Raw genomic sequence first — 57671 nt, 5'->3', positions numbered from 1 at the left:
GACCCCCGCCGACGTCGAGAAGCTCGACGCCGACCCCGTGCGCTGCCTCGACGCCGACGCGTCGAAGGCGATGGTCGCGGAGATCGACCAGGCCCACAAGGACGGCGACACCCTGGGCGGTGTGGTCGAGGTGCTCGCGTACGACGTGCCGGTGGGCCTCGGCTCGCACGTGCACTGGGACCGGCGCCTCGACGCGCGGCTCGCCGGCGCGCTCATGGGCATCCAGGCCATCAAGGGCGTCGAGGTCGGCGACGGCTTCGACCTCGCGCGGGTGCCGGGATCCCAGGCGCACGACGAGATCGTCGCCACCGCCGACGGCGTCAAGCGCGCCACCGGCCGCTCCGGCGGCACCGAGGGCGGCCTCACCACCGGTGAGCTGCTGCGGGTGCGCGCCGCGATGAAGCCCATCGCGACGGTGCCGCGCGCCCTCGCCACGATCGACGTGGCCACCGGCGAGGCGGCCAAGGCGCACCACCAGCGCTCCGACGTCTGCGCCGTCCCCGCGGCCGGCATCGTGGCCGAGGCCATGGTGGCGCTGGTGCTCGCGGACGCGGTCGCGGAGAAGTTCGGCGGCGACAGCGTCACGGAGACCCGCCGCAACGTCCGTTCGTACCTCGACAACCTCCAGATCCGGTGACGGCCGACGCGACCGGACCGGTGAGCGGGCCGCGCGTCGTGCTCGTGGGCCCGATGGGCTCGGGCAAGTCCACGGTCGGCGCGCTCCTTGCCGACCGGCTCGGCGTGGCCTACCGGGACACCGACGCCGACATCGTGGCCGCCGAGGGCCGCGAGATCGCCGACCTCTTCCTCGACGAGGGCGAGCCGTACTTCCGGATGCGTGAGCGCGCCGCGGTGCGGGCCGCCGTCGCCGACCACGACGGCGTCCTCGCCCTCGGCGGCGGCGCGATCCTCGACGAGGGCACGCGTGCGCTGCTGCGCGGCCTGCCCGTGGTCTACCTCGCGATGGACGTCGAGGAGGCGGTCCGCCGGGTCGGGCTCAACGCCGCCCGGCCGCTGCTCCTGGTCAACCCGCGCAAGCAGTGGCGCGAGCTGATGGACGCGCGCCGTCATCTGTACGAAGAAGTCGCCCGCGCCGTCGTCGCCACGGACGACCGCACCCCCGAAGAGGTCGCGGAAGCGGTCCTCGACGCACTGGAGTTGAAGGAAGCATGAGCGAGGCAGTGACGCGCATCCACGTCGGCGGCACGGCGGGCACCGAGCCGTACGAGGTGCTCGTCGGGCGGCAGCTGCTCGGTGAACTCGGCGCCCTGATCGGCGACGCCGCCAAGCGGGTCGCCGTCATCCACCCCGAGGCGCTGGCCGAGACCGGCGACGCACTGCGCCAGGACCTGGCCGACCAGGGCTACGAGGCCGTGGCCGTGCAGGTGCCCAACGCCGAGGAGGCCAAGACCGCCGAGGTCGCCGCGTACTGCTGGAAGGCGCTCGGCCAGTCCGGCTTCACGCGCACCGACGTGATCGTGGGCGTCGGCGGCGGTGCCACCACCGACCTGGCCGGATTCGTGGCCGCCACCTGGCTGCGCGGGGTGCGGTGGATCGCCGTGCCGACGACCGTGCTCGGCATGGTGGACGCGGCGGTCGGCGGCAAGACCGGCATCAACACCGCCGAGGGCAAGAACCTGGTGGGATCCTTCCACCCGCCCGCGGGCGTGCTGTGCGACCTGGCGGCGCTGGACTCGCTGCCGGTGCACGACTACGTCTCCGGGCTCGCGGAGATCATCAAGGCGGGCTTCATCGCGGACCCGGCGATCCTCGACCTCATCGAGGCCGACCCGGAGGCCGCGCGCACGCCCGCGGGGCCGCACACGTCCGAGCTGATCGAGCGCTCCATCAAGGTCAAGGCGGAGGTCGTCTCCGGCGACCTCAAGGAGTCCGGCCTGCGCGAGATCCTCAACTACGGGCACACGCTGGCGCACGCCATCGAGAAGAACGAGCGCTACAAGTGGCGGCACGGCGCCGCCGTCGCCGTCGGCATGCACTTCGCGGCCGAACTCGGCCGCCTGGCGGGCCGCCTCGACGACGCGACCGCCGACCGTCACCGGACCGTCCTGGAGTCCGTCGGGCTGCCGCTGAGCTACCGCTACGACCAGTGGCCCAAGCTCCTGGAGACCATGAAGGTCGACAAGAAGTCCCGCGGTGACCTGCTGCGCTTCATCGTCCTCGACGGTCTCGCCAAGCCCACCGTCCTGGAGGGCCCGGACCCGGCGGTGCTGCTCGCCGCGTACGGGGAAGTCGCCGACTGACCGTCCGTTCCGCCCTGTTCGGGGCGGAACGAATCAGCCATGGGCACTTCTCGGCCGCCCCGGCCGTTCACACAACATCGGCCGGGGACGGTACCGTTCGGTAAGGGTGGCCCCGGCTGCCGCCCGCATCAGCAGTCGTACGAGACGGAGTGGCACCGGATGCAGCACGCAGTGGGGTCTCCGCTGCCGCCGCCCCCTCAGCCGGGGCACGGATCGGCCACCGGCTGGTCCCCGGCCGCACACCACCCGAGCGGTCCGCCGCCGGGTGCGGCTCCGGGCTCCCCTCCGCCGCCCGTGCCCGGGGCACCGGGCGCCTCGCACGCACCGGCCCCGCATGTCCCGGGCGGGCCGCACGCCCCTGGCCCGGTCCCGCAGGCACCGCACGCTCCGGGGGCGCCACAGGCACCGCACGCCCCTGGCCCGACGTCGCACGCACCCGGACCGGCTCCGCACGCTCCCGGCCCCGCTCCGCACGCTCCCGGTCACGCCCCGCACCCCGCGGCCACCGGGCACGCCCAGACCGGCCCCGCCGCGCACCACGCCCCCGCGCCGCCCGCCCGCGACACCACCGGCCACATCCAGCTCCCGCCCGGCGGCCCCGTCGCCATGCCGAGCCCGCCGCCCGGCACGGCCCGGGCCGACACGGGCTCCACCACGCTCGCCGTGCTCCTCATCGGCCCCGCGGGCGCGGGCAAGACCAGCGTCGCCAAGTTCTGGGCCGAGCACCGGCGCGTGCCGACGTCCCACATCAGCCTCGACGACGTACGCGAATGGGTGCGCTCGGGCTTCGCCGACCCCCAGTCGGGCTGGAACGACCACTCCGAGGCGCAGTACCGCCTGGCCCGCCGCACCTGCGGCTTCGCCGCACGGAACTTCCTGGCCAACGGCATCTCCTGCATCCTCGACGACGCGGTCTTCCCCGACCGGCCCGTGGTCGGGCTCGGCGGCTGGAAGCGGCACGTCGGCCCCGGCCTGCTGCCCGTCGTCCTGCTGCCCGGCCTTGAGGTCGTCCTGGAGCGCAACGCCCAGCGCAGCGGCAACCGCCGGCTCACGGACGAAGAGGTGGCCCGCATCCACGGCCGCATGGCCGGGTGGTACGGCTCGGGGCTGCCGATCATCGACAACTCCCAGCTCGACGTCCCCGCCACGGCCCGTCTCCTGGACGACGTCCTGGCCCGGGCGATCGCGAGCCCGCCGCAGTGGTAGGGCCCGAGTCTCCCGGCTCATGAGTCACGAGTAGGTCACCCCGTCCCCGAAGCTCCTTCACACCCGCCGGTACGGCGCTACGGTCGGGGCCCAGCGGTATCAGTCCTCGGGGGACGAGATGACCACTCCGCATGTCACACCACCAGCCGCGCCCCGCACCGCGCCCAAGTGGGCCCGCAAGCGCTTCGTGCTCCCCGCCCTGGCCCTCGCGTTCTTCATAGGCATCGGTGCGGGTGCCGGTGGCGACGCTTCCGAGGGCGACAAGAAGTCCGCGCAGGCCGCGGCGCGGTCCACGGTCACCGCGACCACCACGGTGACCGCGACGCCCAAGGCCAAGGCCGAGAAGGCCGAGCCCGAACCGGCGGACACCGTCACCGTGCGCACGACGAAGACCGTGAAGGCCACCGTCACAGTGCGGCCACCGGACACCGGCTCGGGCGACGACGAGCCGGGCGGGTCCGGCGACGACGGTTCCGGCGGCGGTGCCGTCTCCTACGCCAACTGCGCCGCCGCCCGCGCGGCGGGTGCGGCGCCGGTGCACCGCGGTGAGCCGGGCTACGGCCGCCACCTCGACCGCGACGGGGACGGGGTCGGCTGCGACACGTAGGGGCTGGCCGCTTTCTGGGACGACCTGGGTCTGGCCCCGTCAGGGGCGCGGGGAACTGCGCGCTCAGCGCGCGAAACGCCGCAGACGCGTCTGCCGCGTGACCTGGCAGATGCGTCTGCGGCATCGCTGTGGCTGGTCGCGCAGTTCCCCGCGCCCCTGACGGGGCCCGCCTCGGCGCCCCCGCACCTCGTCCGGACGCGCTGAAACGGCCGCTCCGCTTCCACCCTCATAGGCTCGCCCCATGTCAGAGGTGTACGCCGCACGCAGGGAGCGGCTCAGGGAGCGCTGCGCCGGTGGAGGGAACGCCGCCGCGCTCGTGTCGCGGCCCGCCAACGTGCGCTATCTCGCGGGCACGGCGCCGACCGGGGCCGTACTGCTTCTCGGGCGGACCGAGGACGTCCTTGTGTGCGGCCGGCCGCCGGGCGAGGAGCCGGGGACGGAGCTGGCCGACGCGGGGCTGCGGGCGCACGTCCTCGCGACCCCCGGGGGCGACCCGGCCGTCGTGGGGGCGGGGCAGGCCGCCGCGCAGGGGGCCGAGACGCTGGCCGTGGAGGAGCACCACCTCACCGTGGCCCGGCACCACGCGCTGGCCTCCGTCGCGCCGGGGGTACGCCTGACGGACCTCGGACAGGGCGTGGAGCAGCTGCGCCTGGTGAAGGACGAGGAGGAGATCTCCTGTCTGCGGATCGCCGCCGAGATCGCCGACCAGGCGCTGGGGGAGCTCCTGGAGTCGATCCTGGTGGGCCGCACCGAGCGGCACCTCGCGCTGGAGCTGGAGCGTCGCCTCGTGGACCACGGGGCCGACGGACCGGCGTTCGCGACGTCCGTCGGCACCGGGCCGAACTCGGGCCGCGGCGGGCACCGGCCCACCGACCGGCGCGTCGAGGAGGGCGACTTCCTCTCCGTCTGCCTCGGCTCCTGCTACCGCGGCTACCGCAGCGAGATCGGCCGCACCTTCGTCATCGGCACCTCGCCTGCGGACTGGCAGATCGAGCTGTACGACCTCGTCTTCGCCGCTCAGCGGGCCGGTCGCGAGGCCCTGACCCCCGGCGCCGCCTGCCGTGACGTGGACCGCGCGGCACGTCACGTACTGGACGCGGCGGGCTACGCGGACGGGCTCCCTCCGCGCACCGGACACGGCGTCGGACTCGAAATCGACGAGGACCCGCAGTTGGCGCCCGCGGCCATGGGTAAACTGGACGCTTGCGTGCCGGTCACCGTCGAACCGGGGGTCCACCTCCCGGGCCGGGGCGGGGTCCGGATCGATGACACGCTCGTCGTCCGCTGCGAAGCGGACGGCGGACCCGAGCTACTCACCATCACGACCAAGGAGCTGCTCGCGCTCTAGCGCGTGCGCGTGCCCCGGGGTCGTCCACGTCAGTCCAGGAGATTCCGCAACCGTGGCTTCCACGAACGACCTCAAGAACGGCATGGTGCTCAAGCTCGACGGGGGCCAGCTCTGGTCCGTCGTCGAGTTCCAGCACGTCAAGCCCGGCAAGGGCCCGGCCTTCGTGCGCACCAAGCTCAAGAACGTGCTCTCCGGCAAGGTGGTCGACAAGACCTTCAACGCCGGTGTCAAGGTCGAGACGGCCACCGTCGACAAGCGCGACATGCAGTTCTCGTACATGGACGGCGACTACTTCGTCTTCATGGACATGGAGACCTACGACCAGCTGCACATCGACAAGAAGGTCGTCGGCGACGCCGCGAACTTCCTGATCGAGGGCTTCGAGGCCACCGTCGCGCAGCACGAGGGCGAGGTGCTCTTCGTCGAGCTGCCGGCCGCCGTCGAGCTCGTCATCCAGGAGACCGAGCCGGGCGTCCAGGGCGACCGCTCCACCGGTGGCACCAAGCCCGCCACCCTGGAGACCGGCCACCAGATCAACGTGCCGCTCTTCATCACCACCGGTGAGAAGATCAAGGTCGACACGCGTGACAGCAGCTACCTCGGCCGGGTGAACAGCTAACCGTGGCCGCCCGTAACACGGCCCGCAAGCGCGCCTTCCAGATCCTCTTCGAGGCCGACCAGCGCGGTGCAGACGTCCTGACGGTCCTCGCGGACTGGGTGCGCCACGCGCGCTCCGACACCCGGCAGCCGCCGGTCAGCGAGTACACGATGGAACTCGTCGAGGGATACGAGAAGCACGCTTCCCGCATCGACGAGCTGATCTCGCAGTACGCCGTCGGATGGACGCTCGACCGGATGCCCGTCGTCGACCGGAACATCCTGCGTCTCGGCGCGTACGAACTCGTCTGGGTCGACGGAACGCCCGACGCGGTGGTCCTGGACGAGGCCGTCCAGCTCGCCAAGGAATTCTCCACGGACGAGTCGCCGGCCTTCATCAATGGGCTGCTCGGCCGCTTCAAGGAGCTGAAGCCGAGTCTTCGCCGGGCGGAGTAGGCTGCCGCCTCTTTTCTCGGACGCCGTAGGGCCCGCAGCTGTTTGGCTGCGGGCCCTACGGCGTTTTTCATTCCGCACCGGCGCGCACGGCCGGGCGTTTTCCGTCCGCCGACCGATTCCGGCGGACATGTCGCCTGTGGGCGGCCCACAAAAACGCCGCCGGGGTGGCCGGAACCCAATCGGTTCCGGCCACCCCGGCGGCACGTTTCTGCTCAACTCTCCCTTGGGAGAATCAGACCTCTTCGTGGGCCACGGCGCGGCGCGCGTCGGCGTCGAGAACGCCCCAGCTGATCAGCTGCTCGGTGAGCACCGAGGGCGACTGGTCGTAGATGACGGCGAGGGTGCGCAGGTCGTCCTGGCGGATGGAGAGGACCTTGCCGTTGTAGTCGCCGCGCTGGGACTGGATCGTGGCGGCGTAACGCTGCAGGGGGCCCGCCTTCTCGGCCGGGACGTGGGCGAGCCGCTCCAGGTCGAGGACCAGCTTGGGCGGGGGCTCTGCGGCACCGCCGGGCGGGGTGCCCGGGAGGAGTTCCTGCACCGGAACGCCGTAGAAGTCCGCCAGCTCGGCAAGGCGCTGCACGGTCACGGCACGGTCGCCGCGCTCGTACGACCCGACCACTACCGCCTTCCAGCGACCCTGGGACTTCTCTTCCACTCCGTGGAGGGAAAGGCCCTGCTGGGTGCGGATGGCGCGGAGCTTGGCCCCGAGCTGTTTGGCGTATTCGCTGGACATATAGCTCCCCGGACGCTGTGACAACGTGCGGCTCCGCCGCGCTCCTAGTGACTCACTGTGAGGTTACGCAGCGTTACTTGGCTGCGTCAAGCCGAATGAGTCCGGGGGCCCCTTCCGTGGGGGTGGTGACGGCCCGCGTTGCCGTTGCTGGTACCGTGAGAAACGCTGCTGACGCAGTTGGCGCAATTTAGACGTCCTTTAAGGTCCGTCCCGTGAGGCGGAGAAGGAGGTCCGTTTTACATGGACACGCATGACTCCGATGTCGCGCGGCCCGTTCTCGAAGGCCCGGACATCGCACGGGTGTTGACCCGTATCGCGCACGAAATCGTCGAGCGCGCCAAGGGCGCCGATGACGTGGTCCTGCTCGGCATTCCCACTCGGGGTGTCTTCCTCGCCCAGCGGCTCGCCGCGAAGCTCGAGGAGATCACCGGCCGCAAGATCCCGGTCGGCTCCCTCGACATCACGATGTACCGCGACGACCTGCGGATGCACCCGCCGCGCGCCCTCGCCCGCACCGAGATCCCCGGTGACGGCATCGACGGCCGCCTCGTCGTCCTCGTCGACGACGTGCTCTTCTCCGGCCGCACCATCCGCGCCGCCCTCGACGCCCTGAACGACATCGGCCGCCCGCGCGCGGTGCAGCTCGCCGTTCTCGTCGACCGCGGCCACCGAGAACTGCCCATCCGCGCCGACTACGTAGGCAAGAACCTCCCGACGTCGCTGCGGGAGACGGTCAAGGTCCAGCTCGCCGAGGAGGACGGCCGCGACGCCGTGCTGCTCGGTGCCAAGCCGACCGCTCCGGCCGGCGAGCGCTAGCTCCTTCCCGCACGACCGGCCCCCGTGGCCCTGGTCCGTGCGCGAGCTGACGCGCGCCCGCATGCCCGCCGTGCCCCGCGGGGGACACCCCCACCCGGGCACCCGCACACCTGAATTCCCTTACGGAGCCCACCAGATGATGCGACACCTCATCTCGGCCGCCGACCTCACCCGCGACGACGCCGTTCTCATCCTCGACACCGCGGAGGAGATGGCCCGCGTCGCCGACCGGCCGATCAAGAAGCTGCCGACCCTGCGCGGCCGCACCGTCGTCAACCTCTTCTTCGAGGACTCGACGCGGACCCGGATCTCCTTCGAGGCCGCCGAGAAGCGCCTCTCCGCCGACGTCATCAACTTCACCGCCAAGGGCTCCAGCGTCTCCAAGGGCGAGTCCCTGAAGGACACCGCCCAGACCCTGGAGGCCATGGGCGTCGACGCGGTCGTCATCCGCCACGGAGCCTCCGGCGCGCCCTACACGCTCGCGAACTCCGGCTGGATCGACGCGGCCGTCATCAACGCGGGCGACGGCACCCACCAGCACCCCACCCAGGCCCTCCTCGACGCCTTCACCATGCGCCGCCGCCTGGTCGGCAGGGACGCCGGGCTCGGCCAGGACCTGGCCGGCAAGCGCGTCACGGTCGTCGGCGACATCCTGCACAGCCGCGTCGCCCGCTCGAACGTGGACCTGCTGCACACCCTCGGCGCCGACGTCACCCTCGTCGCCCCGCCCACCCTGGTCCCGGTGGGCGTCGAGCACTGGCCGTGCGAGGTGTCGTACGACCTCGACCGGGTGCTGCCGAAGTCGGACGCGGTGATGATGCTGCGCGTGCAGCGCGAGCGCATGAACGCCGCGTTCTTCCCCACCGAGCGGGAGTACTCCCGCCGCTACGGCCTCGACGGCGAGCGCATGGCGCGGATGCCCGAGCACGCCATCGTGATGCACCCAGGACCGATGGTCCGCGGCATGGAGATCACCGCCGAGGTCGCCGACTCCGACCGCTGCACGGTCGTCGAGCAGGTCGCCAACGGCGTCTCGATCCGCATGGCCGTCCTGTACCTGCTCCTCGGCGGCAACGAGCCCGCCGTCACCCACACCCGCCCCGCCACCGAGCGCCCCGCGCACACCGCTTTCCCGGACGAGGAGAAGTAAGACCATGAGCAAGATCCTGATCCGTGGCGCACAGGTGCTCGGCGGCGAGCCGCAAGACGTCCTGATCGACGGCGACACCGTCGCCGAGGTGGGCACCGGCCTCGGCGCCGAGGGCGCCACCGTCGTCGAGGCCGACGGCAAGATCCTCCTGCCGGGCCTGGTCGACCTGCACACCCACCTGCGCGAGCCCGGCCGCGAGGACTCCGAGACCGTCCTCACCGGCACCCGCGCCGCCGCCAGCGGTGGCTACACCTCGGTCTTCGCGATGGCCAACACCTTCCCCGTCGCCGACACCGCAGGCGTCGTCGAGCAGGTCTACCGCCTCGGCAAGGAGTCCGGCTACTGCGACGTGCAGCCCATCGGCGCCGTCACCGTCGGCCTGGAGGGCAAGAAGCTCGCCGAGCTGGGCGCCATGCACGAGTCGGCGGCCGGTGTCACGGTCTTCTCCGACGACGGCAAGTGCGTCGACGACGCCGTGATCATGCGGCGCGCCCTGGAGTACGTGAAGGCCTTCGGCGGCGTCGTCGCCCAGCACGCGCAGGAGCCGCGGCTCACCGAGGGCGCCCAGATGAACGAGGGCGTCGTCTCCGCGGAGCTGGGGCTCGGCGGCTGGCCCGCGGTGGCCGAGGAGTCGATCATCGCCCGGGACGTGCTGCTCGCCGAGCACGTCGGTTCGCGCGTGCACATCTGCCACCTGTCGACCGCCGGCTCCGTCGAGATCGTGCGCTGGGCCAAGTCCCGCGGCATCGACGTCACGGCCGAGGTCACCCCGCACCACCTGCTCCTCACCGACGAGCTGGTGCGCAGCTACAACCCGGTCTACAAGGTCAACCCGCCGCTGCGCACCGAGCGCGACGTCCTGGCGCTGCGTGAGGCCCTGGCCGACGGCACGATCGACATCGTCGCCACCGACCACGCCCCGCACCCGCACGAGGACAAGGACTGCGAGTGGGGCGCGGCCGCCATGGGCATGGTCGGCCTGGAGACCGCCCTGTCCGTCGTCCAGCACACGATGGTCGACACCGGCCTGCTCACCTGGGCGGGCGTCGCCGACCGCATGTCCCACACCCCGGCCCGCATCGGGCAGGCCGAAGGACACGGCCGCCCCGTCTCGGCAGGCGAGCCCGCGAACCTCACGCTCGTCGATCCGGCATACCGTGGACCCGTGGACCCCGCGGGATTCGCCTCCCGCAGCCGCAACACCCCCTACGAGGGCCGTGAGCTGCCGGGACGCGTCACGCACACGTGGCTGCGGGGCCGGGCCACGCTCGTCGACGGGAAGCTCCAGTGACCGCTACACACGTTCTTGCCACCCACCTGACCCACCTGGCCGCCGAGGAGAAGTCGGCGGAGGTCACCGACTGGGCCGCCCGCATCGGCTGGGTCGTCGGTCTGCTGCTCTTCATCGCGCTCGTCTACTGGCTGATGCGCGAGGGCTGGAAGTGGCGCGGCACGCTCCAGTCCGACCTGCCGGAGCTCCCCAGCGCGCCGTCCGAGACCGGCCCGGCCACACTTGAGCTGACCGGCCGGTACCACGGCTCCACCACCGCGGGCCAGTGGCTCGACCGGATCGTGGCGCACGGCCTTGGCACCCGCAGCCGGGTGGAGCTGACCCTCACGGACGCGGGCCTGGACGTCGTACGCCCCGGGGCGCGGGACTTCTTCATCCCGAAGGAGGCGCTGCGCGAGGCCCGGCTCGACAAGGGCATCGCGGGCAAGGTCCTCGCCGAGGGCGGTCTGCTGATCGTCACCTGGGCGCACGGCGACAAGCTCCTCGACTCCGGCTTCCGCTCGGACCACGCCGCCGAGCAGGCCGAGTGGGTCACCACCGTCAACAACATGATCGACAGCACGAAGACCGACGGCGCCGACGCCGAGGTCGACAGCACGACGCAAACGGAAGGCGCACGATGACGACCTCCACTCGGGGAGCCGCGAAGACTCCCGCCGTACTCGTCCTGGAGGACGGCCGCACCTTCCGCGGGCGCGCCTACGGGGCCGTGGGGGAGACCTTCGGCGAGGCCGTCTTCTCCACCGGCATGACCGGCTACCAGGAGACCCTCACCGACCCGTCGTACCACCGCCAGGTCGTGGTGATGACCGCCCCGCACGTCGGCAACACCGGCGTCAACGACGAGGACCCCGAGTCCGCCCGGATCTGGGTCTCCGGCTACGTGGTGCGCGACCCCGCGCGCGTGCCCTCCAACTGGCGCGCCAAGCGCTCCCTGGACGAGGAGCTGGAGCGCCAGGGCGTCGTCGGCATCAGCGGCATCGACACCCGAGCCCTCACCCGCCACCTGCGCGAGCGCGGCGCCATGCGCGTCGGCATCTTCTCCGGAGAGGCCGTCTCCGGCGACGCGGAGCTGCTCGCCAAGGTGCAGCAGTCCCCGCAGATGAAGGGCGCGAACCTGTCCGCGGAGGTCGCCACCAAGGAGACGTACGTCGTCCCCGCGATCGGCACCAAGAGGTTCACGGTCGCCGCCGTCGACCTCGGCATCAAGGGCATGACCCCGCAGCGCATGGCCGAGCGCGGCATCGAGGTGCACGTGCTGCCCGCGACCGCCACCGCCGAGGACGTCTACGCGGTCAACCCGGACGGCGTGTTCTTCTCCAACGGCCCCGGTGACCCCGCCACGGCCGACGGTCCCGTCGCTGTCATGCAGGAGGTCCTGAAGCGCAGGACGCCGCTGTTCGGCATCTGCTTCGGCAACCAGATCCTCGGCCGCGCCCTCGGCTTCGGCACGTACAAGCTGAAGTACGGCCACCGCGGCATCAACCAGCCCGTGCAGGACCGCACCACGGGCAAGGTCGAGGTCACCGCGCACAACCACGGCTTCGCCGTCGACGCGCCCCTCGACCAGGTCTCCGACACCCCCTACGGCCGCGCCGAGGTCTCCCACGTGTGCCTCAACGACCAGGTCGTCGAGGGCCTCCAGCTCCTCGACCAGCCCGCGTTCAGCGTCCAGTACCACCCCGAGGCGGCCGCCGGCCCGCACGACGCCGCGTACCTCTTCGACCGCTTCACCACCCTGATGGAGGGCCAGCGTGCCTAAGCGCACCGATATCCAGTCCGTCCTGGTCATCGGCTCCGGCCCGATCGTCATCGGCCAGGCCGCGGAGTTCGACTACTCCGGCACCCAGGCGTGCCGCGTCCTCAAGTCCGAGGGCCTGCGCGTCATCCTCGTCAACTCGAACCCCGCGACGATCATGACCGACCCGGAGATCGCCGACGCCACGTACGTCGAGCCGATCACCCCGGAGTTCGTCGAGAAGATCATCGCCAAGGAGCGCCCCGACGCGCTCCTGCCCACCCTCGGCGGTCAGACGGCCCTCAACACGGCCATCTCCATGCACGAGCAGGGTGTCCTGGAGAAGTACGGCGTCGAGCTGATCGGCGCCAACGTCGAGGCCATCAACAAGGGCGAGGACCGCGACCTCTTCAAAGACGTCGTCGAAGAGGTCCGCAAGAAGATCGGTCACGGCGAGTCGGCCCGCTCCTACATCTGCCACTCCATGGACGACGTCCTCAAGGGCGTCGAGGAGCTCGGCGGCTACCCCGTCGTCGTGCGCCCGTCCTTCACCATGGGCGGCGCCGGATCCGGCTTCGCGCACAACGAGGACGAGCTGCGCCGCATCGCGGGCCAGGGCCTCACGCTCTCGCCGACCACCGAGGTGCTCCTGGAGGAGTCCATCCTCGGCTGGAAGGAGTACGAGCTGGAGCTGATGCGCGACAAGAACGACAACGTCGTGGTCGTCTGCTCCATCGAGAACTTCGACCCGATGGGCGTGCACACCGGCGACTCGATCACGGTCGCGCCCGCGATGACGCTCACCGACCGCGAGTACCAGATCCTGCGGGACGTCGGCATCGCGATCATCCGTGAGGTCGGCGTCGACACCGGCGGCTGCAACATCCAGTTCGCGATCAACCCCGACGACGGCCGGGTCATCGTCATCGAGATGAACCCGCGTGTCTCGCGCTCCTCCGCGCTCGCGTCGAAGGCCACCGGCTTCCCGATCGCCAAGATCGCCGCGAAGCTGGCCGTCGGCTACACGCTCGACGAGATCCCCAACGACATCACCGAGAAGACCCCGGCCTCCTTCGAGCCGACCCTCGACTACGTCGTCGTCAAGGCCCCGCGCTTCGCGTTCGAGAAGTTCCCGCAGGCCGACTCCACGCTGACCACGACCATGAAGTCGGTCGGCGAGGCCATGGCCATCGGCCGCAACTTCACCGAGGCCCTGCAGAAGGCGCTGCGCTCCCTGGAGAAGAAGGGCAGCCAGTTCTCCTTCACCGGCAAGCCCGGCGACAAGTACACGCTCCTGCGCGCGGCCGTGCGGCCCACCGACGGACGCATCAACACCGTCATGCAGGCCATCCGCGCGGGCGCCACGCCCCAGGAGGTCTTCGACGCCACGAAGATCGACCCCTGGTTCGTCGACCAGCTCTTCCTCATCAAGGAGATCGCGGACGAGCTGACGGCCGCCGAGAAGCTGGAGCCCGAGCTGCTCGCCGAGGCCAAGCGGCACGGCTTCTCCGACGCCCAGATCGCCGAGATCCGCGGCCTGCGTGAGGACGTCGTCCGCGAGGTCCGGCACGCCCTCGGCGTCCGTCCTGTCTACAAGACGGTCGACACCTGCGCGGCGGAGTTCGCCGCCAAGACGCCGTACTTCTACTCCTCCTACGACGAGGAGTCCGAGGTGGCCCGGCGCGAGAAGCCCGCCGTGATCATCCTCGGCTCCGGCCCGAACCGCATCGGCCAGGGCATCGAGTTCGACTACTCCTGCGTGCACGCCTCCTTCGCGCTGAGCGACGCGGGCTACGAGACCGTCATGGTCAACTGCAACCCCGAGACCGTCTCCACCGACTACGACACCTCCGACCGGCTCTACTTCGAGCCGCTCACCCTGGAGGACGTCCTGGAGATCGTCAACGCCGAGCAGCAGGCGGGCCCGGTCGCGGGCGTCATCGTCCAGCTCGGCGGCCAGACCCCGCTCGGCCTCTCCCAGGCCCTGAAGGACAACGGCGTCCCCGTCGTCGGCACCTCGCCCGAGGCCATCCACGCCGCCGAGGACCGCGGCGCCTTCGGCCGCGTGCTCGCCGAGGCGGGCCTGCCCGCCCCCAAGCACGGCACCGCGACCACCTTCGCCGAGGCCAAGGCCATCGCCGACGAGATCGGCTACCCCGTCCTCGTACGCCCCTCCTACGTGCTCGGCGGGCGCGGCATGGAGATCGTGTACGACGAGACCCGGCTCTCCGCGTACATCGAGGAGTCGACCGAGATCAGCCCGTCCCGGCCGGTCCTCGTCGACCGCTTCCTGGACGACGCCATCGAGATCGACGTGGACGCGCTCTACGACGGCCACGAGCTGTACCTCGGCGGCGTCATGGAGCACATCGAGGAGGCCGGCATCCACTCCGGCGACTCGGCGTGCGCCCTGCCCCCGATCACCCTCGGCGGCCACGACGTCAAGCGCCTGCGCGCCTCCACGGAGGGCATCGCCAAGGGCGTCGGCGTGCGCGGACTGATCAACATCCAGTTCGCGATGGCCGGGGACATCCTCTACGTCCTGGAGGCCAACCCGCGCGCCTCGCGCACCGTCCCCTTCACCTCGAAGGCGACCGCGGTGCCGCTGGCCAAGGCCGCCGCCCGCATCTCGCTCGGCGCGACCATCGCCGAGCTGCGCGCGGAGGGCCTGCTCCCGGCGACCGGCGACGGCGGTGAACTGCCGCTCGACGCGCCGATCTCCGTCAAGGAGGCCGTGATGCCCTGGTCGCGCTTCCGCGACATCCAGGGCCGCGGCGTCGACACGGTGCTCGGCCCGGAGATGCGCTCCACCGGTGAGGTCATGGGCATCGACTCGGTGTTCGGCACGGCGTACGCCAAGTCGCAGGCGGGCGCGTACGGCCCGCTGCCGACCAAGGGCCGCGCCTTCATCTCGGTCGCCAACCGCGACAAGCGCTCGATGATCTTCCCGGCGCGCGAACTGGTCGCCCACGGCTTCGAGCTGCTCGCCACCTCCGGCACGGCCGAGGTCCTCAAGCGCAACGGCATCAACGCCACGGTCGTGCGCAAGCAGTCCGAGGGCGAGGGCCCGAACGGCGAGAAGACCATCGTCCAGCTCATCCACGACGGCCAGGTCGACCTCATCGTCAACACCCCGTACGGCACCGGCGGCCGCCTCGACGGCTACGACATCCGCACGGCCGCCGTCGCGCGCTCCGTGCCGTGCCTGACGACCGTGCAGGGCCTCGCCGCCGCCGTCCAGGGCATCGACGCGCTCAACCACGGCGACGTGGGCGTGCGCTCGCTCCAGGAACACGCGGAGCACCTGATCGCGGCCCGCGACTAGCAGCCCGACGAGGGGGACACCGGATCCGGTGTCCCCCTCCTCATGCCACATGAGGACAGCACCCATGTACAACCTCTTCTTCCGCCTGGTCTTCACGCGCATGGACCCCGAGCGGGCCCACCACATGGCCTTCCGCTGGATCCGGCTCGCCGCCCGCGTCCCCGTCCTGCGCACGTTCGCCGCCGCCGCGCTCGCCCCGCGCCACAAGGAGCTGCGCACCGAGGCCTTCGGCCTGCGCATGCACGGCCCCTTCGGGCTCGCCGCCGGGTTCGACAAGAACGCCGTCGCCATCGACGGCATGGCCATGCTCGGCTTCGACCACATCGAGATCGGCACGGTCACGGGCGAGCCGCAGCCCGGCAACCCCAAGAAGCGCCTCTTCCGCCTCGTGCAGGACCGCGCGCTGATCAACCGCATGGGCTTCAACAACGAGGGCTCCGCGGCGGTGGCGGCCCGTCTCGCGGCCCGCACGCCGGTCTTCAGGACCGTCGTCGGCGTCAACATCGGCAAGACCAAGGTGGTGCCCGAGGCCGAGGCCGCCGCCGACTACGTGAAGTCCACCGAGCGGCTGGCCCGCCACGCCGACTACCTGGTCGTGAACGTCTCCTCGCCGAACACGCCCGGCCTGCGCAACCTCCAGGCCACCGAGTCCCTCCGCCCTCTCCTCGCCGCCGTCCGCGAGGCGGCCGACCGCAGCGTCGAGGGCCGCCGCGTCCCGCTCCTCGTGAAGATCGCGCCCGACCTCGCCGACGAGGACATCGACGCCGTCGCCGACCTCGCCGTCGATCTTGGCCTGGACGGCATCATCGCCACGAACACCACCATCGCGCGCGAGAGCCTCGGCCTCGCCTCCGACCCGGAGCTGTACGCCGAGACCGGCGGCCTGTCCGGCGCGCCCCTCAAGGAGCGCTCCCTGGAGGTCCTGCGCCGCCTCTACGCGCGCGTGGGCGACCGGATCACCCTCGTGGGCGTCGGCGGCGTCGAGAACGCCGAGGACGCCTGGCAGCGCATCCTCGCGGGCGCCACGCTGGTGCAGGGCTACAGCGCGTTCATCTACGAGGGCCCGTTCTGGGCGCGCGGGATCCACAAGGGCCTCGCCGCCCGCCTCGCCACATCGCCGTACGCCACACTCGCCGAAGCGGTCGGCGCCGACACCCGAAAGGCCCCCGCAGCATGAGCCCCCAGGAACCCTTCGGCGCCCGGCTGCGCCACGCCATGGACACCCGCGGCCCGCTCTGCGTCGGGATCGACCCGCACGCGTCGCTGCTCGCCGCCTGGGGCCTGAACGACGACATCCAGGGCCTGGAGTCCTTCACCCGCACCGTCGTCGAGGCCCTGGCCGACCAGGTCGCCGTCTTCAAGCCGCAGTCGGCGTTCTTCGAGCGCTTCGGCTCGCGGGGCGTCGCCGTCCTGGAGCGGGCGGTCGCCGACCTGCGCGCGGCGGGCGGCCTGGTCGTCATGGACGCCAAGCGCGGCGACATCGGCTCGACCATGGCCGCGTACGCCGAGACCTATCTGCGCAAGGACGCCCCGCTCTTCTCGGACGCCCTGACCGTTTCGCCCTACCTGGGCTACGGCTCCCTGAAGCCCGCCGTGGACCTGGCGCGGGAGAGCGGCGCCGGCCTCTTCGTGCTGGCCCTCACCTCCAACCCGGAGGGCGCCGAGGTGCAGCGCGCGGTGCGTGCGGACGGCCGGAGCATCGGGGCCACGATGCTGGGGCACCTCGCGGCCGAGAACGCGGGGGCGGCGCCCATGGGGTCCTACGGGGCCGTCGTCGGGGCCACCCTCGGGGATCTGTCGACGTTCGAGCTCGACATCAACGGGCCGCTCCTCGCGCCGGGCATCGGGGCGCAGGGCGCGACTCCCGCGGACCTGCCCCGGGTCTTCGGCGCGGCCGTGCGCAACGTCGTGCCGAACGTCAGCCGGGGCGTCCTGAAGGCGGGGCCCGACGCGGGCGCTCTGCGGGACGCGGCGGCGCGGTTCGCGGACGAGGTGCGGGCCGCGGTGGACGCCGCGTAGGACGCGGTCCTCCTTTCGCGATCTTCTGCGGCCTTTCGCGACCGTCCGCGACTTCTTTCGCCGAGAGCGCGCACGTCGGGGGGACAGAAAGGCTTTTCCGGGTGCGGATTCGCGTTTCCGGGAGACGCCGAGGACGGCGTGCGCGCGCAGAACTGACGCGTTGCTTACACGACACCCGGCCAAAACAGGGGTGAAATGCCTGAAATGTCGGGCTCAGTGGAGGCTGACCAGGACTTTTCGTCTGTTCTCGCTGACTCTGGCGGCCATGGCCGCTAGTCTCCGACGAGTGGGGGCCACCCCCCACACCCTTGAGGTAGTGGGGGGACGACGGGCAAGCGCGTTGCACGTTGCTCCCCTGGTGTGGGGCGACTAGGTTCCTCACCGGTCCGTATCCGACAGTTCGACATCCGAGGTGACGTAGGCGTGGCTCTTCCGCCCCTTACCCCTGAACAGCGCGCAGCCGCGCTCGAAAAGGCCGCCGCGGCTCGCCGGGAGCGGGCCGAGGTCAAGAATCGACTCAAGCACTCCGGCGCCTCCCTTCACGAGGTCATCAAGCAGGGCCAGGAGAACGACGTCATCGGCAAGATGAAGGTCTCCGCCCTCCTGGAGTCCCTGCCGGGCGTGGGCAAGGTCCGCGCCAAGCAGATCATGGAGCGCCTCGGCATTTCCGAGAGCCGCCGCGTGCGCGGGCTCGGCTCCAACCAGATCGCGTCTCTCGAGCGCGAGTTCGGCGGCAGCGGGGCCTGACGGTCCCAGCCTTCCCGGGGCTCCTGGTCTCAGGCAGTCCCAAGAGGCTGGATAATCGCTGCATGGCTGCTTCACCCCGGGGGACGACCCCCGTACCCCCGGACGTACGTCCGCGGCTGACCGTGCTCTCCGGCCCCTCCGGGGTCGGCAAGAGCACGGTCGTCGCCCATATGCGCAAGGAACACCCCGAGGTCTGGCTCTCGGTGTCGGCGACGACCCGCAAGCCGCGCCCCGGAGAGCGTCACGGCGTGCAGTACTTCTTCGTCTCCGACGACGAGATGGACAAGCTGATCGCCAACGGCGAGCTCCTGGAGTGGGCGGAATTCGCGGGCAACCGCTACGGCACGCCCCGCAACGCGGTCCTCGAGCACCTGGAGGCAGGCGTTCCCGTCCTGCTCGAGATCGATCTGCAGGGTGCCCGCCTGGTGCGCGAGTCGATGCCCGACGGCCAGCTGGTCTTCCTGGCCCCGCCGAGCTGGGAGGAGCTGGTGCGCCGGCTCACCGGCCGGGGCACGGAGCCGCCCGAGGTCATCGAGCGCAGGCTCGAGGCCGCGCGCGTCGAACTGGCCGCCGAGGCCGAGTTCGACACCACCCTGGTCAACACCTCGGTCGAGGATGTAGCACGCGAGCTGCTAGCCTTGATGAAAGTTGTTTGATCTTCACCCCTTTTCTTGACCCCCTTCGGAAGGCAGAGCGTGTCCTCTTCCATCACCGCGCCCGAGGGCATCATCAACCCGCCGATTGATGAGCTGCTCGAGGCCACCGACTCGAAGTACAGCCTCGTGATCTACGCCGCCAAGCGCGCCCGTCAGATCAACGCGTACTACTCGCAGCTCGGCGAGGGCCTTCTTGAGTACGTCGGCCCGCTGGTGGACACCCACGTCCACGAGAAGCCGCTCTCGATCGCGCTCCGCGAGATCAACGCGGGTCTGCTGACGTCCGAGGCCGTCGAGGCCCCCGCGCAGTAAGCACCCATTCCTTCACCACGGGCCCGGCAGAGCACCTGCCGGGCCCGTGGTGTGTCATGGAGTCGTACGTTTCCGAGTGCGGGGAGGCACGGTGGACAAGGTGGGCAACGTGGGCAAGACGGACGAGGCGAACACGGCGGGCAAGCCGAAGGTCGTTCTGGGGGTCAGCGGTGGCATCGCCGCCTACAAGGCGTGCGAGCTGCTGCGCCGGCTCACCGAGTCCGGACACGACGTGCGCGTCGTCCCCACCGAGTCCGCGCTGCACTTCGTCGGCGCCGCGACCTGGTCGGCGCTCTCGGGCCACCCCGTCTCCACGGAGGTCTGGTCGGACGTCCACGAGGTGCCGCACGTGCGGATCGGGCAGCACGCCGACCTCGTGATCGTCGCGCCCGCCACGGCCGACATGCTCGCCAAGGCCGCCCACGGCCTGGCCGACGACCTGCTCACGAACACGCTCCTGACCGCCCGCTGTCCGGTCGTCTTCGCCCCGGCCATGCACACGGAGATGTGGGAGCACCCCGCCACCCAGGAGAACGTGGCCACCCTGCGCCGCCGCGGCGCCCTCGTCGTCGAGCCCGCCGTCGGCCGCCTCACCGGCGTCGACACCGGCAAGGGCCGCTTCCCGGAGCCCGCCGAGCTCTTCGAGGTGGTACGCCGCGTCCTCGCCCGCGGCGGGCAGCCCGAGCAGGACCTCGCCGGACGGCACGTCGTCGTCAGCGCGGGCGGCACCCGCGAGCCCCTGGACCCGGTGCGCTTCCTCGGCAACCGCTCCTCCGGCAAGCAGGGCTACGCGCTCGCCCGCAGCGCCGCGGCCCGCGGCGCCCGCGTCACCCTCCTCGCGGCGAACACCGCGCTGCCGGACCCGGCGGGCGTCGACATCGTGCCCGTCGGCACCGCCGTGCAGCTGCGCGAGGCCGTCCTGAAGGCCGCGGCCGACGCCGACGCGGTGGTGATGGCCGCCGCCGTGGCCGACTTCCGCCCCGAGACGTACGCCACCGGAAAGATCAAGAAGAAGGACGGCGAGGCACCGCCCTCGATCACCCTCGTCCGCAATCCGGACATCCTGGCCGAGATCGCGGGCGAGCGGCCCCGCCCCGGCCAGGTCGTCGTCGGCTTCGCCGCCGAGACGGACGACGTTCTCGCCAACGGACGCGCCAAGCTCGCCCGCAAGGGCTGCGACCTTCTCGTAGTGAATGAAGTCGGCGAGCGCAAGACATTCGGCTCTGAGCAGAATGAGGCGATCGTGCTCGGCGCCGACGGCAGTGAGACTCCTGTGCCGTACGGGCCCAAGGAAGACCTGGCGGACACGATCTGGGACCTGGTGGTTCAGCGACTGGCGTGAACCGCCGGGCATCCACGCCGAAAACTGGGGCGAACATCACTTTCGCCCCAGTGGAGGGCTCAAACCCCGCGAATTCGGACGGCAGGCCCTCTGGTGGAGACCGATCGTCGTATCGCACAATGCAGTGCCGCAGGTCACAGGGCTCCATGTGGCGAGACAGGTGACCGCGCGGGGGAGTGCGACCGATAAACTGGTCGAGGACGACGCCGAGCGCAGCTCTCGGCACGTCCGCCAATGATCAGCCAGCAGCCGCTGCAACCACAGGGAGCGATGTGTCCCGCCGTCTCTTCACCTCGGAGTCCGTGACCGAGGGTCACCCCGACAAGATCGCCGACCAGATCAGCGACACCATCCTCGACGCCCTTCTGCGGGAGGACCCGACCTCCCGGGTCGCCGTGGAGACGCTCATCACCACCGGCCTCGTGCACGTGGCCGGCGAGGTCACGACCAAGGCGTACGCGCCGATCGCGCAGCTGGTGCGCGACAAGATCCTCGAGATCGGCTACGACTCCTCGAAGAAGGGCTTCGACGGCGCCTCCTGCGGCGTCTCGGTGTCCATCGGAGCCCAGTCGCCCGACATCGCGCAGGGTGTCGACACCGCGTACGAGAAGCGTGTCGAGGGCGATGAGGACGAGCTCGACAAGCAGGGCGCGGGCGACCAGGGCCTGATGTTCGGCTACGCCTGCGACGAGACCCCGGAGCTCATGCCGCTCCCGATCCACCTCGCGCACCGCCTGTCCCGCCGCCTCTCCGAGGTCCGCAAGAACGGCACCATCCCCTACCTGCGTCCCGACGGAAAGACCCAGGTCACCATCGAGTACGACGGCGACAAGGCCGTCCGCCTCGACACCGTCGTCGTCTCCTCGCAGCACGCGTCGGACATCGACCTGGACTCGCTCCTCGCCCCCGACATCCGCGAATTCGTGGTCGAGCCCGAGCTGAAGGCGCTCCTGGACGACGGCATCAAGCTGGAGACCGAGGGCTACCGCCTCCTGGTCAACCCCACCGGCCGCTTCGAGATCGGCGGCCCGATGGGCGACGCCGGCCTGACCGGCCGCAAGATCATCATCGACACGTACGGCGGCATGGCCCGCCACGGCGGCGGCGCCTTCTCCGGCAAGGACCCGTCCAAGGTCGACCGCTCCGCCGCCTACGCCATGCGCTGGGTCGCCAAGAACGTCGTCGCGGCCGGCCTCGCCGCCCGCTGCGAGGTCCAGGTGGCCTACGCGATCGGCAAGGCCGAGCCGGTGGGCCTGTTCGTCGAGACCTTCGGCACCGCCAAGGTCGACACGGACAAGATCGAGGCCGCCATCGGCGACGTCTTCGACCTCCGCCCGGCCGCGATCATCCGCGACCTGGACCTGCTGCGCCCCATCTACTCCCAGACCGCCGCGTACGGCCACTTCGGCCGCGCCGTCCCCGACTTCACGTGGGAGCGGACGGACCGGGTGGAGGCGCTGCGCAAGGCCGTGGGTCTGTAGGCACGCCTGACGCTCTTCCGGTCACTGAGGCCCGGTGCTCCCTTCGGGGAGGCCGGGCCTCGGTGCGTGCCGTGGCAGCGCGGAGTGCCCTTGGTCCCCGCCCCGGTCGGCGCTGTCACTGCCGTCTGGTAGGAATTTGGCTGTGAGCAGCGAGAACGGACAGTCGGACGGCGGTGAGGGCGCCGCGCCCGAGCAGCTCGCGCTCATTCGGGAGAGTGTGCGCAAGGCCAAGGTGCCCAAGGCGAAGCCGCGTACGTGGCGGGGGGCCGCGTTGGCCGAGGGGTTGCCGGTGGCGCGGGTGGTGGTCGACAAGGGTGTGCTGCATCTCGACCGGTACTTCGACTACGCGGTGCCGGAGGAGTTGGACGAGGCCGCGCAGCCCGGGGTGCGGGTGCGGGTGCGGTTCGGCGCCGGGGCGCGGAACGTGCGGCACGGGCGGCGCGAGGGCGGCGGGCTCATCGACGGGTTCGTCGTCGAGCGGTGCGCCGAGTCGGACTACAGCGGGCCGCTGGCGGCGCTGGCACAAGTCGTGTCGCCGGAGCCCGTGCTCGACCAGGAGCTGCTCGGCCTCGCCCGCGCCGTCGCCGACCGGTACGCGGGCAGCCTTGCCGACGTCCTGCAGTTGGCCGTCCCGCCGCGGCACGCCCGCGCGGAGTCCCGGCCCTCGCCGCCCGCCGCTCCGCCGCCGCCCGCGCCCGAACCGGGGTCGTGGGCGCGGTACGGACGCGGCGCGGAGTTCGTGGCGGCGCTCGCCTCCGGGGGCGCGCCCCGGGCCGTGTGGACGGCGCTGCCCGGGCCGCAGTGGGCCGACGAGATCGCCCGGGCCGTGCAGGCGACGCTCGCCTCGGGGCGCGGCGCCCTCGTCGTCGTACCGGCCGGACGGCCCGCCGCACGCGTCGACGCCGCCCTGCGGGAGCGGCTGGGCGAGGGGCGGCACGCCGTGCTCACCGCCGACGCGGGGCAGGAGCGGCGGTATCGGGAGTGGCTGGCCGTGCGGCGCGGCTCGGTGCGGGCCGTCGTCGGGACGCGGGCGGCGATGTTCGCCCCGGTGCGCGACCTCGGACTCGTCGTCATATGGGACGACGGCGACGCCAGCCACAGCGACGACAACGCTCCCTTCCCGCATGTACGTGAGGTGCTCGAACTGCGTGCCGCGCGGGACAAGTGCGGCTTTCTGCTGGGCGGTTGGGGCTGCACGGTGGAGGCCGCGCAGTTGGTCGAGAGCGGGTGGGCGCTGCCGCTTCTCGCCGGGCGTGAGCAGGTGCGGGGTGCCGCTCCGCTGGTGCGGACCGTCGGGGACGGCGACCTCGCCCGCGACGAGGCCGCGCGGGCCGCGCGGCTGCCCACGCTGGCCTGGCAGGTCGCCCGCGAAGGCCTGAAGCACGGGCCCGTCCTTGTGCAGGTGCCCCGGCGCGGGTATGTCCCGCGCCTTGCCTGCGAGCGGTGCCGGGAGCCCGCGCGGTGCCGTCACTGCGCCGGTCCGCTCGAGGCCCGCGACAGCGGTGCGCTGTGCTGCGCCTGGTGCGGGCGGGGCGAGGGTGCCTGGCACTGTTCCGAGTGCGGCGGGTTCCGGTTGCGAGCGCAGGTCGTGGGGGCGCGGCGGACCGCCGAGGAGCTGGGGCGGGCGTTCCCGGCCGTGCCGGTGCGGACGTCGGGGCGGGAGCAGGTCCTCGACACGGTGGGCGGCGCGCCCGCCCTGGTGGTGAGCACCCCGGGCGCGGAGCCCGTCGCCGAGGGCGGCTACGCGGCCGCCCTGCTGCTCGACGGCTGGGCCATGCTCGGCCGCCCCGACCTGCGCGCGGGCGAGGAGGCCCTGCGGCGCTGGATCGGCGCGGCCGCGCTGGTACGCGACCAGAGCGCGGGCGGCACGGTGGTGATCGTCGCCGAGCCGACGCTCCGGCCGGTGCAGGCGCTGGTGCGGTGGGATCCCGTGGGGCACGCGGTCCGGGAGTTGTCGGAGCGTGCCGAGCTGGGGTTTCCGCCGGTGTCGCGGATGGCGTCGGTGACCGGGGCCCCGGACGCGCTGTCCGAGTTCCTGCGCAGCGCCGAACTGCCTCCGGACGCCGAGGTGTTGGGCCCGGTGCCGGTCGCCACCCCGGCGGCGGGCCGGCCCCGGAGGCCCGGGGACGCGCCGCCCGGCGAGCAGTGGGAGCGCGCGCTCGTCCGGGTTCCGCCCGGCAGCGGCGCGGCGCTCGCCCGGGCCCTGAAGACGGCGCAGGCGGCGCGGATGGCGCGGGGGGCGGGGCAGCAGGAGGCGGTTCGGGTGCGGATCGATCCTGCGGACATCGGCTGAGTCGGTGGGAGTCGGCTGAGCCGACGGGCGCCGGGCCGGGTGGTGGGTGGTCCGGAAGCGCGGCTGCCCCCTGCCCGTCGTGGGCAGGGGGCAGGCGGCTGCCGTCCGGGTCAGCCGTTGCGCGGGCCGGGGAAGGCGCCGGGTCGCATGTCGTCGCGGAGCCCGGGGCTGCCCGCTGACGGCTGGGTCGGCATGGTGCGGGCCGCGGGCACGGAGGGCAGGGGAGCGCCCACCGGGACCGTGCGGGGCGGGGCGGGGGCCGTCGTGGTGGTCGCGGCGGTGGTCGGCTCGGGTGCGCGCTCGGGTTCGGCGCTGGTCTGGGCCGTGGTGCGGCGTGCGCCGTAACGGCGGTGCACGGCCTGCTTGGTGACGCCGAGCGCGGAGCCCACCGCGTCCCACGAGAAGCCGAGTGAGCGGTCGAAGTCGACGGCCGCGGTCACCAGGGTCTCGACGCTGTCCCGCAGTTCCTGGGCCAGGCGGACGGTCGGAGCGGGAGCGCGTCCGTACACGACGAAGCCCGCGGAGGGGCTGGAGCGGCGCGGGCGGTAGACGTTGCCGAGCTGGGCGGTGAGGGTGCGCAGTGCGTCCACCTGCCGGCGGACCCGCTCGATGTCCCGCACCAGCAGGTGCAGGCTGGCCCGTGCCTGGGCGTCGTGGGTTGCGTGGTCGGCCATGAACAAGCCTCTCGAACCGGCGTTGAGGGATCGGGATGAAAGGAGCTGAAGGGAGAAGGAAGTGAGGGAGGAGCGGAAGGGGAAGGGCGGAAGGAGCAGGGCGGAGACGGAAGAGGAGAAGGGGAGAAGGGGAGAAGGGGAGGGGAAGGGCGGGGACGGGCGCGGGGGGCGCGTCGGGCGGGGACGGGCTGCGTACGGGGAAGTGGGGCGTGCCGGGGCGGTCCGTGTCCCGGTTCCGCTGCGGCGGTGGGGGGTTGGTGGTGCTGTGCAATGAGGAGCGGGCCGCGCGTGCGGCCCGTTGTGGTCAACTTTCTCTTGACCCAACGCGCTACGTCGTGAGGGGTCACGGTCCAGGGGCGTATGCGCATATGCGCAGGGCGCACAGCCGTGCGTACGCCCCCGGGAAACCTCTGGGCAGGGCCCATAGACTGGTGCGTCGCCGACCACCCGAATCCGTCGCCGACCCCCAGAGAACCGAGGTACCACCCAGTGAAGCTGGTCTTCGCAGGCACCCCCGAGGTCGCCGTCCCCGCCCTGGACGCGCTGATCGCATCCGGCAGGCACGAGGTGGCCGCCGTCGTCACCCGCCCCGACGCGCCCGCGGGCCGTGGCCGCAGGCTGGTCGCCAGTCCGGTGGCCGAGCGTGCGGAGGAGGCCGGGATCGAGGTCCTGAAGCCGGCGAAGCCGCGGGACGAGGCGTTCCAGGCCCGCCTGCGGGAGATCGCGCCGGACTGCTGCCCGGTCGTCGCCTACGGCGCGCTGCTGCCGAAGTCCGCCCTGGACATCCCGGCGCACGGCTGGGTCAATCTGCACTTCTCGCTGCTGCCCGCCTGGCGGGGTGCCGCGCCGGTGCAGCACGCGATCATGGCCGGGGACGAGATCACCGGCGCCTCCACGTTCCTGATCGAGGAGGGCCTGGACTCCGGCCCGGTGTACGGCACGGTCACCGAGGAGATCCGGTCCACCGACACCAGCGGCGACCTTCTGACCCGGCTCGCCTTCGCGGGCTCCGGGCTGCTCGCCGCGACGATGGACGGCATCGAGGACGGCGCCCTGACGGCCGTGCCGCAGCCCGCCGACGGCGTCAGCCTCGCACCGAAGATCACCGTCGAGGACGCGCACATCGACTGGTCGGCGCCCGCCCTCCGGGTCGACCGCGTGGTGCGCGGCTGCACGCCCGCGCCCGGCGCGTGGACCGTGTTCCGCGGTGAGCGCCTGAAGCTGATCCAGGCCACGCCCGTCCCCGACCGCACCGACCTCGCGCCCGGTGAGATCGCCGCGGGCAAGAAGACGCTGCACGTCGGCACGGGCTCGTACGCCGTGGAGCTGCTGTGGGTGCAGGCGCAGGGCAAGAAGCCGATGGCCGCGGCCGACTGGGCGCGCGGGGTGCGGATCGCCTCCGGGGAGCGGCTCGGCGCCTGAGGCCGCCCGCGAGGGTGCGGGTGGAGGGCCGGGCCTGAGGGTGCGGGTGGGAGGTCGGGCGTGGGCGACGTACGCTGACATGGTTCGCCCCATCACCAGCAGCGGAGCACCTTTGAACGACCAGCCGAACCGGCGTCCCCGCACCCAGGGCAAGTCCGGAGGTCAGGGCAAGCCCGCCTCCCAGGGGCGGCCCGGGAACTCCGGCAAGCCCCACAAGCCGTACCGCCGCCCGCAGAAGGACCCGGTCCGCTTCCTCGCCTTCGAGGCGCTGCGGGCCGTCGACGAGCGGGACGCGTACGCGAACCTCGTGCTGCCGCCGCTGCTGCGCAAGGCCCGTGAGCAGGAGGGGCCGGAGAAGTTCGACGCGCGGGACGCGGCGCTCGCCACGGAGCTGGTGTACGGGACGCTGCGCCGCCAGGGCACGTACGACGCGATCGTCGCGGCCTGCATCGACCGGCCGCTGCGCGAGGTCGACCCGCCCGTCCTGGACGTCCTGAACCTGGGCGTCCACCAGCTGCTCGGCACCCGCATCCCCTCGCACGCCGCCGTGTCCGCGTCGGTGGAGCTGGCGCGGGTGGTGCTCGGCGACGGGCGGGCCAAGTTCGTGAACGCGGTGCTGCGGAAGGTGGCGCGGGACGACCTCGACGGCTGGCTGGAGAGGGTCGCGCCGCCCTATGACGAGGACCCCGAGGACCATCTCGCCGTCGTGCACTCGCATCCGCGGTGGGTCGTCTCCTCGCTCTGGGACTCCCTCGGGGGCGGCCGGGCCGGGATCGAGGACCTCCTGGAGGCCGACAACGAGCGGCCCGAGGTGACCCTCGTGGCGCGCCCGGGACGGTCCACGGCCGCAGAACTCCTCGACTCGCTCGACCCGGACTCGGCGCTCTTGGGCCGCTGGTCGCCGTACGCCGTGCGGCTCACCGAGGGCGGCGAGCCCGGCTCGCTGGAGCTGGTGCGCGAGGGGCGGGCCGGGGTACAGGACGAGGGCAGCCAGCTGGTCGCGCTCGCACTCGCGAACGCCCCCGTCGAGGGGTCGGACACCAAGTGGCTCGACGGCTGCGCGGGCCCCGGCGGCAAGGCCGCCATGCTCGCGGGCCTCGCCGCCGAGCGCGGGGCCGTGCTCCTCGCCGCCGAGAAGCAGCCGCACCGCGCCCGCCTCGTGGGCCAGGCTCTCGCCGGGAACCCCGGCCCCTACCAGGTCGTCGCCGCCGACGGCACCCGGCCGCCGTGGCGGCCCGGGAGCTTCGACCGGGTCCTGATGGACGTTCCCTGCACGGGACTCGGGGCGCTGCGGCGACGACCCGAGGCGCGCTGGCGGCGCCGCCCCGAGGACCTTGAGGGCTTTGCTCCGTTGCAACGCGCTCTGTTGCGCACGGCGTTGGAGTCGGTGCGGGTCGGCGGTGTCGTCGGGTACGCCACGTGCTCGCCGCACCTCGCCGAGACCCGCGCCGTCGTCGACGACGTGCTCAAGCAGTGGGGGGACGCGGAGCTGGTGGACGCCCGGGACCTGATGCCCGGCGTGCCGGCGCTCGGGGACGGCCCCGACGTCCAGCTGTGGCCGCACCTGCACGGGACGGACGCGATGTATCTGGCGGTCATCCGGCGCACGGGGTGACCGGCGGGGCGGCCCCGATGCCCGCGATCAGCGCGTCGAGGCCGCCCTTGATGCGGTCCACGTCCCAGCCGCGCTCGGTCCGCTGGAAGTCGAACAGGCCCGGCGTGTACGCCATCAGGAGCAGGTCCGCCAGATAGGCGGCGTCCACGCCGGGGGCCAGCTCGGTGACCATGCCGACGACCTGCTCGTGGTGCCGCCGGAACGGTGTGCTGTGATAGCGCCCCGCTGGTGCGCTCGCCTCGGCCAGGAGCAGCAACTCCCGGTTGTCGTCGACGAGTTCGGCCATGCCGTGCAGGAAGGCGCGCAGCCGTTCGTACGCCGACGGGGCCCCGTCCCCACAGTGGCGCGCGAACGCCTCCTGGAAGCGGGTCTCGTTGTCCTCGATCAGCGCGTAGACGAGCCCCGCGCGGTTGTGGAAGCGCCGGTAGACCGTGCCCACCCCGACCCCCGCCTCCTTGGCCACCGCGTCGAGGGACAGCTCGGCGAAGCCGTCCGCCGCGAGCAGGCGCCGGGCGGCGTCGAGGATGCGGAGGCGGTTGCGGGCGGCGTCGGCGCGTTCCGTGCGCTCGGGGCGAGCGGCGTGCTCGGGGCGATCGGCGCGCTCGGTGGGGGTGCGTCCTGCGGAGGCGCGTCCTGCGGGGGTGGTCATGCGGAGCAGCGTAACGGACGTATCGGAGACTTCTCCGGTTATCTCTTGAAAACCGGAGAAGGCTCCGCTTAGAGTTGCGTCACGCCAAGCGGAGACCTCTCCGGTTGGTGCCCGGAACCTCAACGCGCCTCGCCCGTAAGGAGATTCACGCCATGACTGCCGTCTCCACCCCGCCCGCCACCTCTCCCAGCACTCCTCCCGCCTCCTCGACCCCGGCAACGCCCCTCCTCAACGGCCAGGTCATCGGCATCACGTACCACGCGATCGCCGCCGTGCGGGATCGGCTCCTCGCCGGTTCGGGGCTGACCTTCCACCAGTCCGTGGCGCTCAAGGCCGTCTCCGACGGGTTCGACCGCGCCGGTGCCGTCGGCCACCTGACCGCGAAGCTCAAGATCAGCGGGTCGGCGGCGCTCGTCCTGCTCGACGAAATCGCCGACGCCGGTCTTGTCGAGGGCGCCCGGCCGTCCCTCACCGACCGGGGCGACAGCGTCCAGCGCGCCTTCGCGGACGCCGTGGCCGAGACGGCCGAGCGGCTGTACGGGGACCTGCCGCAGGCCGACCGCGAGATCGCGGCCCGGGCGCTCGCCCACGTCACGACCAGGGCGAACGCCGAGCTCGATGGCCGGTAGCCCACCGATTCGCCGACGCGGGCGAAAAAACTTCGCCGGTGCTGTCCAGAATCGGTGACCGGCTCCGTCCCCGGGGTGAACGTGACCAGAATGGGTCGCACAGCACCGAGGAGAACACCATGGCGAAGTACCTGTTGCTCAAGCACTACCGCGGCGCCCCGGAGTCCGTGAACCACGTGCCGATGGAGAAGTGGACGCAGGAGGAGATCACCGCCCACATCCAGTACATGAACGACTTCGCCGCCCGCCTGGAGGAGACCGGCGAGTACGTCGACAGCCAGGCGCTCGCCCCCGGCGGCACGTTCGTCCGGTACGACGGCGAGGGCCGCCCGCCCGTCACCGACGGCCCGTTCGCCGAGACCAAGGACCTCATCGCCGGCTGGATGGTGATCGACGTCGACAGCTACGAGCGCGCCCTCGCCCTTGCCGGAGAGCTGTCGGCGGCCCCCGGCGCGGGCGGGCGGCCGATCCACGAGTGGCTGGAGCTGCGGCCGTTCCTGGGCGAGTCGCCCACCGTCACGGAGTGACCCTGCCCATGGACGAGGCCCTGCTCAGGAGCCTCACGCCGAGCGTCATCGGGATCCTCGTCCGCCGCGGAGCAGACTTCGCGGCGGCCGAGGACGCCGTGCAGGACGCCCTGGTCGAGGCGGTCCGCGCCTGGCCGGCCGACGAGCCCCGGGACCCGAAGGGCTGGCTGGTCACCGTGGCCTGGCGCAAGTTCCTCGACGCGACCCGGTCCGACACCGCCCGCCGCCGCCGTGAGGACCTCGTCGACGAAGAGCCGCCGCCCGGACCCGCGACCGCGGTGGACGACACGCTCCAGCTCTACTTCCTGTGCGCCCACCCGTCGCTGACGCCGTCCGCCGCCGTCGCGCTCACCCTGCGCGCCGTCGGCGGCCTCACCACCCGCCAGATCGCCCGGGCCTACCTGGTGCCCGAGGCGACCATGGCGCAGCGCATCAGCCGCGCCAAGCGCACGGTCTCCGGCGTACGCCTCGATCGGAGTGGCGACGTCGCCACCGTGCTGCGCGTCCTCTACCTGGTCTTCAACGAGGGCTACTCCGGCGACATCGACCTCGCCGCCGAGGCCATCCGGCTCACCCGGCAGCTCGCCGCCGCTATCGACCACCCCGAGGTCGCGGGGCTGCTCGCCCTGATGCTGCTCCACCACGCCCGGCGCGCCTCCCGGACCACCCCCGACGGGGGCCTGGTGCCGCTCGCCGAGCAGGACCGCTCCCGGTGGGACACCGCGGCGATCGCCGAGGGCATCGGGATCCTCCAGGAGGCCCTCGCCCGCGACCGCCTCGGCGAGTTCCAGGCCCAGGCCGCCGTCGCCGCCCTCCACGCCGACGCGCCCACCGCGGCGGAGACCGACTGGGTGCAGATCGTCGAGTGGTACGACGAACTCGTCCGCCTGACCGACAGCCCCGTCGTCCGGCTCAACCGCGCGGTGGCCGTCGGCGAGGCCGACGGGCCGCGCGCCGGGCTGACGGCGCTGAAGGAGGTCGACGAGACCGTCCCGCGCCACGCCGCGGTGGCCGCGTACCTCCACGAGCGTGACGGCGACCTGACGACGGCGGCACGGCTGTACGCCGAGGCGGCCCACCAGGCTTCCAACCGCGCCGAGCGGGACCACCTGACGCGGCAGGCCGCCCGGCTCAACACCGCCCGCCCGTGATGCCGTCGCACCGCGTGGCCGCGCCCCCGGGGCGGTCGGCCGCGCCTCAGCGCCGGGCGTCCTCGCGCGCCAGCGCGTGCGGCCACCACACCTTCGGGCCCACGTCCAGGAACAGGGACGTGACCAGGACCGAGCGGACGATGAAGGTGTCCAGGAGGACGCCGAGCGCGACCGCGAAGCCGATCTCGACGAACGCCACCATCGGGATCGTGGCGAGGGCGGCGAAGGTGCCCGCGAGGACCAGACCCGCCGATGTGATGACCGCGCCGGTCGCGGAGAGGCCGGTCAGCACGCCGGGACGGGTGCCCTGGCGGGCCGCCTCCTCGCGGATGCGGGTCGACAGGAAGATGTTGTAGTCGATGCCGAGCGCCACGAGGAAGACGAACACGAACAGCGGGAAGTCCGTGGACTCGCCGGGGAAGTCGAAGACGTGGCGGAAGACGAGCGCGCTGATGCCGAGGGCCGCCGAGAACGACAGGATCACCGTGGCGATCAGGAGCAGCGGGGCGACGACGGCACGCAGCAGGGCGCCGAGGATGAGCAGCACCACCAGCAGGACGAGCGGGATGACCAGCTTGTCGTCGCGGATGGTCGCCTTGTCCATGTCCAGCAGCGTCGCCGTGCCGCCGCCGACGTGCGCGTCCGCGTCCGGCACGGCGTGCACCGCGTCCCTGACCCGCTCCACGGTGTCCTTGGCCGCCTTCCCGTCGGCCGGGTCGGTGAGGATCGCCTCGACGAGCACCTTGCCGTCGTGCTCGGCCTTCGTGCCCGGCGGGACCGCGACGCTTCCCTTCTGCACACCGCGGGTGTTGTCGACGGCACGGCTGACCTCCTCGGCCCGCGCCTTGTCCGCGATGACGACCATCGGGTCGCCGGTGCCCGCGGGGAAGAAGTCGGCCTTCACCTCCTGGCCGGTGACCGAGTCGGGCTTGTCGATGAAGGAGTCCTCGTTGCTGACCCCGGCCGCGCGCAGCTGGAGCAGGCCGAGGGCGAGCGCCGCGAGGGCAAGGGAGGTGACGATCCAGGTCTTGCGGGGGCGGTCGGCGATTCGGCGCCCCATCCGCGCCCACAGGCCCTGCTCGGCCGGGTCGGCGCTGCCCTCGTGCGGGACCAGCGGCCAGAACAGCCAGCGGCCGCAGATCACGAGCAGCGCGGGGAACAGCGACAGCATCGCGAGCACCGCGACCGCGACACCGATCGCCGCGACGGGCCCGAGCCCGCGGGTGGAGTTCATCTCGGCGGCGAGCAGCACCAGCATGCTCAGGACGACGGTCGCGCCGGACGCGAGCACGGCAGGGCCCGCCCGGTGCAGGGCGAGCGCCATCGCCTCGTGCCGGTCCGAGTGGCGGCGCAGCTCTTCTCTGTATCGGGCGACGAGCAGCAGGGCGTAGTCCGTGCCCGCGCCGAAGACGAGGACGGTCAGGATGCCCGCGCTCTGGCCGTTGACGGTCAGGTCCGCGTGCTCGGCGAGGAGATAGATCAGCGCCTGCGCCGCGTACAGCGACACGAACGCCGAGATCAGCGGGACGAACAGCAGGATCGGGCTGCGGTAGGTGATCAGCAGGGCCACCACGACGACCGCGCCCGCCGTGAGCAGCAGCGTCGAGTCGATCTCCGCGAAGGCCTCGGACAGGTCGGCGGAGACCCCGGCGGGCCCGGTGACGTAGACCGCGAGGCCGTCCTCGCCGTCGCCCACCTTGTCCTTGACGTCGTCGACGGCCTCCGGCAGGTCGTTCCAGAGGTCGTTGTCCATCGTCAGCGGTACGTAGACCTGTGCCGCCCGCGCCTCGGCGCCCGGCTTGTCGAAGGCAGGGCCGCGGGTCTCGTCGCCGCGGATGAAGTGCGAGCGCAACTGCTTGACCTCGGCCACGCCGTCCGCGATCCGCGCCCGGTCCCGCTCGGTCAGCGGGCCGTCCTCGCGGGCGAAGAGGATCACCATCGGCATGGTCTCGGGCCGGAAGCCCTCGGAGGTGTCGAGGACCCGGGTGGACTCCGCGGACCGCGGTACCCAGGACGACGCCGTGTTGTCCTGCTTGTCGGCGAGTTTGGAGGCCAGCGGCGCGGCCAGCACCAGGACGATCAGCCAGAACACCAGGACCAGCCACTTGGCGCGCGGCCCACAGACCAGCCAGGCCACTCCCCGGCGTTCCTGGCGCTCGTTGTCGGACCGCGTCCCAGACCGAGACATGGGCATGGTTGTCCCCCTGCTGTCCCACGCGCTGGCGGTGGACGGACAGCATGGCACGCGGTGCGCGGGCCGGGGAGGTCGCTTTCACTCCTGGCACGCGCCCCTCGGTGGCCCAGGCGGGACCGGCGCGGGCAACCGCCGCCCGGCATGGCAGTCTTGGGGCATGGCCGTGCAGATCAACCCCAGCATCCTCTCCGCCGACTTCGCCCGCCTCGCCGACGAGGCGCGTGCCGTTCACGGCGCAGATTGGCTCCATGTCGACGTCATGGACAACCACTTCGTACCGAACCTGACCCTCGGGGTGCCGGTCGTAGAGTCTTTGGCGCGAGCGACGGACACGCCCCTGGACTGCCATCTGATGATGACGGACCCCGATCGCTGGGCCCCGCAGTACGTCGAAGCGGGCGCGGGATCGGTCACCTTCCACGCCGAGGCGGCCGCGGCCCCGGTGCGGCTCGCCCGCGAGATCCGCGCGAAGGGCGCCCGCGCGTCCATGGCGCTGAAGCCCGCGACGCCCATCGAGCCGTACGAGGACCTGCTGCCGGAGCTGGACATGCTCCTGATCATGACCGTCGAGCCGGGCTTCGGCGGTCAGGCCTTCCTCGACATCATGCTGCCCAAGATCCGCCGCACCCGTGAGCTCATCGGCAAGCACGGACTCGACCTGTGGCTCCAGGTCGACGGCGGCGTCTCGGCCGCCACCATCGAGCGCTGCGCCGAGGCCGGCGCCGACGTCTTCGTCGCCGGGTCGGCCGTGTACGGGGCGGACGACCCCGAAGCAGCGGTACGTGCACTGCGCACCCAGGCGGAGGAGGCCACCGGGACCGCAGGGTGGGCGTGCGCCCACTGAGGCGCGGACCGGGCACGACGGGTCCGCCGCTTGGCCAACGGCTTGGCCACGGGAACGTGAACGCGGCCCATCAGGGCTGATCAAGTACGCCGGATCTGCAAGGATGAACAGCGAATCCAGGTGTACGTATGTGGTGAACAGCAGTGAGGAGAGCGCCGTGTCGGCCATGTCGGCGGGTCGGTCAGCCATGCGGATGGGACCCGCGGAGCTGGTGCAGGCGGCGGCCATGGCCCGCCGTTTCTATCTCGAGGGCAAGTCCAAGATCCAGATCGCCGAGGAGTTCGGCGTCAGCCGCTTCAAGGTGGCCCGGGTCCTGGAGACCGCTCTCGAACGTGATCTTGTACGGATCGAGATCCGCGTGCCCGCGGAGCTGGACGCCGAGCGCTCCGACGCGCTCCGCGCCCGCTATGGCCTGCGGCACGCCGTCGTCGTCGAGTCCCCGGCGGCGACCGAGGACATCGACGACTCCCCGGACCCGGAGAACCTCGGCGAGGTCGCGGCCGGACTCCTGGGCGAGCTGGTCAACGAGGGCGATGTGCTCGGCCTCGCCTGGGGCCGCTCGACCATCAACATGGCGGCGGCGCTCGACGCGCTGCCGCCCTGCACGGTCGTGCAGCTGACAGGCGTGTACGACGCCGGGACCGCCGAGCGCGGCTCGGTGGAGGCGGTCCGCAGGGCCGCGCAGGTCTCCGGGGGCGACGCCCACCCGATCTACGCCCCGATGCTCCTTCCGGACGCGGCGACCGCCGCCGCGCTGCGCCACCAGACCGGGATCGCGCGAGCCTTCGAGTACTTCGACAAGGTCACCGTCGCGGCGGTGTCCATCGGCTCCTGGGAGCCCGGCATCTCCACGGTCCACGACATGCTCACCGACGAGGAGCGCGCGCACTACGCCTCGCTCGGCGTCGCCGCGGAGATGTCGGCGCACCTCTTCGACGCCGAGGGCCGCAGGGTCGGCCGCGACCTGGGCGAGCGCTGCATCACCGTCGAGGCGGACCGGCTGCGCCGCATCCCCGAGGTCGTCGCGATCGCCGGGGGCCAGCGCAAGGCCGCCGCGATCGACGCGGTGCTCCGCTCCGGGCTCGTCACGAGCCTCGTCACGGACACGGCGGCGGCGGACCAGCTCCTGGTCGCCGGTTCGGCCCCGCGGCCTGCCCTCGACCGGGCGGATCCGGACGGGGAGTAGCACGGGGCCCGCGCGGCGTACGTGCGGCGCGCGGGACAGGGCGGCCGGGGGGCCGGGGACGGGGGACGGTCGGGGACCGGTGCGACAGCCGGGGCCCGACGCGGGGGTGGTGACCGACCGGCGTGGATACGTCGGCGCGCGCCGGTGCGCGGAAGCTGTGGCAGCATCGGCCCCATGATCTTCCGGGCCTCCGGCCAGCTGCGGAGAGCGCTCCTCGGCGCGCTCCTGATCTGCCTCGCGGTGCTGCTCGCGGGCTGCGGCACCGAGGGGAACGACACCCCCGACCGGCAGAGCGCCGCCGACCGGCGCAGCAGCCCGAGCGCCGCGCAGACCCCCGCGTGGGCACGCGGCATGGAGACCGTCGAGGCCGCCCGGCTCCCCGCCGAGGCCCGGCGGACGCTGCGCCTCATCGACAGCGGCGGCCCTTTCCCGTACGAGAAGGACGGCACCGTCTTCGGCAACTTCGAGGGCGAGCTGCCCCGGCACGCACGCGGCTACTACCGCGAGTACACCGTCCCCACCCCCGGCGCCCGCAACCGCGGCGCCCGCCGCATCGTCACCGGCCGCGAGCACGAGACGTACTACACGGACGACCACTACGCGTCGTTCAGAGCGGTCCTGAGATGACGGCGGCAGCACGGGGATGGGGCGGCGCGGCGGGGGAAGGCGTGGGTCCACGGTGACGACAGTGGCGGGAGTGGTGGACGTGGTGGGTACGGCGGGCGTGACGCGGGAGGCGAGGGCGTGATGGCGGACGAGGACGCGGAGCGGGTCCACGCGGACGGCGGGGGCGAGGCGCTCGGGCCCGTGCCCGCCTCGGTGCTCGACGCCGTGCGCGGCAGCGGCTGGGCCACGCTCGCGCTCGACCTGACCGGCGTGCTCGACAAGGACGCCTTCATGGACCGGTGCGCGGGGGCGCTGGAGCTGCCGGACTGGTTCGGCCGCAACTGGGACGCGCTCGCGGACTGCCTCACCGACCTGTCCTGGACGACCGACGCGCCGGGGCGGCTGCTCGTCGTCTCCGGGTGGCGGGAGTACGCCGAGGCGGCGCCGGGCGACTGGGCGGTCGCACAGGAGGTGTTCGCCGACGCGGTCACGTACTGGCGGGGGCGGGAGCGGGGCCTTGAGGTCGTCCTCGTGGTGGGGCCGCTTTCGGACTGAGGCGGAGTGCGTCCGGCTTGGACGATCCGACCAGGGCGTTCGGGGGCGTCTGGGTGATCGTCCCAGGCAGCGCAATCCCCGCGGCATGGGACAATGAAGTACGTGCTTTTCCCCCGGCTGTCCTGTTCGGGGGCCACCTCTGATCGACTGGGATGAGCAGCACGTGCGTTTCCTCAATGACATCCAGCCCGCGTACGACCTGACGTACGACGACGTCTTCGTGGTGCCGAGGCGTTCCGCCGTGGGCTCGCGCCAGGGCGTCGACCTCTCGTCGCCGGACGGCACGGGCACCACGATCCCGCTGGTCGTCGCCAACATGACCGCGATCGCGGGCCGCCGCATGGCCGAGACCGTCGCCCGCCGCGGCGGCCTCGTCGTCATTCCGCAGGACATCCCGATCGACGTCGTCACCGAGGTCATCTCCTGGGTGAAGACGCGTCACCACGTGCTCGACACCCCGATCGTCCTCGCCCCCACGCAGACCGTCGCGGACGCCCTCGCGCTGCTGCCCAAGCGGGCGCACGACGCGGGCGTCGTGGTGGACGCCGACCACAAGCCGGTCGGCGTGGTCACCGACGCCGACCTCAGCGGCGTCGACCGCTTCACGCAGCTGTCCGAGGTCATGTCCAAGGACCTGCTCCTGCTGGACGCGGACATCGACCCGCGCGACGCCTTCAACAAGCTGGACGGCGCCAACCGGCGCTACGCCCCGGCCGTCGACAAGGACGGCCGCCTCGCGGGCATCCTCACCCGCACCGGCGCCCTGCGCGCCACGCTGTACACCCCGGCCGTGGACGCGAACGGCAAGCTCCGCGTCGCCGCCGCCGTCGGCATCAACGGCGACGTGGCGGGCAAGGCCAAGCAGCTCCTCGACGCGGGCGTCGACACGCTCGTCGTGGACACCGCGCACGGCCACCAGGAGTCGATGATCGCCGCGGTCAAGGCCGTGCGCGCGCTCGACCCGCAGGTGCCGATCGTCGCGGGCAACATCGTCGCCGCCGAGGGCGTGCGCGACCTGATCGAGGCGGGCGCCGACATCATCAAGGTCGGCGTCGGCCCCGGCGCCATGTGCACCACGCGGATGATGACCGGCGTGGGCCGCCCGCAGTTCTCCGCGGTGCTCGAATGCGCCGCGGAGGCCGCGAAGTTCGGCAAGCACGTGTGGGCCGACGGCGGTGTCCGGCACCCGCGCGACGTCGCCATGGCGCTGGCCGCCGGCGCGTCGAACGTCATGATCGGATCCTGGTTCGCGGGCACCTACGAGTCCCCGGGCGACCTCCAGCACGACGCGCAGGGACGTGCGTACAAGGAGTCCTTCGGCATGGCATCGGCCCGCGCCGTGCGCAACCGGACCAGCGAGGAGTCGGCCTACGACCGTGCCCGCAAGGCGCTGTTCGAAGAGGGCATCTCCACCTCCCGCATGTTCCTCGACCCGGCACGCCCGGGTGTCGAGGACCTGATCGACTCGGTCATCGCGGGTGTCCGCTCCTCCTGCACCTACGCGGGCGCCGCGTCCCTCGCGGAGTTCGCCGAGAAGGCCACCGTCGGCATCCAGAGCGCTGCCGGATACGCCGAGGGCAAGCCGCTGCACGCCAGCTGGAGCTGATCCTCCGTCACACCCTGAGCCGTGCCGGGACGGCCCCCACCTGTCGAGAGACCGGTGGGGGCCGTCGTCGTCTCCGGGGTTGTTTATCGGCCATCGGGGTCGCGCGCCGTCGGGCGGTCACGAAAAGGCTGAAACAAGCGGTCCATTTACGGCGTATAGCTCCTACCCTTTCCCGCTCCGCACGGTAGTGGAAGATCGTCTTCTTTTGCCCTTCCCCGGGTGATTCCGCGGCGGTGTACCAGGGCACGGTTTCCCTGGGTGCGTGAGCGACTTGCTGGCGCCGCGAGGTGACGTGAAGCAGGTTGTGGTCTCGGACCGTCATTCAGTACCAGGAACCGTGGAGGTAATTGATGACCGCCCTCGACGAGCGATGGAACATACGGCCCGAGCATTTCTGGCTGCGCGGGATCCGCCCGGAGCAGCCGGTGGATTTCGACGAGAAGCACGCGATGTGGAACGTCTACGGCTACGCGGAGGCCAGTGAGATCCTCGGCGACCCGGCGACGTACACGTCCGACACCGCGCACCTGTTCCCCGTGGACATCGACCCGGCGCTCTCCGAGGGCGATGTGACGCACTTAGACCCTCCCGAACACACCAAGCTGCGCGCGCTGATCAGCAGCGCGTTCACCCCGAAGGTCGTGGGCGACCTCGAACCGCGGATCCGCGAGATCACCGAGGAACTCCTCGACGAGGTGGCCGGCGCCGACCGGTTCGACTTCGTGGAGGCTCTCGCCTTCCCGCTGCCGGTGATCGTGATCGCCGAACTGCTCGGCCTGCCCCGCAGCGACCGCGAGATGCTCAAGCAGCTGACGTATCAGATCACCGAGAACAAGAGCCCGTTCGATCTCATCGACAACAGCGAGGTGGGTGACGGCAACCTCCGTACCCTCGACGACCAGATGCGGCAACTCCACGGTTACCTGCACGAACACGCCTCCGAGCGCCGGAGGGCGCCGCGGGAGGACCTGCTGACCCGGCTGGTTCAGGCGGAGGTCGACGGCAGGCGGCTGACCGACGGCGAGGTGGCGAACTTCGGGACCATCGTGATGTTCGCCGGGCACATCACCACGACGATGCTGCTGGGCAGCACGGTGCTGTGCCTGGACGCGTACCCGGAACACGCGGCCCGGGTCCGCGCGGACCGCACGCTGGTGCCGTCCACCATCGAGGAGTCCCTGCGCTTCCTGAGCCCCTTCCCGGCGACTTCCCGCGCCACCACCACCGAGGTGAACATCGGCGGACAGGTGGTGCCCGCCGACCAGATGCTCGTGGTGTGGCTGGCGGCGGCGAACCGGGACGGCCGGCAGTTCGCCGACGCGGACGTCTTCGATCCGACCCGCGACCCCAACCCGCACATCGCGTTCAGCCGCGGCAATCACTACTGCGTCGGCGCGCCCCTGGCACGTCTGGAGGGCCGCGTCGCGTTGAACGTCCTCCTGGACCGCTATTCCGCCATGCACACGGACCCGGACAGCCCGCCGGTGTTCTTCCCGTCCATGGATCTGGCCGGCGCCAGGATTCTCCCGCTCCGCGTCGCATAGCGCGCCGCCGACCAGCTCACGAACACCTCGCCAGAACAACAGAATTGCCGACCGGAAGTGGCAGGGACCATCTCACGTGTCGCTCTGCCAACGGTGTCCGGTCAGCAGGACGTATGAGAGAGGAAATTCGTACGATGGATCAGCAGATACAGCCTTCGCTGGCGAAGATGGCCCTCGGCTACATCACCGCGGAGATTCTGTACGTGGCCGCCGAACTACGCCTCGCCGACGCGTTCGACGGCGGTCCGCGCAGTTACCAGAAGCTCGCCAAGGTGACGGGCGCGGACCCGCGTACGCTGCGCAGGCTCTTGCGGGCGCTCGTCGGGGAGGGCGTGGTCACCCAGGTCGACGCCGATCGGTTCGAACTCACCGAGCTCGGGGGGCAACTGCGCGCCGACGCACCCGACTCGGTGCGGGACACGGTCCTGCTCACCAAGACGCCCGAGTCCGCGTGGGCTGCTCTACGACCTGCCCACGGCCATGGAGACGGCACCGGCCATCCTCGGCGAAGCCGGGGTCGCGGACCGGTGCGAGATCGTCGGGGGAGACTTCTTCACGTCGGTGCCGTCGGGGGCCGACGCCTATCTGTTGAAGAACGTGATCCACGACTGGGACGACGAGAAGTCGGTGGTCGTGCTGCGCAACTGCCGGGCGGCCATGGGGCCGGGCGCCCGGCTCCTCCTCGTCGAGACCGTCCTGCCGTCGATCATGACCAAGGACAACGTGATCGCCTTCGCCGACCTCGGCATCATGGTCGGCTGCGGCGGTGCCGAGCGGAGCGAGGAGGAGTACCGGGAGCTCTTCGACGCTTCGGGCTTCACGTTCACGAGCATCACCGAGGTGCTCGCCGACGGGCAGCAGACCGGGTTCCACGTCGTCGAGGCCACGCCCACGGCCTGACCCGGCCGCCGCGCTCTCTCGGGAGCCGTCCATGCGTGCCGTTGTGCGCCGAAGTGCTCGCCGACTCGGGCGGCGAGCACTTCGGGCGGCCGCCTCATGGCGCGGGCTCGGCCTCCACCAGGTGGTACCCGGGCACCACCTCGGTCGTGGTGGTGAGGGAGAGCCCGGCGGCGCCGAGGAGGGCACGGAAGTCGTCCTCGGTCCGTTCCCGGCCACCGCTCCAGACCAGCATGTTGAGGTCGCCCTCCACGCGGACCGGGTACCGCGGACAGGATCGCGGCGAGCAGTGTGCCGTCCCCGCCTCCGATGTCGGCGACCGTGCCGAACCGGCCGAAGTCACCGGCCCGAACGATCTCCGGCGCGAGCATGCGGCTGCCGTCCGCCAGGGCCTTGTGATAGGTCGCCGCCAACTCGGGGTCGCTCAGGGTGAATTCAGCGGCCGTCCGGCCGGTCTCCGGGTCGCGCGCGGGCGCCCCGGTCCGCACGCTGTGACCGAGCCCGCCCCAGGACCGCCAGACCTCGGGGACGGCGTGCAGCAGCACATGGTCCCGGATCGAGTCGGGTGCGTCGGCGCGCAGCTGCCCCCCGAGCTCGGTGAGTTCGAACCGGTCGGCGTCGACCTGGGTCACCACGCCGAGGCCGGCCAGGGCGCGCAGCAGCCTGTGCAGGGCGGCCGGGTCCGTGTCGGTGCGTTTGGCGAGATCCCGGTGGTCCTGTGGGCCGTCGGTGAACCCGTCGGCGAGCCTCAGCTCGACGGCGGCGTGCAGGATGCGTGCCGGGATGTGGCCGAAGGCCAGCTCCAGCAGCGACATTTGATTCATGGCGCATCATTCCTTTCCCTTGGATTTCGAACATGCGCGGCGGGCGGTCCATGGAAACGGCGCGTTGCGGTCGCCCGGTCCGAGACCGGGCGACCGCAACGGGGTACAGCTGAACCAGGGGCGCGCTAACGCATGGACAGCGGCAGCGTGTTGACGCCGATCATGTCCGGAGTCGGAAAGAACGTCGGTGGATTGTCGGGATCGGTGCGCATGGTGGGAAAGCGGTCGAAGAGAAGGTTGAGCGCGATTCGGCCTTCCATGCGGGCCAGTGGCGCGCCGATGCAGAAGTGGATGCCGCGGCCGAACCCGAAGTGCGGATTGGGGTCGCGGGCCGGGTCGAACGTGTCCGGGTCGGTGAACTGGTTCCCGTCCCGGTTCGCCGCGCCGAGCCAGAGCAGCAGCAACTGGTCCTTGGGGATGAGCTGCCCGGCCAGTTCCACGTCCGTGGAAGTGGCGCGCGAAATTCCCGCGGACGGGCTGAGGAGCCTGAGTGCTTCTTCGATGGTGGTCGGCACCAGGGACCGGTCCGCGCGTACCCGGGCCGCCTCCTCCGGGTGGCCGTCCAGACACAGCATGGTGTTGCCGAGCAGCATCGTGGTGGTGATGTGCCCGGTGATCAGCAGGATGTTCGCGATATTCACGACTTCGTTGTCGGTGAGGCGCTCACCGTCGACCTCGGCCTGGGTGAGGTGGGTCAACAGGTCCTGCCGTGGCCGCTTCCTGCGCTCGGTCGCGTGCTCGCGCAAATACTCGAGCAGCGGCCGGATGTGGGCCATGGCGTCATTGATGTTGTTCTCACCCTCCTCGCCGTCGTTCAGGAAGGCGAAGCCGCTGAGGCTCTCGATGATCTTGTCGGCCCAGCCCTTGAACATGTGCCGGTCACTGCTCGGGACGCCGAGCATCTCGGCTATCACGATGACCGGCAGCGGGTAGGCCACGTCGGCGACCAGTTCCATGCTGTCCTGGTCGGACACGGCGTCGACCAGTTCCCGGGCGATCTCTTCGATGCGGGGTTCGAGTCCGGCCACGAGCTTCGGCGTGAACGCCTGGCTGACCAGATTGCGGATCTTTCGGTGGTCCGGGGGGTCCATCTGCGACATGTCGCCCTCGCTGAGCGACTCGTCGAGGGTCACGGGGAACAGACGCGCAGTGTTGGAGGAGAAGGTTTTCGGTTCGCCGAGGATCCGCAGTGCTTCCGCGTATCCGTAGACGTTCCAGACCTTCTGTTCCTCGTCGAACTGGACGGGGTGCTCCGGGCGTTGCCCGCGCAGCCACAAGTGACCCGGATGGATGCCCCACCTGTCGACGAGTTTGGTGGTCATCTGAATTCCCCTTTCATACCGGCTGGTGCTCGAGCGCATCACGGACGGGATGCCGACCGCAAGGCATGGTCAGGCGTGGTGCAAGGATCAAGTCAGATATTTATTGGGCCAGATTCTGACGGCCTGGTCATCGTTGCAGGTGGGGTGCATGAAATGTCCTGGATGGCGTATCGGTCGGTCGCTGGTGTGGTGGCTTGAATTACCCCTGCTTTACCAGTCGGGATGTTTTCCGGGGAATTGAATCGCGCCGTACTGTCAGCGGGACATTTTCGGTGCGGCCGACCGGGCTGAAGCGTGTCGGCGGCCTCGTCAAAATTCTGGATGCCTTGACCCGGCTGCGCTGCGGATGGAACGGTCGGAGAGTGTGTGTGCTAGCCATTCATCGAAAACTGGGGGCGGTAGTGTGCTCGATTCGGCGGAACAGCACGAGCTATTGCGTGAACTCAATGAAGCGACGCCTTCCGTGCCTGATGTGACGATTTCTGAATTATTTGCGCGGCAGGCCGCCCGCACTCCGGACGCGGTCGCGGTGGTGGCCGGTGAGGCGTCGCTGACCTACCGGGAACTCGACGACGCGGCGGATCGGCTGGCGCGGGAACTGGTCCGTCGCGGAGTGGCTCCCGGTGCGGTGGTGGGGGTCGTCATGCCCCGCTCGGCCGCCCTGGCGACGGCGCTCCTCGCGGTGCTCAAGGCCGGCGGGACGTATCTGCCCCTGGATCCGGACTATCCGGCCGAGCGCGTGGAGTTCATGCTGCGCGACGTACGGCCGGTGCTGCTGCTCACCGCCTCGGCCGCCGGTCTGCCCCCGGTCGACTGCCCGATCGTCGAGCTCGACGAGCTGGACGCCATGGCCGTCACGGCCCAGCAAGCGGATGAAAGCACTCCGGAAACCGGTGTGGCGGTGCACCCGGAACACCTTGCGTACGTCATCTACACCTCCGGTTCGACCGGGACGCCCAAGGGCATCGGCATCACGCACCGGGACGTGGTGGGTCTCGCGCTCGACCACCGCTGGCGCGGCGGCGCTCACGAGCGGGTGCTGCTGCACTCTCCGCTGGCTTTCGACGCCTCGATCTACGAACTGTGGGTGCCGCTGCTGAACGGCGGCGCGGTCGTCGCGGACCCGTCCGGGGACCTGACCCCGCAGGTGCTGGCCGGCCTGGTCAGCGACTACGGCGTCACCTCTCTCTTCCTGACCACCTCCCTCTTCAACCTCCTGGCCGAGGAGGACCCGGGCTGCATGGCCGGGCTGAGGGCCGTGTGGGTCGGCGGCGAGCGCCTCACCCCGCGTGCTGTCCGACGCGCCATCGAGGCCTGCCCGCACACGCAGTTCGTCAATGGCTACGGGCCCACCGAGACAACGGTCTTCGCCGTCTGCCACGCGGTGGACCCCGCCGAGCCGGTCGGTGACGACATCCCGATCGGTCGCTCCATGGACAACATGAGTGCCCATGTACTGGACGACCAGTTGCGGCCGGTTCCGGCGGGGACGGCCGGTGAGCTGTATCTGGCCGGTGTCGGAGTGGCGCGCGGCTACCTGAACCGGTCCGCGCTGTCCGCGGAGCGCTTCGTGGCCTGCCCGTACGGTGACCCCGGTGAGCGGATGTACCGGACCGGCGACGTGGTGCTGCTCACTCCCGGCGGCGAGCTGGTCTACCAGGGGCGCGTCGACACCCAGGTGAAGGTGCGGGGCTTCCGGATCGAGCCCGGCGAGATCGAGACGGTGCTCCTCTCCCATCCCGGCGTGGCACACGCGGCGGTGATCGCCCGCGAGCCCTCCGGCGGCGCCGGGGGCAAGCAACTGGTGGCGTACGTCGTCCCGGTCGACTCCGGCACGGCAGGCTGGGGTCCTGCCGGCGGCAGCATCGCCATCGACTCCGGCTTCCGGGCCGGGGACCTGCGCGGGTTCGTCGCGGGCCGCCTGCCTGAGTACATGGTGCCGTCGGTCTTCATGGTGCTCGACCGGCTGCCGCTGACCCCGAACGAGAAGCTGGACCGGGCGGCGCTGCCGGAGCCGGAGTTCGGCGGCGGCGACTACCGGGCGCCGCGCACCCGCGCCGAGGAGATCCTCGCGGAGCTGTTCGCCGAGGTCCTCGGGCTCGACCGGGTCGGCATCGACGACGACTTCTTCGCGCTCGGCGGCGACAGCATCCAGTCCATCCAGATCGTGTCGCGGGCGCGCGCACAGGGCACGCAGCTCAGCTCGCGGGAGATCTTCGAGCACCGGACCGTGGCCGCCCTGGCCGAGGCCGCCGCGCACCGCGGGTCCGGCCCGGAGCCGGTCCTCACCGAGCTGGCCGGCGGCGGTACCGGATGGATGCCGCTGATGCCGGTGGCACGGTGGATCATGGAACGCGGCCCCGGTTTCGACCGGCTCGTACAGGCCGTCGTGCTCGAACTGCCGGAAGACATCGACCGGGCCGGTCTCGCCGCGACGCTCGGCGCGGTGCTCGACCGGCACGATCTGCTGCGCGCCCGGCTCGTGACCGGCGCCGACACCGGCACCGGGCCCGAGCGGCCGGGCGAGGGCCCGGGCCTGCACGTCTCCCCGCCGGGTTCGGCGGCCGTGGACCCGCTGATCCGGCGCGTCGCGTGCTCCGGGCACTGGGACGCGGAGTCATGGCGGCCCCTGCTGCTGGGCGAACTCGACGCGGCTGCCGGGAGAATGGACCCGGCAGCCGGTCTGGTGGCGCAGTTCGTGTGGTTCGACCCGGCCACCGAGGGCGACGGGCCCGGCGCCGACTCCGCAGCCGCCTCTTCCCCTGCGGCCACCGCTGCCACCACGGCGTCCGCCGGTCCCGGCCGGCTCCTGGTCGCCTTCCACCACATGGTGATCGACGGAGTGTCGTGGCGGATCCTGATGCCCGACTTCGCCGCGGCGTGGCAGCAGGTGCGGGCCGGGCGCGTCCCGGATCCGGCACCGGTGACGACATCCGTCCGGCGCTGGGCACATGCCTTGGTGGACGCGGCCGCCGCCCCGGAACGGGTGGCGGAACTACCGCTGTGGCGCTCGGTGGTGGCGGGTCCCGACCCCGTTCTCGGCACCCGGCGCCTGGACCCCGAGGTGGACGTGATGGCCACCGTGGAGAAGGTGCGGGTCCTGCTGCCGGTTCCGGTCACCGAGACCGCTCTGACGGACCTGCCCGCGGCCGTCCACGGCGGGGTCAACGACGGTCTGCTGGCCGCACTGGCCCTGGCCGTCGCCCAGTGGCGCCGCCGGCGCGGCGTCGACGAGCCGTCGACCCTGATCCGGCTCGAAGGGCACGGCCGCGAGGAAGACGTGGCACCGGGCGCGGACCTGTCCCGCAGCGTGGGCTGGTTCACCAGCGTGTTCCCGGTGCGCCTCGACCTCGCGGGAGCCGACATCGACGACGCCTTCGCGGGCGGCCGGGCCGCCGGCGACGTGGTCAAGGCGGTCAAGGAGCAACTGCTCGCCCTCCCCGACAAGGGCATGGGCTACGGCCTGCTGCGGTATCTCAACCCGGAGACCGCCGAGGTGCTCCGCGACCATCCGATCGGCCAGATCGGCTTCAACTACCTCGGCCGGTTCTCCGCCGCCGACATGCCTGACGAACTGCGCGGACTCGGCTTCACCCAGACCGCCGAACTGGCGGACTTCGCGGAGCTGGCCGAGCTGGACGCCGGGCACGACGCGCGGATGCCCGCGCTGTGCGAAGTGGACATCAACGCGACCGTCACCGACACCGTGGACGGCCCCCGGCTCGGCGCCGTCTTCGGCGCCCCCGCGGGCGTGCTCTCCGCCGACGAGGTGCGCGAGCTCGCCGACCTGTGGTGCGACGCCCTCATCGGCCTCACCCGGTATGCCGAGAGGGCCGACGCGGGTGGTCTGACGCCGTCGGACGTCCCCCTGGTGACCGTGACCCAGAGCGCCATCGAGACCTGGGAACGCCGCTATCCGGGACTCACCGACATCTGGCCGCTGACCGCGCTCCAGTCGGGACTGCTGTTCCAGTCGCAGCTGAACGACACCACGTTCGACGCGTACCAGGTGCAGTACACGCTGCACCTGTCCGGATCCGTCGACCCGGACCGGATGCGCGCGGCCGGACAGGCCCTGCTCGACCGGCACGCCGCCCTGCGGACCGCGTTCGTGTCCGACGACGACGGCGACCAGCTCCAACTGGTGGTCGACGGGGTCGAGCTGCCGTGGTTCCACCACGACCTGTCCGGACTCGACGGGCCCGGCCAGGACGACGCCTTCGAGCGGTTCCTCGCCGAGGACCTGGCCACCCACTTCGACGCCGCGACCCCGCCGATGCTGCGGCTGTCCCTGGTCACGCTCGGCCCGGACCGCTCGGAGCTGATCCTGACCGCGCACCACGTGCTGTTCGACGGCTGGTCGCTGCCGCTCCTGACACAGGACCTGCTGCGCCTCTACGCCACGGGTGGCGACGCGGCAGCGCTGCCGCGGGCGCGCGACTACCGGGACTTCCTCGACTGGCTGGCGCGACAGGACCAGGAGGCATCGGCCACCGCCTGGGCCGCGGAGCTCGAAGGACTGGAGGAGCCCACCCTGCTCGCGCCCGCCGACGGACTCGGGACGGACCTCACCGGCATCGGCCAGGTGGAGGTGGACCTGCCCGCCGACATCGCGCGCGCCCTGTCCCGTCGTGCGGCCGAACTGGGCATCACGGTGAACGCCGTCGTCCAGGGCACCTGGGCGATCCTCCTCGCCCGGCTCACCGGTCGCCAGGACGTGGTGTTCGGCGCCACCGTCTCCGGCCGCCCGCCCGCCCTGACCGGAGCGGACTCCATGGTCGGCCTCTTCCTCAACACGGTGCCGGTACGGGTGCGGTGTGCTCCGGGGGACACCCTCGCCGAGCTCCTGACCGCTCTCCAGGACCGGCAGGCCGCGCTCCTCGACCACCATCACCACCCCCTCACCGACATCCAGCGGGCCGCGGGCCTGGCCACGCTGTTCGACACCTACGTCGCGTTCGAGTCCTTCCCCCTGGACCGGTCCGGCATCGGCGAGGCGAGCCGGGCCGCCGGCATCACTGTCACCGGCATCCGCCCGTTCGCCACCACGCACTTTCCGCTGACCGTGATGGCCCTCGCCGACTCCGACCGGCTGCGCCTTTCGCTGCAGTACCAACGGAGCGTGTTCGACCGGGACGAGGTCGACCGCATCGGTGCCCGCTTCGGCAGGATCCTGCGTCAGCTGGCGGCGGACCCCGGCCACCGCGTGGGCGCCGTCGACGTGCTGGAGCGCGCCGAACGGGACCGGCTGCTCGGCCGGTTCGACGACACGACGGCACCGGAACCCGGACTGACCGTCCCGCAGTTGTTCGAACGGCAGGCCGCCGCCACCCCGGACACGGTCGCGGTGGAGTGCGGCGAGGTCTCGCTGACGTACCGCGAACTCGACGAACGGGCGAACCGCCTCGCACACGGTCTGGCCGGGCGCGAGGTCGGGCCGGAGAGCGTGGTGGCGGTGGCGCTGCCGCGCTCGGCGGACCTGGTCGTCGCGCTCCTGGGCGTGCTGAAGTCCGGGGCCGCGTATCTGCCGATCGACCCGCAGTACCCGAGCCGGCGCCTCGCACACATCCTCCGCGACGCGCGCCCGGCCCTGGTGCTCACGGACCCCGCCACCGGCACGGCGGTACTCCCCGACGACGGCACCCCCCGCGCCGGGCTCGACGAGATCACGGCCGGCGGAAGCGGAAGCGGAACAGGAACCGGAACCGGAACCGGCCACGGCCTCGGTGACGAGGTGCGGCCCCCGCGGCCGGACCACGTGGCGTACGTGATGTACACCTCCGGGTCCACCGGCGCCCCGAAGGGCGTGGCCATCACCCACCGCAACGTGACCAACTGTCTGCCGGGCCTCGCGGCCGCACTCGGCGTCTCACCGGGGTACCGCATGCTGGCGGGCACGTCGGTGAACTTCGACGTGTCGGTGTTCGAGATCTTCACCACGCTGACCACCGGCGGCAGCGTCGAGGTGGTCCGGGACGTGCTGGTCCTGGGCGAGCGCGACGGCTGGTCGGGCGGTGTGATCAGCACGGTTCCCTCCGCGTTCACCGAACTCGTCGACCGTCTTGGCGACAAGATCGGTGCGGACGCGGTGGTGTTCGCGGGCGAGGCGCTGCCCGCCTCGCTGGTGCGCCGGGTACGGGAGGCGCTGCCCGGGGTGCGCGTGGTGAACGCCTACGGCCAGAGCGAGACCTTCTACGCGACCGCGTTCGCCGTCGACGGCACGGACGAGTGGCGGGCCCCGGTGAACGCGCCGATCGGCACGCCGCTTCCGGGCAACCGGGTGTACGTCCTGGGCGACGGTCTGCTGCCGGTGCCACCGGGGGCGGCGGGCGAGCTGTACGTCGCCGGAGCGTCGGCGGGGCGCGGCTATTGGGGCCGGACCGTGCTGACCTCGGAACGCTTCGTCGCCGACCCGTACGGGCCGCCGGGAGCGCGGATGTACCGCACCGGGGACCTGGCCCGCTTCAACGCGGCGGGCGACCTGGAGTACGTCGGGCGCGGCGACGCGCAGGTGAAGATCCGGGGCATCCGGGTCGAGCCCGCCGAGGTCGAGGCGGTGCTGACCGCTCATCCCGGGGTCGACCGGGCGGTCGTCATCGCCCGGGACGGTCATGGCACGGGCCGGGCCGAGCAGTTGGTGGCCTATGTCGTGCCGTCCGCGACGGGCGGCGCCGGACCCGCCGAACTGCGCGGATTCACCGCTGAGCGGCTGCCCGAGTTCATGGTGCCCGCGGCCGTCGTACCGCTGGACGCGCTGCCGTTGATGCCCAACGGCAAGCTGGACCGGGCCGCGCTGCCCGAACCCGAGTTCACCGCCGGACGGTACCGCGCCCCCCGGACACCGCGGGAAGAGACCCTCTGCCGCCTGTACGCCGAGGTCCTCGGCGTGGACCGGGTGGGCGTGGACGACGACTTCTTCGCCCTGGGCGGCCATTCGCTCCTGGCCGCCCGCCTCCTCAGCCGGATCCGTTCCGAGCTCGGGGCCGATGTGCCCCTGCGAGCGATTTTCGACACCCCCCGCGTCACCGACCTGTCGAGCAAGGTGAAGGACGCCTCCGCGGCCCCTGCGAACGACTCCTCCGCGTCGAGCCGACCTCGCCTGCGCAAGATGGATAGGAGCAAGTACTAAATGATCCCGTTGTCCTTCGCGCAGCGTCGCCTGTGGTTCATCGACCGTTTCGAGGGCCCGTCGGCGGCCTACAACCTTCCCTTCGTGCTCCACCTGAGCGGTTCCCTGGACGTGGCCGCGCTGTCCTCGGCGGTGCGCGACGTCGTCGTCCGGCACGAGAGTCTCCGCACGGTGTTCGGCGAGGACGACGCGGGGGTGCCGGGGCAGCGGGTGCTGCCCGAGGACCAGATCCGACTGGCGGTGCCCGTGACCGAGGTGGCACCGGCCGACCTGGCCGGCGCCGTGGCCGAAGCGGTGGCTCACCGCTTCGACCTCTCGGCCGAGATCCCGGTGCGGGCCCGGCTGCTGAGGCGGGCCGACGACGAGCACGTGCTCGTCCTGGTGATGCACCACATCGCCAGCGACGGCCAGTCGATGGGGCCGCTGGCACGCGACCTGGCCGCCGCGTACACGGCCCGTCTGACGGGCGACGCCCCGCAGTGGCCGGAACTGTCGGTGCAGTACGTCGACTACACCCTGTGGCAGCGCGAACTCCTGGGCGACGAGTCCGACCCGGACAGCGTCCTCGCCACCCAGCTGCGCTACTGGCAGGACGAGCTCGCGGGCGCCCCCGAGAAGCTGCCGCTGCCGACGGACCGGCCGCGGCCGTCCGCCGCCAGCCACCGCGGCGACAGCGTGGAGTTCACGATCGAACCGGACCTCCTCGCGGCGGTGCAGAACCTGGCCGACGGCCAGGGCATACCCGGCCTGACCCCGACGATGGTGATGCAGTCGGCCGTCGCGGTGCTGCTGCACCATCTGGGCGCGGGCGAGGACATCACGATGGGCTCCACCATCGCGGGCCGCTCGGACGCCGAGCTGGCGGACCTGGTCGGGTTCTTCGTCAACACCTGGGTGCTGCGGACCGATCTGGCCGCGAACCCGACGCTCCACCAGGTGCTCCAGCGGGTGCGGAACAAGGCGCTGAGCGCCTACGAGAACCAGGACGCCCCCTTCGAGCGCCTGGTGGAGGCGGTGAACCCGGAGCGTTCCACGGCCTACCACCCGCTGTTCCAGGTGATGTTCACCTGGCAGGGAGACTCCCGCGTCGACGTCGCCCTGCCCGAGGTGCGGGCCCGGCTCGAGGCGGTTCCCACCGCGACCGCCAAGTTCGACCTGGAGTTCAACTTCGGCATCGACCCCGACGAGCGGTCCATGCGGTGCACGCTCGAGTACGCCACCGACCTCTTCGACCGGAGCACCATGGAGGCCGCCGCCGCCCGCCTCGTGCGCGTGGTGCGGGCGTTCGTGGCCGACCCGGGCACGCGGGTCGGTTCGGTGGACGTGCTGGACGCGGCGGAGCGGGAGCTGGTGGTCCACGGGTTCAACGACACGGCGGTGCCGACGCCCGACGTGACGATCCCGGCACTGTTCGAGCGGCAGGCGGCCGCCACCCCGGACGCGGTGGCGGTGGTGTCGGACGAGGTGACGCTGACGTACGCGGAGCTGAACGCGCGGGCGGAGCAGGTCGCCCGCGCCCTGGCGGAGCGTGGAGCGCGTCCCGAGTCGACGGTCGCGGTGGCGCTGCCGCGCGGGGCGGACCTCGTGGTGGCACTGCTCGGCGTGCTGAAGTCCGGGGCCGCGTATCTGCCGATCGACCCGAAGTACCCGAGTGCGCGTCTGGATCACATCCTGGCGGCCGCCCGACCCGCCCTCGTCCTGACGGCCGCGGAGTCGGCCGACGTGCTGTCCGGGACCGACGTCCCGCAGCTTCTCGTCACCGACATCGCGAGCGGACCCCTTCCGGCGGACGCCGGGAACACGCCGCCGCGGCCGCACAACGCGGCGTACGTGATGTACACCTCCGGTTCGACCGGCACGCCCAAGGGTGTGACCATCACGCACGACAACGTGGTCAACGATGTGCTGCGGCTCGCCGAGCGGGTGGGCATCGAGTCGGGCACGCGGGTGCTCGCGGGCACCTCGGTGAACTTCGACGTGTCCGTGTTCGAGATCTTCGCCACGCTGTGCGCGGGCGGCGCCGTCGAGGTGGTCCGCGACGGCGGGTGGTCAACGCCTATGGGCAGACGGAGAGTTTCTACGCGACGACGTTCTCGCTGCCGTCCGGTGAGGAGTGGGTCGGTTCGGGGAGTGCGCCGATCGGTTCTCCGTTGGGGAACATGAGGGCGTATGTGCTGGGTCCTGGCTTGCTCCCGGTGCCGCCGGGCGTGGTGGGCGAGTTGTATGTGGCGGGCAACGTGGCGCGTGGCTATCACGGCCGAGCGGGCCTGACCGCGGAGCGGTTCGTGGCGGATCCCTTCGGTGGGCCTGGTGCGCGGATGTATCGCACGGGTGACCTGGCGCGGTGGAACGCCGACGGTCAGTTGGAGTACGTGGGGCGTGACGACGCCCAGATGAAGGTGCGCGGTTTCCGTATCGAGCCGGGTGAGGTGGAGGCGGCGCTGACCGCGCATCCCGGTGTGTCCCAGGCCGTGGTCGCCACGCGCACCGGCCGCGGCGTCAAGCAGTTGGTGGGCTATGTCGTTCCCGTCGGTATGGGCGAGGGCGGCATCGGCACCGTCGAGAGCCTCGGCCAGCTCGACGTCGACCTGACCGCCGGTGTGTCGGCACGGGAACTGCGTCGTTTTGTGGCGGGGCGGTTGCCGGAGTTCATGGTGCCGTCGGTGTTGGTGATGCTGGATCGGTTGCCGTTGGCGCCGAATGGGAAGTTGGATCGGTCGGCGTTGCCGGAGCCGGAGTTCGGTGGGGGTGAGTACCGGGCGCCGGGGTCGGTGGTGGAGCGGGTGCTGGCCGGGGTGTATGCGGAGGTTCTCGGTCTGGAGCGGGTGGGGGTCGATGACGACTTCTTCGCTGTGGGCGGGGACAGTATCCGTTCGATTCAGGTGGTTTCGCGGGCGCGGGTGTTGGGTGTGGAGGTGTCGCCTCGGCAGATCTTTGAGTGCCGGACGGTGGCCGAGCTGGCACAGGTGGCCATCACGGACGGCTCCGATGCGGGTGTGGTGCTTGAGGAGTTCGAGGGCGGCGGTACGGGCCGCCTGCCGATGCTGCCCATCAGCCACTACCTGCAGGAACTGGGCGGCGGCTTCGACCGGTTCTCCATGTCGGCGGTACTGGAACTGCCGGTGGGCATCGACGCGGCGGGATTGTCCGCGACCCTGGCGGCCGTGGTCGACCGGCATGACATTCTGCGCTCGCGGCTGATCACCGGGGACGCATGGAATCTGAAGGTCACCGAGCAGGGCTCGGTGGACGTCTCCGGCCTCGTCCACCGGGTGGAGTCCGACGGCCAGTGGGACACACCGACCTGGCGGGAACAGGCGGAGACAGAGCTGGACGAGGCCACCGGACAACTGGACCCCGTGCGCGGGGTGATGGCCCGGTTCGTATGGTTCGATCCGGGCGCGGCGGCCCCCGGTCGACTCCTGGTGGTACTGCACCACCTGGTCGTGGACGCACGCCGGTGGCGACCTCGGTACGACGCTGGACCCACGGTGAACGACGGTCTGCTGGCCGGGCTCGCCCTCGCGGTGGCCAAGTGGCGGCAGAAGCGCGGCGTCTCGGAGTCCTCGGCGCTGATCCGGCTCGAAGGACACGGCCGTGAGGAAGCCGTCGTACCGGGCGCGGACCTGTCCCGCACGGTGGGCTGGTTCACCAGCATGTTCCCCGTCCGCCTCGACACCGCGGGGATCGACCTCAGCGACGCCTTCGCGGGCGGCCCCGCAGCCGCGGGCGCGATCAAGGCCGTGAAGGAGCAACTGCTCGCCATCCCCGACAAGGGCGTCGGCTACGGCCTGCTGCGCTATCTGAACCCGGACACGGAGACGGTGCTCCGGCGCTACGACACCGGGCAGATCGCCTTCAACTACCTCGGCCACTTCTCCGCCGCCGACATGCCGGAAAACCTGCGCGGCCTCGGCTGGACCCGGGCCGAGAACACCACCGACCTGGTGGCGGCGCCGGACGCGGACATGCCGCTGATGTCGACGCTGGAGATCAACGCGCTGGTCGGCGACGCCGAGGACGGGCCGTGCCTGAACGCCCGCGTGGGCTTCGCCACCGGCGTGCTGTCCCGCGAGGACGTGCAGGAGCTGGCCGACCTCTGGTGCACGGCGCTCGAAGGCATCGCCCGGCACGTGGCCCGGCCCGGCGCCGGTGGCCTGACGCCGTCGGACGTGCCGCTGGTCTCGGTGGACCAGCGCAAGCTGGAGGTCTGGGAGAAGAAGTATCCCGGCCTTGCGGATGTGTGGCCGCTGACATCGCTGCAGTCCGGACTGCTCTTCCACGCCCTGCTGGCCGACGCGGCGTACGACGCGTACCACATGCAGTTGGTGTTCCACCTGACCGGGCCGGTGGAGCCGGAGCGGATGCGGGCCGCGGGACAGGCCGTCCTCGACCGCTACGCCAACCTGCGGACGGCGTTCGTCAGCGACACCGCCGGTGAACGCGTCCAACTCGTCGTCGACGACGTCCGCCTGCCCTGGCAGCACACCGACCTGAGCGACCACGGCGACGACCGTGACGCGGCGCTCGAACGGATCCTCGCCGACGACCGCGCCACGCACTTCGACCTGACCGCACCGCCGCTGGTGCGGATGACCCTGGTGACCATGGGCCCGGACCGGGCCGAACTGGTCTTCACCGCCCACCACGTGCTGTTCGACGGCTGGTCCGTCCCGCTCCTCATGGAGGACCTGCTCAGGCTGTACGGCTCCGGCGGGGACCTCGCGGCCCTGCCGAAGGTGCGCGGCTACCGGGACTTCCTGTCCTGGCTGGCCCAGCAGGACCAGGACGCGGCCGCCCGCGCCTGGGCCGACGAACTCGACGGACTCGAGGAACCTACCCTGCTCGCCCCCGGGGCGGAGTCCGCCGACTCCGAGGACATCGGGCAGGTCGACGTACCGCTGTCGCCGGAGACCGCCCGCGAACTGACCCGGTACGCGGCCGAGGTGGGCGTCACCCTGAACACCCTGGTGCAGGGGGTCTGGGCGGTGGTCGTCGGAGAGCTGACCGGGCGCGAGGACGTGGTGTTCGGCGCGACGGTGTCCGGCCGTCCGCCCGTCGTCACGGACATCGACACCATGGTCGGCCTGTTCATCAACACCCTTCCCGTACGCGTGACCTGCGCCCCCGGGGACACCTTCGCGGGGCTGCTGACGCGGCTCCAGGACCGGCAGGCCGTGCTGCTCGACCACCACCACCACGGCCTCGCGCGGATCCAGCAGGACACCGGCCTCAGCACCCTCTTCGACACCGTCGTCGTCTTCGAGTCCTTCCCGATCGACCACGCGGGGCTCGGCGACGCCAACACCGAGGCGGGTGTGGCGATCACCGGCCTCACCCCGTTCAGCGGCACCCACTACCCGCTGACCGTGACGGCCGACGCCGACCCGCAACTGCGCATCGCGCTCCAGTACCAGCACCACATCTTCGACCACGCCACCGTGGAAGCCATCGCCACCCGCTGCCTGCGGGTGCTGCTCCAGGTCGTCGAGAACCCGTCGATCCGCGTCGCGCAGCTCGATGTCCTGGAGTCCGCCGAGCGGACCAAGGTCGTGTCCGAGTGGAACGACACCGCTCACCCCACGGCCACCGCCGGGAGCACCCTCGCCGCGGCGTTCGAAGCCCAGGTGGAGCGCGGCCCGGAGCGCACCGCGCTCGTCTTCGAGGGAGACACGCTCTCCTACGCCGACTTCAACGCCCGCGCCAACCGCCTCGCGCACTGGCTGATCGAGCGGGGCGCCGGACCCGAACGGCTCGTCGCGATCCGGATGCCGCGCTCCTTCGACCTGCTCACCGCGATCTACGGCGTGCTCAAGACAGGAGCCGCCTATCTGCCGATCGAGACCGATCTGCCCGGAGAGCGGGTCGAGCACATGGTCGCCGACAGCACGCCCCTCCTCGTCCTGGACGAACTCCCGGACCTCTCCGGCCACCCGGATGCGAACCCCGGCGTCGACGTGCACGAGGACCACGCCGCCTACGTGATCTACACCTCGGGGTCGACGGGGAAGCCCAAGGGCGTGGTCGTGTCCCACCGTTCGATCATGAACCGGCTCGCCTGGGGCCACGGCCACTACGGCATGGACGAGAGCGACCGGATGCTCCTGAAGACATCCGTCGGCTTCGACGTGTCGGTGCCCGAGCTGTTCTGGCCGCTGCAGGTCGGGGCGGCTCTGGTGATCGTACGGCCGGACGGGCAGAAGGACCCCGAGTACCTGGCCAGGCTGATCCGGGAACAGCGGGTCACCGACGCCGACTTCGCGCCGTCCATGCTGGCGGCGTTCCTCTCGGAGCCGACCGCGGACCAGTGCACCAGCCTGCGCCGTGTGGAGGCCGCGGGCGAGGCGCTCCCCCTGGAGCTCACCCAGCGCTTCGCACAGGTGCTCCCCGGCACCCGGCTGCACAACCTCTACGGCCCCACCGAGGCCGCGGTCGAGGTCACGGCCTGGGAGTGCCGCGAGGAGCACGGCGCCACCGGCGTCCCGATCGGCGCGCCCGTGTGGAACACCCAGGTCTACGTTCTCGACTCCGCGCTGCGGCCGGTCCCCCCGGGTGTGCCGGGAGAGCTCTACCTCGCCGGCGTCCAGCTCGCCCGCGGCTACCTGAACCGTCCGGGCCTGACCGCCGAACGCTTCGTGGCCAGCCCGTTCACCCCCGGCGCGCGCATGTACCGCACCGGTGACCTGGTCAAGTGGCGGCCCGACGGCGTGATCGACTACCTCGGCCGGGTCGACTTCCAGGTTAAGGTGCGCGGATTCCGCATCGAGCCCGGCGACATCGAAGCCGCCCTCGCCGCGCACCCCGGCGTGGACCAGGCCGTGGTGATCACCCGCGAGGACCGGCCCGGCGACCAGCGCATCGTGGGATACGTGGTGCCCGCCCCCACCGGCTCGGCCACCGCCCGGGAGGCGGAGCAGGTCGACGAGTGGCAGCAGGTGTACGACGAGGCGTACACCGGGTCCGGGACGGCCGCCTGGGGCGCGGACTTCACCGGCTGGAACTCCAGCTACACCGGAGAGCCGATCCCGCTGGCGGAGATGCGGGCCTGGCGGGACGCCGCCGTCGAGCAGATCCTCGACCGGGCGCCGCAGCGCGTCCTCGAACTGGGCGTCGGCTCGGGTCTGCTGCTCTCCCAGATCGTGCCCGACGTCGCGGAGTACTGGGGCACGGACTTCTCGGCACCCGTCATCGAGCAGCTGCGGGACCAGGTCGAGCGGGCCGGGTTCGCCGAGCGGGTCCGGCTGCGGGTGCAGCCCGCCGACGACGTGTCGGGCCTGCCCCAGGAGTACTTCGACACCGTCGTCATCAACTCGGTGGCACAGTACTTCCCCGACGCCGGCTATCTCGACCGGGTGCTGAGCCAGGCCCTCGGCCTGCTGGCCCCCGGCGGCCGCATCGTGATCGGTGACGTGCGCCACGCCGGCTCGCTGAGCCTGCTGAAGACGGCGATCCACCACGCCCAGCGCCCGGAGGCGTCGGCGTCCGTGGTCCGCGCCGCCGTCGCCCGCGCCGTCCTGGTGGAGAAGGAGCTGGTCCTCGACCCGGAGTGGTTCACGCGCTGGGCCGACGAGAACGGCGCCGCCGGGGTGGAGGTGCTCCTGAAGCCCGGCCGCGCCCACAACGAACTGACCCGGCACCGCTACGAAGTCGTGCTGCACAAGGCACCCGTGGACCTCGTCCCTCTGACCGGGATCCCGGAGCTCGCCTGGGGCCGCAGGGTGGACGACTTCACCGGCCTCGACGAGATCGTCCAGGAGCACGGGACGACACCGGTACGGATCACCCGGATACCCAACGCCCGACTCGCCGGTGAGGTCGCCACCGCCACCGCCTTCGCGGGCCTCGACTCACCGGTGGCCGGGCTCCCGCCCCTGGACCCGCACGACCTGCGGAACTGGGCCGACCGGCGAGGCGTCGGC

At 71.8% G+C, this 57671-nt stretch carries 42 protein-coding genes and 3 pseudogenes (2 of these 45 cut by a window edge); 38 read left to right on the top strand and 7 right to left on the bottom strand.

All coding sequences use genetic code 11. The annotated features are described in order from the left end of the window. From aroC to nusB, 8 genes are all read left to right on the top strand, one after another. A protein-coding gene (gene aroC / locus OO63_RS18775; protein WP_030360483.1) for a chorismate synthase crosses the window boundary here: on the top strand, positions 1-637 show its 3' portion. 548 nt of this gene lie to the left of the window's left edge; the window shows 637 of its 1185 coding nt (coding positions 549-1185); its start codon lies off the left edge, out of view; it ends in the stop codon at positions 635-637. Positions 638-690: 53 nt separating this feature from the next. Then, on the top strand, positions 691-1173 hold the full coding sequence (locus OO63_RS18770) for a shikimate kinase (RefSeq protein ID WP_051810991.1): 483 nt from the start codon (positions 691-693) through the stop codon (positions 1171-1173). Then, positions 1170-2261, top strand: coding sequence for a 3-dehydroquinate synthase (gene aroB, locus OO63_RS18765; protein ID WP_030360481.1), 1092 nt, complete (start codon positions 1170-1172; stop codon positions 2259-2261). Before OO63_RS18770 ends, aroB begins: the two co-directional genes overlap by 4 nt. A 159-nt stretch (positions 2262-2420) precedes the next feature. After that, on the top strand, positions 2421-3467 hold the full coding sequence (locus OO63_RS43600) for an AAA family ATPase (protein WP_078619217.1): 1047 nt from the start codon (positions 2421-2423) through the stop codon (positions 3465-3467). Positions 3468-3585: 118 nt separating this feature from the next. Further along, positions 3586-4074: an excalibur calcium-binding domain-containing protein gene (locus OO63_RS18755; RefSeq protein WP_030360479.1), complete on the top strand. Its 489-nt coding sequence runs from the start codon at positions 3586-3588 to the stop codon at positions 4072-4074. Positions 4075-4315: 241 nt separating this feature from the next. Beyond that, positions 4316-5422 carry an aminopeptidase P family protein gene (locus tag OO63_RS18750; RefSeq protein ID WP_030360478.1) on the top strand — a complete coding sequence of 369 codons (1107 nt, stop codon included), beginning with the start codon at positions 4316-4318 and terminating at the stop codon, positions 5420-5422. A 52-nt stretch (positions 5423-5474) separates the two neighbouring features. Continuing rightward, the gene (efp, locus tag OO63_RS18745) at positions 5475-6041 is read left to right on the top strand and encodes an elongation factor P (protein ID WP_030360477.1); all 567 of its coding nucleotides are present in this window, start codon (positions 5475-5477) and stop codon (positions 6039-6041) included. Positions 6042-6043: 2 nt separating this feature from the next. Next, on the top strand, positions 6044-6475 hold the full coding sequence (gene nusB / locus OO63_RS18740) for a transcription antitermination factor NusB (protein WP_030360476.1): 432 nt from the start codon (positions 6044-6046) through the stop codon (positions 6473-6475). A gap of 232 nt (positions 6476-6707) precedes the next feature. Here the strand turns inward: nusB and bldD are convergent, their stop codons facing one another. Next, positions 6708-7208: a transcriptional regulator BldD gene (bldD, locus tag OO63_RS18735; protein ID WP_016638847.1), complete on the bottom strand. Its 501-nt coding sequence runs from the start codon at positions 7206-7208 to the stop codon at positions 6708-6710. 240 nt (positions 7209-7448) lie between these two features. Here bldD and pyrR point away from each other — a divergent pair, with 240 nt between their 5' ends. From pyrR to OO63_RS18665, 14 genes are all read left to right on the top strand, one after another. Then, the gene (gene pyrR, locus OO63_RS18730) at positions 7449-8024 is read left to right on the top strand and encodes a bifunctional pyr operon transcriptional regulator/uracil phosphoribosyltransferase PyrR (protein ID WP_030360475.1); all 576 of its coding nucleotides are present in this window, start codon (positions 7449-7451) and stop codon (positions 8022-8024) included. A gap of 136 nt (positions 8025-8160) precedes the next feature. Beyond that, positions 8161-9174, top strand: a complete 1014-nt coding sequence (locus OO63_RS18725; protein ID WP_030360474.1) for an aspartate carbamoyltransferase catalytic subunit — start codon at positions 8161-8163, stop codon at positions 9172-9174. Between the two features lie 4 nt (positions 9175-9178). Beyond that, positions 9179-10465: a dihydroorotase gene (locus OO63_RS18720; RefSeq protein WP_030360473.1), complete on the top strand. Its 1287-nt coding sequence runs from the start codon at positions 9179-9181 to the stop codon at positions 10463-10465. After that, positions 10462-11088 carry a PH-like domain-containing protein gene (locus OO63_RS18715; protein WP_030360472.1) on the top strand — a complete coding sequence of 209 codons (627 nt, stop codon included), beginning with the start codon at positions 10462-10464 and terminating at the stop codon, positions 11086-11088. The genes OO63_RS18720 and OO63_RS18715 overlap by 4 nt, the downstream gene beginning before the upstream one ends. Continuing rightward, positions 11085-12227: a glutamine-hydrolyzing carbamoyl-phosphate synthase small subunit gene (gene carA / locus OO63_RS18710; RefSeq protein WP_030360471.1), complete on the top strand. Its 1143-nt coding sequence runs from the start codon at positions 11085-11087 to the stop codon at positions 12225-12227. The genes OO63_RS18715 and carA overlap by 4 nt, the downstream gene beginning before the upstream one ends. Further along, entirely contained in the window at positions 12220-15528 is a 3309-nt protein-coding gene (carB, locus tag OO63_RS18705; protein WP_030360470.1) for a carbamoyl-phosphate synthase large subunit, read from the top strand. The genes carA and carB overlap by 8 nt, the downstream gene beginning before the upstream one ends. Before the next feature lie 64 nt (positions 15529-15592). Further along, entirely contained in the window at positions 15593-16705 is a 1113-nt protein-coding gene (locus OO63_RS18700; protein WP_030360469.1) for a quinone-dependent dihydroorotate dehydrogenase, read from the top strand. After that, positions 16702-17547, top strand: a complete 846-nt coding sequence (gene pyrF, locus OO63_RS18695; protein ID WP_030360468.1) for an orotidine-5'-phosphate decarboxylase — start codon at positions 16702-16704, stop codon at positions 17545-17547. The genes OO63_RS18700 and pyrF overlap by 4 nt, the downstream gene beginning before the upstream one ends. Before the next feature lie 423 nt (positions 17548-17970). Beyond that, entirely contained in the window at positions 17971-18294 is a 324-nt protein-coding gene (locus tag OO63_RS18690) for an integration host factor (RefSeq protein ID WP_016638838.1), read from the top strand. Positions 18295-18356: 62 nt separating this feature from the next. Further along, positions 18357-18950 carry a guanylate kinase gene (gmk, locus tag OO63_RS18685; protein WP_051810981.1) on the top strand — a complete coding sequence of 198 codons (594 nt, stop codon included), beginning with the start codon at positions 18357-18359 and terminating at the stop codon, positions 18948-18950. Positions 18951-18989: 39 nt separating this feature from the next. Beyond that, positions 18990-19262, top strand: a complete 273-nt coding sequence (gene rpoZ / locus OO63_RS18680) for a DNA-directed RNA polymerase subunit omega (protein WP_030360466.1) — start codon at positions 18990-18992, stop codon at positions 19260-19262. A 100-nt stretch (positions 19263-19362) separates the two neighbouring features. Continuing rightward, on the top strand, positions 19363-20604 hold the full coding sequence (gene coaBC, locus OO63_RS18675) for a bifunctional phosphopantothenoylcysteine decarboxylase/phosphopantothenate--cysteine ligase CoaBC (protein ID WP_397622265.1): 1242 nt from the start codon (positions 19363-19365) through the stop codon (positions 20602-20604). A gap of 272 nt (positions 20605-20876) precedes the next feature. Beyond that, on the top strand, positions 20877-22085 hold the full coding sequence (gene metK / locus OO63_RS18670; protein ID WP_030360464.1) for a methionine adenosyltransferase: 1209 nt from the start codon (positions 20877-20879) through the stop codon (positions 22083-22085). 142 nt (positions 22086-22227) lie between these two features. Beyond that, positions 22228-24378 (top strand): primosomal protein N', encoded by a 2151-nt coding sequence (locus OO63_RS18665; RefSeq protein WP_030360463.1) that lies wholly within the window; start codon positions 22228-22230, stop codon positions 24376-24378. Between the two features lie 110 nt (positions 24379-24488). Here OO63_RS18665 and OO63_RS18660 read toward each other — a convergent pair whose 3' ends face one another. Beyond that, positions 24489-25052, bottom strand: a complete 564-nt coding sequence (locus OO63_RS18660; RefSeq protein ID WP_033264240.1) for a hypothetical protein — start codon at positions 25050-25052, stop codon at positions 24489-24491. Positions 25053-25541: 489 nt separating this feature from the next. On the opposite strand from OO63_RS18660, the gene fmt reads away from it, so the two are divergent. Together fmt and OO63_RS18650 are read left to right on the top strand one after the other, a co-directional pair. Further along, positions 25542-26474: a methionyl-tRNA formyltransferase gene (fmt, locus tag OO63_RS18655; protein ID WP_030360461.1), complete on the top strand. Its 933-nt coding sequence runs from the start codon at positions 25542-25544 to the stop codon at positions 26472-26474. Positions 26475-26586: 112 nt separating this feature from the next. Further along, positions 26587-28089 (top strand): RsmB/NOP family class I SAM-dependent RNA methyltransferase, encoded by a 1503-nt coding sequence (locus OO63_RS18650; RefSeq protein WP_030360460.1) that lies wholly within the window; start codon positions 26587-26589, stop codon positions 28087-28089. On the opposite strand, the gene OO63_RS18645 is transcribed toward OO63_RS18650, so the two are convergent. After that, complete coding sequence (locus OO63_RS18645) at positions 28070-28738, bottom strand: TetR/AcrR family transcriptional regulator (protein ID WP_078619216.1); 669 nt, start codon at positions 28736-28738, stop codon at positions 28070-28072. The genes OO63_RS18650 and OO63_RS18645 overlap by 20 nt on opposite strands. Positions 28739-28890: 152 nt before the next feature. Between OO63_RS18645 and OO63_RS18640 the strand changes: the two genes are divergently transcribed. The 3 genes from OO63_RS18640 to OO63_RS18630 all read left to right on the top strand — a co-directional run bounded on the left by OO63_RS18640 (position 28891) and on the right by OO63_RS18630 (position 31045). Further along, the gene (locus OO63_RS18640; protein WP_030360458.1) at positions 28891-29367 is read left to right on the top strand and encodes a hypothetical protein; all 477 of its coding nucleotides are present in this window, start codon (positions 28891-28893) and stop codon (positions 29365-29367) included. A 119-nt stretch (positions 29368-29486) separates the two neighbouring features. Further along, entirely contained in the window at positions 29487-29894 is a 408-nt protein-coding gene (locus OO63_RS18635; RefSeq protein ID WP_030360457.1) for a YciI family protein, read from the top strand. A gap of 8 nt (positions 29895-29902) precedes the next feature. After that, entirely contained in the window at positions 29903-31045 is a 1143-nt protein-coding gene (locus OO63_RS18630) for an RNA polymerase sigma factor (protein ID WP_030360456.1), read from the top strand. A gap of 46 nt (positions 31046-31091) precedes the next feature. On the opposite strand, the gene OO63_RS18625 is transcribed toward OO63_RS18630, so the two are convergent. After that, positions 31092-33233: an MMPL family transporter gene (locus OO63_RS18625; RefSeq protein WP_051810980.1), complete on the bottom strand. Its 2142-nt coding sequence runs from the start codon at positions 33231-33233 to the stop codon at positions 31092-31094. A gap of 163 nt (positions 33234-33396) precedes the next feature. Between OO63_RS18625 and rpe the strand changes: the two genes are divergently transcribed. The 8 genes and pseudogenes from rpe (at position 33397) to OO63_RS46835 (ending at position 40480) form a co-directional block, all read left to right on the top strand. Next, positions 33397-34083, top strand: a complete 687-nt coding sequence (rpe, locus tag OO63_RS18620; RefSeq protein WP_030360454.1) for a ribulose-phosphate 3-epimerase — start codon at positions 33397-33399, stop codon at positions 34081-34083. Between the two features lie 133 nt (positions 34084-34216). After that, a complete protein-coding gene (locus OO63_RS18615) occupies positions 34217-35269 on the top strand; it encodes a sugar-binding transcriptional regulator (RefSeq protein ID WP_030360453.1) in 1053 nt (350 codons plus the stop codon). Positions 35270-35443: 174 nt separating this feature from the next. Further along, positions 35444-35896 carry a guanyl-specific ribonuclease gene (locus OO63_RS18610; RefSeq protein ID WP_030360452.1) on the top strand — a complete coding sequence of 151 codons (453 nt, stop codon included), beginning with the start codon at positions 35444-35446 and terminating at the stop codon, positions 35894-35896. A gap of 120 nt (positions 35897-36016) precedes the next feature. Beyond that, a complete protein-coding gene (locus OO63_RS18605; RefSeq protein ID WP_030360451.1) occupies positions 36017-36430 on the top strand; it encodes a barstar family protein in 414 nt (137 codons plus the stop codon). A gap of 163 nt (positions 36431-36593) precedes the next feature. Further along, positions 36594-38036: a GuaB1 family IMP dehydrogenase-related protein gene (locus OO63_RS18600; protein ID WP_030360450.1), complete on the top strand. Its 1443-nt coding sequence runs from the start codon at positions 36594-36596 to the stop codon at positions 38034-38036. A gap of 350 nt (positions 38037-38386) precedes the next feature. Beyond that, positions 38387-39580, top strand: coding sequence for a cytochrome P450 (locus OO63_RS18595; protein WP_030360449.1), 1194 nt, complete (start codon positions 38387-38389; stop codon positions 39578-39580). Between the two features lie 113 nt (positions 39581-39693). Continuing rightward, a pseudogene (locus OO63_RS47785) lies at positions 39694-39948 on the top strand (methyltransferase family protein); the annotation flags it as partial. Beyond that, on the top strand, positions 39935-40480 hold the full coding sequence (locus tag OO63_RS46835) for a methyltransferase (protein ID WP_078619215.1): 546 nt from the start codon (positions 39935-39937) through the stop codon (positions 40478-40480). The pseudogene OO63_RS47785 and the gene OO63_RS46835, both read left to right, overlap by 14 nt. A 94-nt stretch (positions 40481-40574) precedes the next feature. Here OO63_RS46835 and OO63_RS46830 read toward each other — a convergent pair whose 3' ends face one another. From OO63_RS46830 to OO63_RS18580, 3 genes and pseudogenes are all read right to left on the bottom strand, one after another. Continuing rightward, positions 40575-40730, bottom strand: coding sequence for a hypothetical protein (locus tag OO63_RS46830; RefSeq protein ID WP_248782211.1), 156 nt, complete (start codon positions 40728-40730; stop codon positions 40575-40577). A 16-nt stretch (positions 40731-40746) separates the two neighbouring features. Next, positions 40747-41292 (bottom strand): annotated as a pseudogene (locus tag OO63_RS47780) (methyltransferase family protein); the annotation flags it as partial. Between the two features lie 134 nt (positions 41293-41426). Further along, positions 41427-42623 (bottom strand): cytochrome P450, encoded by a 1197-nt coding sequence (locus tag OO63_RS18580; protein WP_030360446.1) that lies wholly within the window; start codon positions 42621-42623, stop codon positions 41427-41429. 472 nt (positions 42624-43095) lie between these two features. On the opposite strand from OO63_RS18580, the gene OO63_RS18575 reads away from it, so the two are divergent. From OO63_RS18575 to OO63_RS46360, 3 genes and pseudogenes are all read left to right on the top strand, one after another. Further along, the gene (locus tag OO63_RS18575) at positions 43096-49752 is read left to right on the top strand and encodes a non-ribosomal peptide synthetase (RefSeq protein WP_158798918.1); all 6657 of its coding nucleotides are present in this window, start codon (positions 43096-43098) and stop codon (positions 49750-49752) included. After that, complete coding sequence (locus tag OO63_RS42295) at positions 49753-51915, top strand: condensation domain-containing protein (RefSeq protein ID WP_051810978.1); 2163 nt, start codon at positions 49753-49755, stop codon at positions 51913-51915. After that, positions 51834-57671, top strand: a pseudogene (locus OO63_RS46360) (amino acid adenylation domain-containing protein); its annotated part runs 2985 nt beyond the window's last position; the annotation flags it as partial. The gene OO63_RS42295 and the pseudogene OO63_RS46360, both read left to right, overlap by 82 nt.

The sequence above is a fragment of the Streptomyces alboflavus genome, assembly GCF_000716675.1.
GTDB classification, from domain to species: Bacteria; Actinomycetota; Actinomycetes; order Streptomycetales; family Streptomycetaceae; genus Streptomyces; species Streptomyces alboflavus.
The sequence above is the reverse complement of the archived record's forward strand: the minus strand, read 5'-3'. Positions and strand labels throughout refer to the sequence as shown.

What these genes read in the sequence shown, in the direction of transcription:
- OO63_RS18770 (WP_051810991.1), top strand. Translation starts at nt 691, where the DNA reads ATGGGCTCGGGCAAGTCCACGGTCGGCGCGCTCCTTGCCGACCGGCTC.
- aroB (WP_030360481.1), top strand. Translation starts at nt 1,170, where the DNA reads ATGAGCGAGGCAGTGACGCGCATCCACGTCGGCGGCACGGCGGGCACC.
- OO63_RS43600 (WP_078619217.1), top strand. Translation starts at nt 2,421, where the DNA reads ATGCAGCACGCAGTGGGGTCTCCGCTGCCGCCGCCCCCTCAGCCGGGG.
- OO63_RS18755 (WP_030360479.1), top strand. Translation starts at nt 3,586, where the DNA reads ATGACCACTCCGCATGTCACACCACCAGCCGCGCCCCGCACCGCGCCC.
- OO63_RS18750 (WP_030360478.1), top strand. Translation starts at nt 4,316, where the DNA reads ATGTCAGAGGTGTACGCCGCACGCAGGGAGCGGCTCAGGGAGCGCTGC.
- bldD (WP_016638847.1), bottom strand. Translation starts at nt 7,208, where the DNA reads ATGTCCAGCGAATACGCCAAACAGCTCGGGGCCAAGCTCCGCGCCATC.
- pyrR (WP_030360475.1), top strand. Translation starts at nt 7,449, where the DNA reads ATGGACACGCATGACTCCGATGTCGCGCGGCCCGTTCTCGAAGGCCCG.
- OO63_RS18725 (WP_030360474.1), top strand. Translation starts at nt 8,161, where the DNA reads ATGATGCGACACCTCATCTCGGCCGCCGACCTCACCCGCGACGACGCC.
- OO63_RS18720 (WP_030360473.1), top strand. Translation starts at nt 9,179, where the DNA reads ATGAGCAAGATCCTGATCCGTGGCGCACAGGTGCTCGGCGGCGAGCCG.
- carA (WP_030360471.1), top strand. Translation starts at nt 11,085, where the DNA reads ATGACGACCTCCACTCGGGGAGCCGCGAAGACTCCCGCCGTACTCGTC.
- OO63_RS18700 (WP_030360469.1), top strand. Translation starts at nt 15,593, where the DNA reads ATGTACAACCTCTTCTTCCGCCTGGTCTTCACGCGCATGGACCCCGAG.
- pyrF (WP_030360468.1), top strand. Translation starts at nt 16,702, where the DNA reads ATGAGCCCCCAGGAACCCTTCGGCGCCCGGCTGCGCCACGCCATGGAC.
- gmk (WP_051810981.1), top strand. Translation starts at nt 18,357, where the DNA reads ATGGCTGCTTCACCCCGGGGGACGACCCCCGTACCCCCGGACGTACGT.
- OO63_RS18660 (WP_033264240.1), bottom strand. Translation starts at nt 25,052, where the DNA reads ATGGCCGACCACGCAACCCACGACGCCCAGGCACGGGCCAGCCTGCAC.
- OO63_RS18645 (WP_078619216.1), bottom strand. Translation starts at nt 28,738, where the DNA reads ATGACCACCCCCGCAGGACGCGCCTCCGCAGGACGCACCCCCACCGAG.
- OO63_RS18640 (WP_030360458.1), top strand. Translation starts at nt 28,891, where the DNA reads ATGACTGCCGTCTCCACCCCGCCCGCCACCTCTCCCAGCACTCCTCCC.
- OO63_RS18635 (WP_030360457.1), top strand. Translation starts at nt 29,487, where the DNA reads ATGGCGAAGTACCTGTTGCTCAAGCACTACCGCGGCGCCCCGGAGTCC.
- OO63_RS18630 (WP_030360456.1), top strand. Translation starts at nt 29,903, where the DNA reads ATGGACGAGGCCCTGCTCAGGAGCCTCACGCCGAGCGTCATCGGGATC.
- OO63_RS18625 (WP_051810980.1), bottom strand. Translation starts at nt 33,233, where the DNA reads ATGTCTCGGTCTGGGACGCGGTCCGACAACGAGCGCCAGGAACGCCGG.
- rpe (WP_030360454.1), top strand. Translation starts at nt 33,397, where the DNA reads ATGGCCGTGCAGATCAACCCCAGCATCCTCTCCGCCGACTTCGCCCGC.
- OO63_RS18610 (WP_030360452.1), top strand. Translation starts at nt 35,444, where the DNA reads ATGATCTTCCGGGCCTCCGGCCAGCTGCGGAGAGCGCTCCTCGGCGCG.
- OO63_RS18605 (WP_030360451.1), top strand. Translation starts at nt 36,017, where the DNA reads ATGGCGGACGAGGACGCGGAGCGGGTCCACGCGGACGGCGGGGGCGAG.
- OO63_RS18595 (WP_030360449.1), top strand. Translation starts at nt 38,387, where the DNA reads ATGACCGCCCTCGACGAGCGATGGAACATACGGCCCGAGCATTTCTGG.
- OO63_RS18580 (WP_030360446.1), bottom strand. Translation starts at nt 42,623, where the DNA reads ATGACCACCAAACTCGTCGACAGGTGGGGCATCCATCCGGGTCACTTG.
- OO63_RS42295 (WP_051810978.1), top strand. Translation starts at nt 49,753, where the DNA reads ATGATCCCGTTGTCCTTCGCGCAGCGTCGCCTGTGGTTCATCGACCGT.